The organism is Limnohabitans sp. WS1, from assembly GCF_003063265.1.
Taxonomy (GTDB): Bacteria; Pseudomonadota; Gammaproteobacteria; order Burkholderiales; family Burkholderiaceae_C; genus Limnohabitans_A.
Genome location: NZ_NERU01000008.1, coordinates 111,629 through 169,299, shown reverse-complemented (window position 1 = coordinate 169,299; position 57,671 = coordinate 111,629). Strand labels below are relative to the sequence as shown.

37 protein-coding genes (1 of these 37 cut by a window edge) are annotated in these 57,671 nt (G+C 55.9%); 29 read left to right on the top strand and 8 right to left on the bottom strand.

The genetic code is table 11. The features are described 5' to 3' along the window. From B9Z48_RS12000 to B9Z48_RS11990, 3 genes are all read right to left on the bottom strand, one after another. Positions 1 to 1,057, bottom strand: the 5' portion of a protein-coding gene (locus tag B9Z48_RS12000; RefSeq protein WP_108378660.1) for a sensor histidine kinase. 899 nt of this gene lie to the left of the window's left edge; only the first 1,057 of its 1,956 coding nucleotides appear in the window; the start codon lies at positions 1,055 to 1,057; its stop codon lies beyond the left edge, outside the window. A gap of 231 nt (positions 1,058 to 1,288) precedes the next feature. After that, on the bottom strand, positions 1,289 to 1,984 hold the full coding sequence (locus tag B9Z48_RS11995; protein ID WP_158273255.1) for a response regulator transcription factor: 696 nt from the start codon (positions 1,982 to 1,984) through the stop codon (positions 1,289 to 1,291). Next, positions 1,981 to 3,888 carry an ATP-binding protein gene (locus B9Z48_RS11990; protein WP_108378656.1) on the bottom strand — a complete coding sequence of 636 codons (1,908 nt, stop codon included), beginning with the start codon at positions 3,886 to 3,888 and terminating at the stop codon, positions 1,981 to 1,983. Before B9Z48_RS11990 ends, B9Z48_RS11995 begins: the two co-directional genes overlap by 4 nt. Positions 3,889 to 4,106: 218 nt before the next feature. Between B9Z48_RS11990 and B9Z48_RS11985 the strand changes: the two genes are divergently transcribed. From B9Z48_RS11985 to cysN, 8 genes are all read left to right on the top strand, one after another. Next, positions 4,107 to 17,003: an S-layer family protein gene (locus tag B9Z48_RS11985; RefSeq protein WP_108378654.1), complete on the top strand. Its 12,897-nt coding sequence runs from the start codon at positions 4,107 to 4,109 to the stop codon at positions 17,001 to 17,003. 195 nt (positions 17,004 to 17,198) lie between these two features. Beyond that, positions 17,199 to 20,198: a sulfotransferase gene (locus B9Z48_RS11980; RefSeq protein WP_158273254.1), complete on the top strand. Its 3,000-nt coding sequence runs from the start codon at positions 17,199 to 17,201 to the stop codon at positions 20,196 to 20,198. 29 nt (positions 20,199 to 20,227) lie between these two features. After that, positions 20,228 to 22,540: a glycosyltransferase gene (locus tag B9Z48_RS11975; RefSeq protein ID WP_158273253.1), complete on the top strand. Its 2,313-nt coding sequence runs from the start codon at positions 20,228 to 20,230 to the stop codon at positions 22,538 to 22,540. Positions 22,541 to 22,559: 19 nt separating this feature from the next. Beyond that, positions 22,560 to 24,530, top strand: coding sequence for a hypothetical protein (locus B9Z48_RS11970; protein ID WP_158273252.1), 1,971 nt, complete (start codon positions 22,560 to 22,562; stop codon positions 24,528 to 24,530). Beyond that, a complete protein-coding gene (locus B9Z48_RS11965; protein ID WP_108378646.1) occupies positions 24,530 to 25,345 on the top strand; it encodes a polysaccharide pyruvyl transferase family protein in 816 nt (271 codons plus the stop codon). The genes B9Z48_RS11970 and B9Z48_RS11965 overlap by 1 nt, the downstream gene beginning before the upstream one ends. A gap of 485 nt (positions 25,346 to 25,830) precedes the next feature. After that, complete coding sequence (locus B9Z48_RS11960) at positions 25,831 to 26,676, top strand: hypothetical protein (RefSeq protein ID WP_146186276.1); 846 nt, start codon at positions 25,831 to 25,833, stop codon at positions 26,674 to 26,676. Then, on the top strand, positions 26,666 to 27,616 hold the full coding sequence (cysD, locus tag B9Z48_RS11955; protein ID WP_108378642.1) for a sulfate adenylyltransferase subunit CysD: 951 nt from the start codon (positions 26,666 to 26,668) through the stop codon (positions 27,614 to 27,616). Before B9Z48_RS11960 ends, cysD begins: the two co-directional genes overlap by 11 nt. Positions 27,617 to 27,639: 23 nt before the next feature. After that, positions 27,640 to 29,490, top strand: coding sequence for a sulfate adenylyltransferase subunit CysN (gene cysN / locus B9Z48_RS11950; RefSeq protein ID WP_108378690.1), 1,851 nt, complete (start codon positions 27,640 to 27,642; stop codon positions 29,488 to 29,490). 221 nt (positions 29,491 to 29,711) lie between these two features. On the opposite strand, the gene B9Z48_RS11945 is transcribed toward cysN, so the two are convergent. After that, entirely contained in the window at positions 29,712 to 31,958 is a 2,247-nt protein-coding gene (locus B9Z48_RS11945) for an NADP-dependent isocitrate dehydrogenase (protein WP_108378640.1), read from the bottom strand. A gap of 238 nt (positions 31,959 to 32,196) precedes the next feature. On the opposite strand from B9Z48_RS11945, the gene thrS reads away from it, so the two are divergent. The 8 genes from thrS (at position 32,197) to B9Z48_RS11905 (ending at position 39,932) form a co-directional block, all read left to right on the top strand. Further along, positions 32,197 to 34,116 carry a threonine--tRNA ligase gene (gene thrS / locus B9Z48_RS11940; RefSeq protein ID WP_108378688.1) on the top strand — a complete coding sequence of 640 codons (1,920 nt, stop codon included), beginning with the start codon at positions 32,197 to 32,199 and terminating at the stop codon, positions 34,114 to 34,116. 86 nt (positions 34,117 to 34,202) lie between these two features. Then, positions 34,203 to 34,799 carry a translation initiation factor IF-3 gene (infC, locus tag B9Z48_RS11935; RefSeq protein WP_108378638.1) on the top strand — a complete coding sequence of 199 codons (597 nt, stop codon included), beginning with the start codon at positions 34,203 to 34,205 and terminating at the stop codon, positions 34,797 to 34,799. Positions 34,800 to 34,935: 136 nt separating this feature from the next. Further along, positions 34,936 to 35,139, top strand: coding sequence for a 50S ribosomal protein L35 (gene rpmI / locus B9Z48_RS11930; protein WP_019428895.1), 204 nt, complete (start codon positions 34,936 to 34,938; stop codon positions 35,137 to 35,139). A 25-nt stretch (positions 35,140 to 35,164) separates the two neighbouring features. Continuing rightward, positions 35,165 to 35,527, top strand: a complete 363-nt coding sequence (gene rplT / locus B9Z48_RS11925; RefSeq protein ID WP_026036460.1) for a 50S ribosomal protein L20 — start codon at positions 35,165 to 35,167, stop codon at positions 35,525 to 35,527. A 120-nt stretch (positions 35,528 to 35,647) separates the two neighbouring features. Then, the gene (gene pheS / locus B9Z48_RS11920; protein WP_108378636.1) at positions 35,648 to 36,685 is read left to right on the top strand and encodes a phenylalanine--tRNA ligase subunit alpha; all 1,038 of its coding nucleotides are present in this window, start codon (positions 35,648 to 35,650) and stop codon (positions 36,683 to 36,685) included. 71 nt (positions 36,686 to 36,756) lie between these two features. Then, positions 36,757 to 39,186, top strand: a complete 2,430-nt coding sequence (gene pheT / locus B9Z48_RS11915; protein ID WP_108378634.1) for a phenylalanine--tRNA ligase subunit beta — start codon at positions 36,757 to 36,759, stop codon at positions 39,184 to 39,186. A 30-nt stretch (positions 39,187 to 39,216) separates the two neighbouring features. Beyond that, positions 39,217 to 39,567, top strand: a complete 351-nt coding sequence (locus B9Z48_RS11910; RefSeq protein ID WP_089962742.1) for an integration host factor subunit alpha — start codon at positions 39,217 to 39,219, stop codon at positions 39,565 to 39,567. 23 nt (positions 39,568 to 39,590) lie between these two features. Continuing rightward, positions 39,591 to 39,932: a DUF1840 domain-containing protein gene (locus tag B9Z48_RS11905; protein ID WP_089962739.1), complete on the top strand. Its 342-nt coding sequence runs from the start codon at positions 39,591 to 39,593 to the stop codon at positions 39,930 to 39,932. 18 nt (positions 39,933 to 39,950) lie between these two features. Here the strand turns inward: B9Z48_RS11905 and B9Z48_RS11900 are convergent, their stop codons facing one another. Beyond that, positions 39,951 to 40,475, bottom strand: coding sequence for a DUF192 domain-containing protein (locus B9Z48_RS11900; protein ID WP_108378632.1), 525 nt, complete (start codon positions 40,473 to 40,475; stop codon positions 39,951 to 39,953). Between the two features lie 51 nt (positions 40,476 to 40,526). After that, positions 40,527 to 40,787, bottom strand: coding sequence for a cold-shock protein (locus B9Z48_RS11895; RefSeq protein WP_108378630.1), 261 nt, complete (start codon positions 40,785 to 40,787; stop codon positions 40,527 to 40,529). Between the two features lie 156 nt (positions 40,788 to 40,943). On the opposite strand from B9Z48_RS11895, the gene clpS reads away from it, so the two are divergent. Together clpS and clpA are read left to right on the top strand one after the other, a co-directional pair. Beyond that, a complete protein-coding gene (clpS, locus tag B9Z48_RS11890; protein WP_089962731.1) occupies positions 40,944 to 41,303 on the top strand; it encodes an ATP-dependent Clp protease adapter ClpS in 360 nt (119 codons plus the stop codon). A 71-nt stretch (positions 41,304 to 41,374) separates the two neighbouring features. Continuing rightward, positions 41,375 to 43,708 (top strand): ATP-dependent Clp protease ATP-binding subunit ClpA, encoded by a 2,334-nt coding sequence (gene clpA / locus B9Z48_RS11885; RefSeq protein ID WP_089962728.1) that lies wholly within the window; start codon positions 41,375 to 41,377, stop codon positions 43,706 to 43,708. A 104-nt stretch (positions 43,709 to 43,812) separates the two neighbouring features. On the opposite strand, the gene B9Z48_RS11880 is transcribed toward clpA, so the two are convergent. Continuing rightward, positions 43,813 to 45,324, bottom strand: a complete 1,512-nt coding sequence (locus tag B9Z48_RS11880; RefSeq protein WP_108378628.1) for a helicase HerA-like C-terminal domain-containing protein — start codon at positions 45,322 to 45,324, stop codon at positions 43,813 to 43,815. A gap of 71 nt (positions 45,325 to 45,395) precedes the next feature. On the opposite strand from B9Z48_RS11880, the gene B9Z48_RS11875 reads away from it, so the two are divergent. From B9Z48_RS11875 to rng, 11 genes are all read left to right on the top strand, one after another. Then, on the top strand, positions 45,396 to 46,121 hold the full coding sequence (locus tag B9Z48_RS11875) for a YebC/PmpR family DNA-binding transcriptional regulator (protein ID WP_108378626.1): 726 nt from the start codon (positions 45,396 to 45,398) through the stop codon (positions 46,119 to 46,121). Positions 46,122 to 46,130: 9 nt separating this feature from the next. Beyond that, on the top strand, positions 46,131 to 47,420 hold the full coding sequence (purD, locus tag B9Z48_RS11870; protein WP_108378624.1) for a phosphoribosylamine--glycine ligase: 1,290 nt from the start codon (positions 46,131 to 46,133) through the stop codon (positions 47,418 to 47,420). Between the two features lie 18 nt (positions 47,421 to 47,438). Beyond that, complete coding sequence (locus B9Z48_RS11865) at positions 47,439 to 48,080, top strand: 1-acyl-sn-glycerol-3-phosphate acyltransferase (protein WP_233261099.1); 642 nt, start codon at positions 47,439 to 47,441, stop codon at positions 48,078 to 48,080. A gap of 24 nt (positions 48,081 to 48,104) precedes the next feature. Further along, positions 48,105 to 49,025 (top strand): oxygen-dependent coproporphyrinogen oxidase, encoded by a 921-nt coding sequence (gene hemF / locus B9Z48_RS11860; RefSeq protein ID WP_108378620.1) that lies wholly within the window; start codon positions 48,105 to 48,107, stop codon positions 49,023 to 49,025. Beyond that, on the top strand, positions 49,022 to 49,723 hold the full coding sequence (gene nadD, locus B9Z48_RS11855) for a nicotinate (nicotinamide) nucleotide adenylyltransferase (protein WP_233261098.1): 702 nt from the start codon (positions 49,022 to 49,024) through the stop codon (positions 49,721 to 49,723). Before hemF ends, nadD begins: the two co-directional genes overlap by 4 nt. Next, on the top strand, positions 49,723 to 50,535 hold the full coding sequence (rsfS, locus tag B9Z48_RS11850; RefSeq protein WP_108378616.1) for a ribosome silencing factor: 813 nt from the start codon (positions 49,723 to 49,725) through the stop codon (positions 50,533 to 50,535). Before nadD ends, rsfS begins: the two co-directional genes overlap by 1 nt. A 6-nt stretch (positions 50,536 to 50,541) precedes the next feature. Then, positions 50,542 to 51,009 (top strand): 23S rRNA (pseudouridine(1915)-N(3))-methyltransferase RlmH, encoded by a 468-nt coding sequence (gene rlmH / locus B9Z48_RS11845; protein WP_089962714.1) that lies wholly within the window; start codon positions 50,542 to 50,544, stop codon positions 51,007 to 51,009. Between the two features lie 572 nt (positions 51,010 to 51,581). Next, positions 51,582 to 51,938 (top strand): hypothetical protein, encoded by a 357-nt coding sequence (locus B9Z48_RS11840; RefSeq protein ID WP_158273251.1) that lies wholly within the window; start codon positions 51,582 to 51,584, stop codon positions 51,936 to 51,938. Then, positions 51,913 to 53,184 carry a GIY-YIG nuclease family protein gene (locus B9Z48_RS11835; protein WP_146186275.1) on the top strand — a complete coding sequence of 424 codons (1,272 nt, stop codon included), beginning with the start codon at positions 51,913 to 51,915 and terminating at the stop codon, positions 53,182 to 53,184. Before B9Z48_RS11840 ends, B9Z48_RS11835 begins: the two co-directional genes overlap by 26 nt. A gap of 395 nt (positions 53,185 to 53,579) precedes the next feature. Further along, positions 53,580 to 54,182, top strand: a complete 603-nt coding sequence (locus tag B9Z48_RS11830) for a nucleoside triphosphate pyrophosphatase (protein WP_108378610.1) — start codon at positions 53,580 to 53,582, stop codon at positions 54,180 to 54,182. 92 nt (positions 54,183 to 54,274) lie between these two features. After that, positions 54,275 to 55,747 (top strand): ribonuclease G, encoded by a 1,473-nt coding sequence (gene rng / locus B9Z48_RS11825; RefSeq protein ID WP_108378608.1) that lies wholly within the window; start codon positions 54,275 to 54,277, stop codon positions 55,745 to 55,747. Positions 55,748 to 55,864: 117 nt separating this feature from the next. On the opposite strand, the gene msbA is transcribed toward rng, so the two are convergent. Beyond that, complete coding sequence (gene msbA, locus B9Z48_RS11820; RefSeq protein WP_089962772.1) at positions 55,865 to 57,652, bottom strand: lipid A export permease/ATP-binding protein MsbA; 1,788 nt, start codon at positions 57,650 to 57,652, stop codon at positions 55,865 to 55,867. Positions 57,653 to 57,671: the final 19 nt, after the last annotated feature.

Here is a 57,671-nt window from a genome sequence, read left to right as displayed (position 1 = left end):
CAATTTGAACAGAGTACATGGTGAGCACATTGCTGGGCAAAACTCCGAATACACGCAAAGCCGCAATCATCACGCCAAACCACAAAATCGCCCAACTCCAGAAAAAGAACCGAATCCCCGGCTGTTGGCGGCGATAGGCTCTCAAGCTGGCCCAGCTGACCAGGCAGGCCATGACAAAAGAGTTGATGAACAGCAACTGGTTGACGTTGGGTAAGCCATGCTGCATGACGAACTGGAGCACGATCAAAACAAAGATGATTCCAAACAGCCATTCACACCCACGGATAAACGTCAAGATCCACGGAGTCATGCCGGGCACGGCCAAGAACTTTCGGGCGAACTTGGTTGAAAAAATAGCGGCCAAACATAAAAAAGCACTTTGAGAAACATCGTCAAAGGCAGGCGACGAGGGCCAGAGCACCAAACGACCGAACCCGTTGCCGGCAAAAATCCCGAGCCCAAGGACCAAGGTGTAGAGCCCAAAAAACAAAAACCGTGAGTCGCGCAAGGCAATGAACAGAATCGAGCCATACAAAGTCAAAATGGCCAGCCCCCCGAAATACATGAACTGCGAAAGCTCGGTCAAGAGTTCATCACGTTTGAAAGCATCGGGTGCCCACACCGTCAAGGGCACCGTGAGCGCATAACGCGAAGTCACCCGTAAATAAACCTGCGTCGGCTCTTCGCCCACCTGAAGAGGGAACACAAAAAAACGGCTAAACACAGGTCGTGTTGCCAAATCACGGCCGGCACCGGTCAAGACCGCTTGGCCATTCGAGGGATAAAAATCCAACTGGTCAAGTTTGGCATAAGGGATTTCCAAGAGCCAATGGGCGGGAGCATCTGGCTCACGTTGCAGGGTGAACCTGAGCCAATAGGCCGATGGGGTGAAACCAAAACTGGGGGCGGATGTTTCATCGACCGATGTCCAAGTTTGGAACCGATCGCTCATGGCCTGCACATCTTGCAGATTCAGCGTCAAGCTAGGGTCTTCTAAAAACTCGACCTTGGCCGACTGATCAAGCTGTTGAGTCTGTGCAGTCAGAGGTTTAGCCATTGCCCCGAAGGTGAGGCAACACAAACATAAAACAATAAATGATTTGATATTTTTCAACACTTTTGTTTATATATTGATTGCCTTAAATTATGTGTTGATTTTAATGTCCAAAAACGTCAAAGTGATTTGTAAGAATTTTAATTACAATTTTATATTTATAAAAAAATTTGTATTTTAATTAACTCATTAATTTCCAAGTGATCAAGTAAAGCGGTTAACGGTTGCCCCGTTTCAGTTCTCCAGCAAGATAGTCTGGCACAAAACATAACCCGTTTTGTGAATCGACTGTATGGAAGGTGCATCGGCACCAACTTGGTCCAGTTTTTTCCTCAGGCGTGCAATCCGCATCTCCAATGACGCAGGTGTTGCTGCCGTGCCACCCGCGCCGATCAACTCCATCAATTGCCACCGTTCCATCTTCAAGCCAGGCGCACGCGCCAATGCCGCCAAAACCACTGCCTCTCCTGTTGTCAGTTCGACCTTTCCGTTCGATCCCGTCAAAACGCGGCGAGATACTTTCAAGCTCAATTGTTCGTGTGTGGGGTGGGCTTTGCTCATTCTTTTGCCCAAAGACTCAATGCCAGCCATCAGTTCTTTGGGGTGGACAGGTTTTGTCAAGTAGATGTCTGCGCCACTGTCGTAGCCCAAGACCTTGTCACCAATTTGTGACCTGGCTGACGTGATCACGATGCCCACACTGGGTTGAAAGTCTCGTATTCGCCGCGTCAAACTCAAACCATCCTCATCGGGCAGGTTCACGTCTATTACGTACACATCCGGCAAAAAATCTTGGCAGGCATCGTTGATCTCCTCTGCCATGATGACCCCACGGGCCGTGTGTCCCTGCTGCTGAAAAAAAACCAAAGTGGCTTGCAACAAGTCTTCGTTGTCTTCGACCACCAAAATTTTCAATGGGCATGACTTCATGGGCTGATCCTCGGCCATGGCGCTTGTGAAGGTAGCCAAATCTCAAAGGTCACGCGCTCATCTTTCAGCTCATAAGTGATGGTGCCTTGCATCAAATCCACCAAACCCTTGACCAGGAACAAGCCCAAGCCCGATCCAGATTGACGACGCGCCTGCGGGCTGCGGTAGTATTTTTCAAACAAACGATTCGCCTCGGGTGCGTCACCTGGGTTGATCGAGTTGCTGATGCGCCAGCGCCAACCTGGGCGCTCATTGAGCAGCCAAGGCGTCAGTTCAAGTGAAATCCGTTTCGGTGGCTGGCCATACTTGCACGCGTTGTCCAGCAAGTTACTCAGCACGATCTGCAACATGTGGGCGTCTCCCGTCAGGCAGGCCGGGCCCTCTGGGCAGACCCCATCCACAATATCCGGTGTTCTGCACCACCGAACACACGCCTGGGTGATCGCAGTGGCATCCAGACGCTCCGTGGCGGGTTGCAAAGATTGGTCGGCCAGTTGCCCTGATTGCACGCTTCTCTCAAGGATGAGATTCATGTCCGATATCGACCTGGAAATCTTGCTTGGGCTCAGGGTGCCTGTTTCCATCCACATGCTGAGCGTGGCCAGAGGTGTTTTTATTTCATGTGCCAGCATCGAAAAAAGCTTGCTTTGATCCTCACGCAAGCGTTGCTCCGCCTGAATGCGTAGCGTGCTGCTCTCCAACTTCAGGCTCAACTCATGTTGTGCCCGCTGCAAAGCCCTGGCTCGGATATACAACAGGGCAAACATGATCGTGCTGTCCAAAAGCAAATGCATCAAATTGCTCATCAAGATGTATGGCAATTCTTCGATCAGTCCTAAATTCTTAGTTGGAGGCAGGGCGTTAAAAAATCCATAAACCAGCAAATAAAGGACCAAATATTCAATCTTGATGGGGTTTTTCACTGGTGATCTCACCGCGCTCAGTGCTGTGACGAACATCAACAACAAAGCCAAAGGGGCCAACATGCTGCACAACTTGAGCATCTCACGGGTAAACCCCAAAAAGTGTACGCAAGGCAGTAATAAAAACACTGCAGAAAGTACATTACAAAGTTTTAACAAAAACTTGGAAGGTCTGTATGTTTCGATCAAGATGCTGATGAAAATCAAAATACTTGCAAAAAGACATGGCACTAAAACCGCTGCTATCGCCGTCCCCACGCCAGGTTCAAGCCACGGCCCTAGGAACACACGACCAAACCCCAAGAAAAAAAACAACCAGACTGTAGTGACCGTTTGTTTGATGGCGTAAAAACCAATCACTTTGTCATGGTTGTGCCACCATTGCATTGCCGCCCAAAGTGTCAAGATGAAAGATGTGGTCCACAGCACAGCCCACAGAAAATCCTTCATCAATAAGGTGGACATCGCTGTATGGAATGGCTGAACAGCCACAAATATAGGTCGTGAGCTCATACTTTCAACCCGCACAAAAAGGTCACGCTCATGCGCCAGTGCTGGAATTTGGAAGCTGAAATCCAGAGACTGAAAATCCTCATTTGTGGGCGCTATCGCATCCCCCCCCCTCAGTACCAGATTGGCTGTCGGGTCAAAAATCGTCAAGTGATCCAAAAACACGGGGCCAGCGCTGACAACCCAAGGCTCAGATGAAGCTTCCTGCGCCGCCTTCAACTTCACACGCAGCCAAATCGCCTCGCTGCCAAAGCCAAAGCTTTTCCAGTTTTTGAATTCTTGCCAATCGGTCACCGCCATGACCTCGTGCAATTGAGCCTGGCCGCTTTTGTCCACCCACCACGATGTGGACTCGATCAGTTCAATTTTGTCGTTCGAGCGATCAGCGACGCCACTACAGGCTTGCAAAAACAGCAAAGCCCAGATCAGGACTGCTCTGAAAAAAATTGTTTGGTCAATCTGGATTCGCATGAAATGGCGACGTCGTCACATGGCTCTAGCTAAAGAATCTAACAACTGGATTGTTGGGTTTTGTTGGATTTGATGAATTCAATTAATTAGAGTTTAGAAGCGTGAAATTTATTTAATTCGCAAATACATGAATGTCAAAAGTATAAAAATTACTTTTGATTAATTTGCAAATTAAATAAGAACTTCAGTAGAAATTTTTAACTTCTTCAAAGGTAACCATGGCCGCAACATCCAAAGCCAATGTCAAAGCGATCGTCCAACTGGCCAGCGGAGGGCAGCAAACTTACACGCTGGATGCACTTAGCAAAGTCAAACTGTCCCCTGGTGCCAAGATTGCCCTTGTCGACCAAACCACGGGCAAGCCAGTTCAAGGTTTGTTGGCCAAGCGCAAAGGTAAAGACCTGGTTTTGGAGCTTGAAGGTCAAGGTGAAGTTGCCACTTTGGGTGAATTCTATTCAGTACCCAATGTGGCGTTTTTCCCAGTAGGTGAGATTCCAGCATCCGCCTCTACAGCTGGTGCCATTACGGCTGAAACAGCCAGCACGGCAATGACACGTGGTGGCGAATCCGTGGTCTACGCATCCACTGCCGGCATGGGCTCAACGGCCTTGATGGTGTTAGGCGGGGTGGGGCTGGCTGCGGCAGCTGGGGGAGGAGGAGGAGGCTCGACTGCTGTACCGCTTGCTCCAGTGCCCACAGAAGTTTTCAGGCTCGTTCAAAAAGACGGTGACGTACTCAAAGTGTTTGATGCTGTGGCTGACCCTTTGCACCAAGACAAACTGCGCTTGGTCACCTCATCGGGTCTGGGCAATGCGGCCAGTAGCCCTCTGGCCATCCCGGTCAATGAGAACTATGTGATGAATCTGAGCTTGCTCAAGACATTGGCAGTCACAGGCAAAGGCAATTTGTGGGTCTTGGTCGACGCCGACAAACAGACCGTGATCTTGAACATCCAATTGCAAGGTGGCACGCTCACTTTTGACATGCCCACCGATGCCAGCCAAGTGACCGTGGATTCGACTTCCACAGTGAATCTGGGCGGCGGCAAACTGGTGGTCAGTGACGGACAGGTTTTTGTCAACGCCACCACTTTTGCGACTTGGAATGTGGGCGAGGTCATCCTCAATTCAACTTTGATTCTGGACTTCACCACCACCAATTTGACGGACGCTCAGATCCGTACGCTGGTGTCCAGCGTGGATGCCAGTGGCCAGGGGCAATTGCAAATTTTGGTCGCCAGCGAAGCACAAGCGCAGATCGTCTTGGACGCCATGGCTCAAAACACCTTGCTCAAAACGGGTCCAGCCCCCCAAATTACTGTTGAGGGGCCCACCTTCGATCCGATTACCGTCGACCTGTCCAACATTGTGGACGCCAAGGTCAAAGTTGCCGTTGACAGCTTGCTCAGCGAAATCGCCGACCTGAACACCGCCTTGTCTGCTGCGATTGCTTCAGGCGACGCCACCAACGCAGCGGCCACAGCCAAAGTGGCGGCCGACTTGGTCACCGCTGTGTCGAACCTGACCAGCGCTTACGAAGCGGGTGATGCCGCGCTGCAGGCCAAGATCGACACATTGACCGCGAGTTTGGGCACCGAAGTGACCAAGCTGACCACTTACATCGATGGCGAAATCGCCGACCTGAACACCGCCTTGTCTGCCGCGATTGCTTCAGGCGACGCCACCAACGCAGCGGCCACAGCCAAAGTCGCGGCCGACTTGGTCACCGCTGTGTCCAACTTGACCAGCGCTTACGAAGCGGGTGATGCCGCGCTGCAGGCTAAGATCGACACATTGACCGCGAGTTTGGGCACCGAAGTGACCAAGCTGACCACCTACATCGACGGTGAAATCGCCGACCTGAACACCGCCTTGTCTGACGCGATTGCTTCAGGCGACGCCACCAACGCAGCGGCCACAGCCAAAGTGGCGGCCGACTTGGTCACCGCTGTGTCCAACCTGACCACTGCCTACCAAGCGGGTGATACAGCGCTGCAGGGCAAGATTGACACGCTGACCGCGAGTTTGGCCACCGAAGTGACCAAGCTGACCACCTACATTGACGGTGAAATCGCCGACCTGAACACCGCCTTGTCTGCCGCGATTGCTTCAGGCGACGCCACCAACGCAGCGGCCATCGCGAAAGTGGCGGCCGACTTGGTCACCGCTGTTTCGAACCTGACCAGCGCTTACGAAGCGGGTGATGCCGCGCTGCAGGCCAAGATCGACACATTGACCGCGAGTTTGGGCACCGAAGTGACCAAGCTGACCACCTACATCGACGGTGAAATCGCCGACCTGAACACCGCCTTGTCTGCCGCGATTGCTTCAGGCGACGCCACCAATGCCGCTGCGATTGCAAAACTTACAGACAACACGGTTTACGAGCTGGATGGCGTCACTGTGATGACCCCGGCTACCACCGCATCGATTGCCGGCTTAAAAGCCGCACTGGACACTCTTAACTCTTCTAATAACAGTGCCATCAGCGGGCTGGAAACCAAAATTGGCGTGCCCGCAGACCCCAGCGCTACCCCTCCAGTTCAAGCCACTGGCCTGTACAAAACCATTGCTGACGCAGTGGCCGCTGCCGTGCTGAGCTTGCAAGGACAAATCGACACCCAAGTGGGCTTGTTGGAAGCCGCCATTGCCTCGGGCGACAAAACCAATGCTGATGCGATTGCCCAACTCATCAACGATGCCCCCGTGGGCGGTCAGCCCACCACAGCATCGATCGCGGGTCTGAAAGCAGCGCTGGACGCGCTGAACAGTTCCACTTCTGGCGCACTCAGTGGTTTGGAAACCAAGATCGGTGTGCCCGCAGACCCCAGCGCCACCCCACCAGTTCAAGCCACTGGCCTGTACAAAACCATTGCTGACGCAGTGGCCGCTGCCGTGCTGAGCTTGCAAGGACAAATCGACACCCAAGTGGGCTTGTTGGAAGCCGCCATTGCCTCGGGCGACAAAACCAATGCTGATGCGATTGCCCAACTCATCAACGATGCCCCCGTGGGCGGTCAGCCCACCACAGCATCGATCGCGGGTCTGAAAGCAGCGCTGGACGCGCTGAACAGTTCCACTTCTGGCGCACTCAGTGGTTTGGAAACCAAGATCGGTGTGCCCGCAGACCCCAGCGCCACCCCACCAGTTCAAGCCACTGGCCTGTACAAAACCATTGCTGACGCAGTGGCCGCTGCCGTGCTGAGCTTGCAAGGACAAATCGACACCCAAGTGGGCTTGTTGGAAGCCGCCATTGCCTCGGGCGACAAAACCAATGCCGATGCGATTGCCCAACTCATCAACGATGCCCCCGTGGGCGGTCAGCCCACCACAGCATCGATCGCGGGTCTGAAAGCAGCGCTGGACGCGCTGAACAGTTCCACTTCTGGCGCACTCAGTGGCTTGGAAACCAAGATCGGTGTGCCCGCAGACCCCAGCGCCACCCCCCCCGTTCAAGCCACTGGCCTGTTCAAAACCATTGCAGACGCAGTGGCCGCTGCCGTGCTGGAACTGAGCCAAGACATCACGGCCTTGCAGACCCAGGTAGACTCCAACACAGCCAACACGGCGCTGATTCAAGACGATACGAATGCAGTGGGCAACTCATCGGGCTCACCCACCACCAACTCCATTGCTGGCTTGAAGATTGCACTGGCTGCGCTGCAGTCGGCAGCCAGTTCTGCAGGGGGTGAGTTGTCTGCCTTGGCCGCACGCGTGTTGGCTCTCGAGGGCAGCCTGGACACCACAGCGCCCGCCATCAGCAACATCGCCATCACAGCCAGCAATCCCGATGCCAACGGGGCTTATGGCGAAGGCGATGTGGTGCGTGTCACGGTCTCGTTCGACGATGCGGTGTTGGTCAATGGTGCACCAACATTTGCACTCGATGTGGGCGGTACCACCGTGCAAGCGGCTTTGGTGGGCGGTGCTGGCTCCAACAAACTGGTTTTTGAATACACCTTGACTGGGGCACAAACCGATACAGACGTCATTGGTTATGCGGCTAATGCATTGAAACTCAACAGCGGCGCGATCACCGATGCTGCAGGCAATTCTGTCGCTGACAATTTCGGCGTCATCACGTCTGACCTCATTGCCGACTCGGACAAGTTGAAGGTGGATAACACCCCTCTGACCGTGACGTTGACGGCGGGTGCCGTTTTTGGTAGCCAGTTCAATGCAGGCAATGTATTGGTTGGCTTTGTTGACAATATGAGTAATGAAGTTTTTCTGAAAGATTTCGACGCTAATGGTCAGTACCAAGTGCCGATCGGCGCAAACAACGGATTTGTTGATATTGACACTTTCATCAAGGTCATTGCGTTAAATCAAGACCCAAGGCTGTTACAAAATGGTCTAACACCACCCGGGGGAACAGTTCAATTCGACTTCTCGGACAAGGTTGCATTTTTCTTTGCACCAGGTTTCGCAGTCATTTTGACTGAAGCGAACTTGCGCTCAATTCTCAACTTTGAACGGGATCCTTCTTACACGCCTGAGCAGATCAACGCACTCATTGCTGAAAACTCCGTCCCCGCCGAAAGCGTCTGGCTCTATGACGGTGCCAACGCCGGTGAAACCCTGTCAGCCGAATTCCTGGCCGCTGTGCAAGGACGCAACCCTGCCGACGTCGTCCTCGACATCACCTCATCGTTGACTGTGGCGCAGGCCGCCAAGCTAATCGAGGCCGGCTTTAACTTGGTGGACAACGCCACCTACACCGTGCGCGACTGGGATACCACCTTGCAAGCGGGCATGCTCAATGCCGACACCCGTGCCGCCTTGCAGGGCGCCACCCAGGTCGTGGCCCGTGGCGACGAATTGGCCAACGCCATGCGCTTCACCTCGTTTGACCAATCGGTCAATCTGCGCGTGGAAGCCGGTGCAGGCAACGACAGCATCGACGCAGGTCGGGGCAACGACACCATCGTGGGCCAAGCCGGTGGCGACACCATCAACCTGACCAGTGCCGACACATCGCGCGACACCGTGGTCTACCAGACGGTCAACGACGGCGCTTCGCTGCCCGTTTCCACCGTCACCTTCTCGACCGATACCCAAGACTACCGCGTGGGTTCGGTGTTCACCGTCACCATCAACGGTGTCGAATACACGCACACCGTGGCCACCGAATACGGTGACACGATCACTGACCAAACCATTCAATCCGAATTGGCTGCTTTTGCCAGCGAAATCGCAGCGAGAACCGTGCCGGTGGACAACTCCGCTGCTGTGGTGGCTTACCGAGTCAGCATCGTGGACATCCTCACCAACAATGGTTTGAATTTAGAGCCCTTGACGGTTGCTGACTTGGACGCCAACGGCCGCTACTTGGTGCCTGCGGGTTACCGTGTCATCCCTGCTGACACCTTGTTGTTGCTGGGCACCTCTCTAGGTAACATTATTGGCTCCAGTGGCCAATACCTCTTGGGCATCATTGGCGTCGGAGCTGGGGGTGATTACCATGCCGACAGCAGTCTGCAACTGTTCGACATCAGCTTGTTGCCAAACTACACAGCGAATCCGTCCATGGGTGGCCCATTGTTCATGGCCACACCTGCATCGATCGAGGCTGCTTTTGGTACCACTTTGGCTGGCGCAACCCCGCCCATGACCGTAGCGGACCTGCACATTTTCTCGGGCGACGTGCTCAGTGCCGTCACCAGCAATGGCAGCAGCCTGAGCTTCTTTGGCAAATCGGGCGCCACCTTGACCGCCTTCGCCGGTGGCGACGTCGAAGCCGCCATTGACAACAATGGCCAAGCCACTGTGGTCACTGTGGACTTCTCGGGCACTGTGGCCGACTGGCCAACTGAAACCAACACGGGCCACACGACCAAGTTTGTTCGCGAACTGAGCATCACCATCGACGGCACCGAAATCACCGCCAATGTGGTGTTTGACCCAGTCAGTGGGGCACCTGACCCCGCGAAGTCTGTGCTTGCCCTCAAAACAGCCATTGAAACTGCCAATGGCACAGGCGGCAGCATTGCGGGCAAGCTCGCATCGGTCACGATCTCCAACACCGACCCGACCATGCTGACGCTGACCGGCAAAGTGGCTCCTGTTACCGACGCTGCAGCACCAACCTTCAAGGTCGACTCCGCCACAGTGGACACCAATGGCGTGCAGCAAGTGAGCAAAGTCACTTACAGCAGCAACAACGCTGACTACTACGAAGGCGGCACGCTGAGCGTGGAGATTGCCGGTCAGACCGTCACCGCCGACATGGTGGCTGGCGATGCCGCTGCCTCCGTGCAAAACCTGCGCGATGCAATTGATGTTGCCGCCAAGGGTCTTAAGACCGGTGTGTTCGACTTCTCTGCCAGCGGTTTTGACCTGACTGCAGACGCGCTGCTCAACAACGCGAACGGCGTCAAACAAAGGTACGTCATTGATATGAAGATCGGTGATGTCAGCGTGCTCAAATCGGTGAACTTCCAGGGCGACATCGCTGGTAACAGCGAGACGAAAGAGGCCGGCGTGACGGTGGCCAGCGACACGACCAAGGCCACTACTGTGGCTGAGGTGGTAGACGAGCTCAACCGCGCCTTTGACGGTGTGGCCGTGTTTGTTCTGGATGCTGCTGGCGACAAAATTACCTTCAGTACCGGCTCGGCAAACAGCGTGACTTCTTCTACGGGCAGTGGGGATGCTTCACTGACGTTGCGGAATCAAGACGGCACTGCAGGCGCAGATGGAAAGAGTGCCTCCTCAGTCACCACGGTCTCACAATCCAACGCTGACATCGCCGCGGTGCTCGAAAGCGTCGAGCAGTCGTTTGAAATTGCACAGGTCTTAGGCGGCTATTCAGTTAAAAATCTCGTGGAGTCGGGTTCGCCAGAGTATGTTGAATATGCTGGGTTCGCTCCTGAAGGTGGGTTCTATCTGGCGGCAGAAAAAGAAAATTTATTATACGATCCAGAGTACAGGGAAACTTTTCTCGCATTCGGAAACGTTGCCAATATTACTCATCCCTTTAATTATCGGATTGACGAAACCCTTGATCGAGTTTCTGGAACCTACTTTGGAATCGATGGCACAACCGTAATTAATGCTGATTTCGTTTATTTTGAAAATGTTCAGGCATTTGTTGATTCATTGAAGAAGGGTGGGGATACCACTGGGGAATTACTCAAAGATGTTTACGATGTGAGTTACATCGATGGCACATTGAAGTTCACCCAAAAAGTCAGTGGACCTGGATTCGCGGATGTAGGGACGGCTGTCCGTCTTAACTTCGGCGAGCGCATTGGCAGCCCTACACTCGTGATCAAATCCGCGACGGAAGAGTCAGACCCGTTGCACGTCGACGCTTCCATGGGCTACCAGGGAGAGCAGCAGCAAGCGACGCTGACCTTGGAAACTGTTGGTCAAGACGGTGCTTATGATGTGCTGTCCGACGGTACAGCAACCAGTCGTGGCGCAGATGTTTATTTCGCAGGCGGCAAGGCCTACGTCTCAATCACCGGTTTCGGTACCGACGGCGTCAAAGGCGGCGGCGACGACGTCACAACTATCGTCTCAGTTGACATGGTCAAGTCGGGGCCAGCGGTCGCAACATTGGCGTATAAAAAACCGTTGCTGGTCACCGATACGATCGGCTACGGTGGACACAATCTTGTTTTCTCAAATCCAGATGATCCAACTCTTCCTACTAGTACAGTCTCACTCGGGGGAAGTACCATGGCAGAGTACCTTGCCGGTTTAGAAACATCAACTTATGTTCAGTCGGCTGAGTTGGTAGACGGTAAGATTGTGATCACTTTTAAGCCTGACATTTCCCGTGTTTCGTATTCGGAATTTAACCAAATTAACCGAGTAAATGGTGAGATGTGGTTTACATCAGGCAATGTCTATGCGAACACAGATAGCGCTTATCTGACCTCCGAGGCCCTGGTAGACGCCATCAACGATCTTGTGCAAAGCAAGACCTTTGAATTCGGTACTGCGTTGACTGCCGGTACCACACTCACGAATGACGGTGGATACCCCAAAGTACGCATGCATGTAGGCGTGCAAGATGCTGACGGAAGTTTGTTCGTGCCAACCCAGGCGGATGTTTCTTTTACAGGTATACAACAAATAAACGTGACCAACGTTGGCGAAGCCTTGGCTTACCTGAACACGGTTTACGCAGGTCACGCCACTTGGACACTCACCGAAAACGGCAGCTTGTTGGTGGTGCCCGATGTGCTGGGCGCTTCGCTGGTGCCCGCCTTTGGTGACACAACTTTCAGTAATGTCATCTTCACGCTGGACAAGAATGGCAACCCGGATTCCGTCTTTGGAACGCCTGTTGATGGTCCTTTGAATGGCGTGATTGCATCTGCTGCTCTTAAAAACGGCACCATCACCCTGACCGCAGCGGACTACAGCAAAGAAAGCTTCGAGATCAGTGACGTCACACTGGACTATCAAGGTGTCAAGCAACAGGCCACCATCACGTTGGACGGCGCAGGCACTTACACAAACACCTTCTCTGACGGTGCGACCACCGGTGGCACAACCACCCGTGGTGTCGATATTTATTACGCGGGCGGCAAGGTCTACGCCACCATCAGCAGCGCAGATGGCACGCTGAGTTCCACCGTATCCGTTGACATGGTCAAGTCAGCACCGGCGGTCGCAACATTGGCGTATAAAAATCCTTTGTTGGTCACCGATACGATCGGCTACGGTGGACACAATCTTGTTTTCTCAAACCCGGATGACCCAACTTTTCCTACTAGTACAGTCTCACTTGGGGGAAGTACCATGGCAGAGTACCTCGCCGGTTTAGAAACATCAACTTATGTTCAGTCGGCTGAGTTGGTAGACGGTAAGATTGTGATCACTTTTAAGCCTGACATTTCCAGTGTGGCATATTCGGAATCTAACCAAATTAACCGAGTAAATGGTGAGCTATGGTTTACATCAGGCAAAGTTATTGCCAACACAGATAGCTCGGCGCTGACCTCTAAAGCCCTGGCCGACTCCATAAATTACGCCATCAACGGCTCAACTGGAACACCGGTTACTTTGAGCTTTGCAAAAGATATTGGTGTATTCACCTTGGAGGAGGAAATGCTCCTTGGTAACCACTATGGCTCTCCATCCATCCAGATGACATACATCATCAATGGTGGCACGCCCAATGAAGTGTTTTTCGATGGCGATACCAGTGATAATGTTGGATTGATAGTACGTGGTACTACCACGCAGCTGACAACCATTGCTGACTTGCTTTCTTACATCGAAACATTGTCTGGAATTGGTTCAGCCACGATCAAAGACGGCGTTATTCAGATCACCAGCGAAGCTACAGGTGCAAATGCCACGCTTGGGATCACATTTTTAGACGTTGAAGATAGATACTGGGTAAATTACACTGGTATTTCATGGCGTCCTGGCTTGCTGGACCCGCAGACTGTGAATGGCACTGGGGGGCCGATGGTCAACATCGATCCCGTGCTGTCGCAGCTATTGCAAGGCGCCGAGGTGGTCAACGGCAGCATTGTGCTGACGGCCAAAAACCCGGGCGAGCACACCTTTGACGTGACCGATGTGGCGCTGGACTACCAGGGCCAGCACCAGATCGCCACTGCCACCTACAGCACTACAGGCACTGATTACTACAGCGGTGGCTCCTTGAGCATGACCATTGACACTACGCCCGATGTGGCAGGTGATTCCGCCAACGACGTGACGGTCACTGTGGACATGGTGAACGGCGACGCGGCGGCCAGCCAGCAGGCGTTGGTGGACGCTATCTTGGTCAAGGCAGGGCTTGTCTCCAGTGTTGAGCCGGCTGCGCTCGTGACCATCGACCGCACCAGTGATTTCGTCAATACTGACACCAACAGTTCTGGTGGTACTTACGGATCAGATGGTTCGGGCTTCAGTTCTGGTTTCTATTTGAAATATTGGTTTGTCAAAATTGAGGATTCAACCGGAGACAACGACTTTTTTAAAAGCGGAAGTGCCTATTTTCACGGAAGTCTCTCTAACCGTGTCTTTACAGACAGAGATGGTCAATTCACTAGTCTGCAGGGATTTCTTGATCACCTTGAGGCTTTGACGTTTGACGCTCAAGTCAATCCGACCACCAGCCGAACCGACAAAGTGTTTAAATCTGTTGATATCGTTAACGGCAATATTGTTTTTACCACGAATGACGAGGGAGAAAACATTAAATTGACCGTTGGACTTGAAAGTTATGGTAATTATTTCGCCCCAGAAAACACACCGCAAGGTTGGGATGAGACCTTGCCGGAGTACTTCTCCGGGGCGGAAGTTTTTGAGTTTGCTGCTGTTGGCGAGGACGGTCAGGGGAAATACTCAGACACGGGCGGTGGCAGCAGCGGTTCTTCGCTAGCGGTCGACCCCTTACTGGCCGCTGTGCTGGGCGGTGTCACATTGGACAGCGCCACCGGCACCATGACGCTGACGTCCAAGGACAAAACCGAACATGCTTTCGACATCAGCACTGCCACCATCACAGACCCAGCCAAGGTGAAATTCAGTGAAGCTAAAGATAGCTACATCGCTACGGGCAACGACAAGCTGGCTACGACGGGCACGGTATCGGTGACGGTGCTGGGCAAGACCTACACAGCCAACATTGTGGCGGGTGATGCTGCAGGCACGGCCCAGGCGCTGCTGACAGTGCTCCAAGCTTCCCCATCGGCCACCCCCCCAGGCTTGGACACGACCGAGGTAACGGTGTCGCTGACCGGTACCACCTTCACCTTCACTGCGGCTTCAGGTACCACAGCACCGCTGGCGATCGCTGCCACGCAGACGCTGAACGGTGTCAAGCAAGTGACGGACATTGATATGTCGTCGGTGAAGACCGACAACGATTTCATCGCGGGCATCGGTCGCGAAATATCGATCGACATCGGGGGCCAGACCTTCACGGTGGACGGCAACACGCGCCTGGAGATCCTGCAGGATCTGCGCACGAAATTGCTGGCCGCCATTGCCTTGGACACCAACAGCACCGGCATTGCTGCCAAGCTGGATGCGGCAGGTGTGGGTGTGATCGACGAGGCCAAACTGACGATGACCTTGACGGCCCGATATGGCGAGCTCGACACCCTCAAGGTGTCGGACTTCACACGCGCTTCGATCGACCTGAGTGGCAACAATGCTTACCAGCAACTGGATCTGGGCTTTACCAACAGCTACCTCAATGGCCGAACCGTTGGCGACGTTGTGAAGGTGGAGCTGGGCAAGACGTCTGCGTCCTACACGGTGCAGGCGAGTGACACGGGTGCCGACATCCTCAATGGCCTGGCCGCTGCGCTGCAGTCTCAATTCTTGGTGTCCAGCGCCACTGCCGACACGACGGCACGCACCATCAGTTTGACGGCCAGTGTCTATGGTGCGAACGTGCTCGGCACAGTATCAGAAGACGAGCAGACCAACACGGTGCGCCTTTTCACCGGTGCGGTGGAGGTGGGCCCGGGCTTCTTGGCTGACGAGATCACCGCGGGCGTGGTGACCTACGACGCTGCCAATCCTGAGAGCGTGGCCAAGACGACGTCGACAACTGCAGGTGCAGATCTGGTGGCGAACAAAGCCGTTGAAACGGCTGCGGACCTGAGCACTGTGGCCAAGGATGTGACGGACGTCGACCAGACCATCGTCAACCCGGGTGACAAGGGGGGTGAGGACTTCTATGGTGACAGCCCACTGGTGGGCGTTAATCAAGGTGATTCAAGCCTGGTCGGCGTGAACCAAGACTTCTTGAACCCCGACAACGGCCAGGGTGCCGATACTGACGGTGACGCAAGCTTGCACGGTGACAACCCGCTGACAGGCGCGGTGACGGGTGGGGTGTTCAATGGCACAGGTGTGGACCAGACGTTCAACAACCCTGGCAACAGCTACACGTCCAATGTGGGCTCACCCCAGATCAACGCTGGCAATAACAGCGCGGGAGCCGACGGCTTGTATGGCTCCAACCCTGGCACATTCACCGATACCGGTCTCAACACCACTTACCTCAATGGTGGTACTGAAACAGCCCCAGGTTCGGGCACCTATGCTTACGGGACTGGCAGCAACCCTGCCGACAACTTGAACCTTGGCAACGGCACTGTTTCTGGTGACGGCGGTACATCGGGCGCAAGTGCAGGGTCGGTGAACAACAGCGCCAGCCCATCTGACGGCTTGACGGTGACCCCAACCATCAATGGCTTTGCGCCATTCGAGTGGGATTTCTCGTTGCTGACGGTGCGTTCAACCGGCTCATCGGTGTCCGATGTGGTTAACAACTTCCAGACGGCTTATGACTTGGTGGCGCTGGAATCTGCGCTTCTGGCCAGCACGGTGGAAGGCGATGTGACGGGCAGCTTGGGTTTTTCCACACCGGTTCTTGTGACCAAAGAAAATGTGGTGGCATCTGAAGTTAGCGTGACTGGTCCCTACGATTTACCCACAGAAATTGGCTATGCGTGGACACTGCCCTCAGCTGACTTGGCTTTCACAATTTCAGCTGAAAACCTTTCTGGTCCCACCAATTTTGGCTTGGCTGTGAGAACGATAGACTTTTTGACCGTGGTCAATTACAACTTACCGTCCGGAAAACAATCTTTCGATAATTTGGCAGATTTCGTGGCTGATTTGAACGCTACAGGTGGTGCTGGTGCACCTGCTTTCACGGCACGTTTGGCCGAAGGTGGAGACGTCATCTTGTCTGCCCCTGCGGGTTATTACTTCGAACCTTTTGGGAACTTCAAAACCACAGTTGGCTTTAACGAAATTAAAGGACTAGCCTTTGACCTGAGCACCACCGAGTTTGGTTTGGTGACTTCGGCCAACAGCACACTTGATGCCAGTACCGTTGATGATGCACAGGCCGTGAGTGACTTGTTGGGCAGCGTGTTCGACTTCGATGCAGCTTTCGGCGGTACCACCGACAACAGCGAGATCAACACCACGGTCTTTGGCGTCACGGCCGCTGATAACCCAAATGTCACTGCAATCTGGGCGCACACCCAGTCGTCGACCGGTGACAACACGGTGGATGCATACGAGTTGAATCTGCTGGCCACGGTCAACACTTTGGGTCAGGAGTTCCAGTTGGCCAACTTCTTGCCCAAACCGGAGCCGGTCCTTCTGGCTTAAGTTCAGCCTGCAATGGGGTTTTTGATTCACCCCATTGCCTTTTTGTCTGTGCAAGTTTTTGCTTGCTTTACCTGGACAACGCCGCTGGTTTACCGGCGGCGTTTTTTTTGTAGCCTTGGCCTGCCTAATGGGTGCGGCCAAGCGGTGTTGCGGAGGTGTTTTGTGCCCACCATTTTGTTTTTATCGGAGTCGTGTTTGCTTGACCGCAAAAGCGGCGCAGCCCAAAGCGTGCGGGCGCAGCTCAAGGCCCTGGCCCGTGCAGGTTGGCAAGCCCATGCACTGACCATGACCTTGTTTGATGGTCCTCAGGAGTACCCGCTGGCACAAGTGCATCCCGATTTGTCGCCACTGCCGCCAGTTGGCAGTATTTGGGTTCAAGAGGATGAGGGTGTGACGCACACTTTGTATGTGACCCATTCCACCGTGCATCAAACAGTGCGGCCTTGGGCCTTGAGAGCGTTTTTAGAGGTCGCACAGCAATCCTTGACGCAGTTGCAGCCCGACGTGGTGCTGACCTACAGCTCGCCCATGCTGCAACCGCTATTGGCCCAGGCCCAACAGCAGGGTGCACGCACGGTGTTTTATTTGGCCAACCCGAGTTATGCCTCAGCTGGCCCCTGGCCATTCCGGTTTGTCGACACGTTTTTGCTGCCCTCGCAGGCCTTGGTGGACTTGTACCGCAAGCGGCTGGCGCAGCCTTCGGGCGTGTTGCTCGCACTGGACGGGTCGGATGCTTTGGGCACGCCGCCTGAGTCTGGCGCAGCTGAAGTGGCACAGCCGAGCCCGCCGGACTTTGAAGCCGTGGTGTTGCGCGACCTGGTGCAGCAGCACATGGACGGGCAGCGCAACCTGGCACCCGGCCGCGTGGCGCAGCGCAAGGCGCAGCGTTTTGTCACCCTGGTCAACCCCGACCCGGCCAAGGGTGGCCAGTTTTTTTTGAACCTGGTGGAGCAGGCCCGGGTGTTGGCACCCGATGTGCGGTTCAGGGCAGTGGAAAGCCGCTGGGGCCGGGATGAGTGGGCAAGCCATGGTATTCCGGCAGCGGTGCTGGACAGGGTGGACTGGTTGCCCCATACCGACGACATGGGTCGGGTGTTTGAAGAGACCGCGATTTTGTTGGTGCCCTCTTTGTGGTTCGAGGCGTCGGCCCGGGTGGTGGCCGAGGCCCTGCTGGCCGGTGTGCCGGTGCTGGCCATGCGATCAGGCGGCATTGAGGAGCAGCTCAACAAGGGCGGCATTTTGTTTGACCCGCCGCCAGCCTTGCAGGTCAATCACCTGGCCGCCCCAGAAATGAAAGACTTGCACCAGTGGGTGCACTTCATACGGGTGCTGATGGACGACGATGCGCTGTACACCCAAGCGGTGCAGTTGGCATTGACAGCATCGGCCCTGCACCAGCCTGCTCGATCCCAGGCTGCGGCTTTGGCCATTTACGATGCCATGGCCCGACAGCCTTTGCTGCAAAGTTTGTCAGCGCAGCCGGACATGCAGCAGCAGCTTGCCGCTCAGCGCCAACGGATGAACGCTTTGCGTGAGTCGATCAATGTTCAGCAGTCAAAAACAGCGTCCATGCAGGCTTGGAAGGAAAACGGCAACAACAGCCCTTATGCGCCTTTGTTCAAGCAGTCGCTGTCGCAACCAGCCATTCGTGAAGCGATGCAGGCGGTCAAGGTCAAAGACTTGGACCGCGCTCGGGCGATATTGGAGCAGTACCTGCGCCTGTTGCCCGAAGACATCACCGCGCTGGGTCTGTTGGCCGAGGTGGCCGATCGGCAAGAGCGTGAGGTAGAGGCACGCCGCCTGATGGAGCGGGTGGTGGCGCTGGCCCCGGGTTTTATGCAGGGGCACCAGCAGCTGCTGCGCTACCTGCGTGCTGCGGGCGATGCCGAGGCGGCACTGGTTCACAGCTTTGCCCGCCTTGAACACGCACCGCACCACGCGCGTTACCTGGGCCTGCACGCAGGCCTGCTGGTTCAGGCCAACCGCTTTGAAGAAGCCTTGGCGGTTTATCAGGCCTATTTTCGCCAGCAGCCCGGCACGGCCCAAGACTGGATGCAATATGCGCTGGCGCTCAAAACCTTGGGCCAGCAGGAGCCGGCGGTGGCGGCCTACCGCAAAGCCATTGAACTGGCCCCGGGCCTGGGGGCCGCTTGGCACGCGTTGTCAAACATGAAGCTGGCGGTGTTCACCCCGGCCGATGTGGCGGCCATGGCGCAGCAGTTGGCTCGCACCGACCTGAGCGCCGAGGACCGCTACAACATCCACTTCACGCTGGGCAAGGCGCACGAAGACCAAAAGGCGTATGCGCCTTCGTTTGAACACTATGCTCAGGCCAACGGCATACGCCGCAGCCAGAGTGACTACGACGTGAGCCGCTTGGAAGACTATGTGGCCCAGGCCAAGGAGACCTTGACAGCGGCATTTTTTGCCGAAAGGCAAGAAGTGGGCAACCAGGCCATTGACCCGGTGTTCGTGCTGGGCCTGCACCGGGCTGGCTCTACGCTTACCGAGCAGATTCTGGCCAGCCACAGCCAGGTGGAGGGCACGCGTGAGCTGCCCGACATGTTGACCATTGGGCGTGAATTTGGCGGCATGGGGCCCAGAAGTGCCGGACGCCTGAGTGCTGGGCTGCTGACCGATCTAAGGCCAGCTGAGTGGGCAGTCCTTGGCCAGCAGTACCTGGACAGCAGCCGTCAAGCACGCCATACCCATCGGCCTTTGTTCGTTGACAAAATGCCTGCCAACTGGATGTACACCGGGCTCATTCACCTGATGCTTCCCAGGGCCAAGATCATTGATATCCGTCGCCAGCCCATGGCGGCAGGGTTTGCACTGTTCAAGATGAATTTTGGCCGCGGCGTGGACCACAGCTACGACCAGCGCGACATTGCACGCTACTACCGTGCCTACGCCGACCTGATGGCGCACTTTGACATGGTGTTGCCAGGCCGGGTGCACCATATCCAGTACGAGTCACTCGTGGAAAACACCGAGTCCGAAATTCGCCGCTTGGTGGAGTACTGTGGTCTGCCGTTCGAGTCGGCCTGTTTGCGCTATTGGGAAACCGAACGTGCGGTGCAGACGCCCAGCTCGGAGCAGGTGCGTCAGCCCATCTACAAGGGTTCGGTGGAGGTGTGGAGGCACTACGCCGAATGGCTGCAACCCATGCGAGAAGCCTTTGGTGACTTGATTTGAAGATGGTCCCCAGCCATCTGCCCACGAACATGAGCCTGGCACCCCAAGCCGTGGTCACAGCACTGGTACCGCCCATGTTGACCGTGCATGTGTTTGTATGGGATGCGTGCAGCGCCCATGCCCCCATCCAAGCGGACTGGCAAGCCCTGTGTGAACGCCTGCAAGAGCAGGACATGCGCTGCGTGCGCCATGCCCGTCAGGCACAGCCCCCCATGACTCTGATCCATGAGCCGATGGTGATGGTCTCGGTGGGCGGCGATGCACAGGACTTTCCAGAGCTGAATGCTTTGCCGTGGGTGCAGCGCCGGGGCTGGTTGCATGTGCCCGATGTGTCCCGGGTGGATCCGAATGCCTTGCTCAATTGCTGGCTGAGCGCCACCGACCCCTTTCCAGCTGAGCTGACTGCTCACCCGCCTAAGGCCGATTTGCCGCCACAACCGCTGGTGAGCGTGTTGACAGCAGCCTACCGTTCGGGCCCCCGTTTGCAGCGGGCGTACCAGTCTTTGTTGGCGCAAACCTATCCGCACTGGGAGTGGATAGTGGTGGACGATTCCGGCGACGATTGCGCCACGTTTCGTGACTGCATTGCCCCGTTGGATGACCCACGGGTGGTCAAGGTCATGCTGGCAGAGCACATGGGCCGCATTGGTTCGGTCAAGCGCATGGCAGCGAGCATGGGGCGTGGCCACATCTTGCTGGAGCTGGACCACGACGACGAACTGATGCCCGATGCCTTGCAGCGCCTGTTGGAGGCGTTTTTGGCGCATCCGCAAGCCGGTTTTGTGTTTGGCGAGTGTGCCGAGGTGTACGAGGAAACCGGGTTATCGCATTGGTATGGATGGGATGCTGGCTTCGGTTATTCGATGTACTGGCGTCAGTGGGACGCATTGGGTGGCCAGGTGGTGAGTGTGCAGCGCACGCCCGACATCAATGCCCGAACCGTGCAGCACTTGGTGGGTTTGCCCAACCATCCTCGTGCATGGACTCGGTCTTTGTACGATGCGGTCGGGGGCTATCGAGCGGGATTGACTGTGGCCGACGATTACGACTTGCTGATGCGCAGTTTCTTGCTGGGGCGCTTTGTGCGCGTGCCCCACCTGTTGTACCGGCAGTACCGCAATGCAGGGGGGCAGAACACCACTTTCATCCGCAATCGCCAGATTCAGCGTTTGTGTGCTGCTTTGGAGCGTTATTACAGTCCGCGAACAGCGCGACGGCTGGCCGATTTGCAATTGCCGCCGACCAGGGCGTTGCCCTTTGCAAGGGTGTGGACTTGTGCCGACGCCGACCCGCGCTGGGCCACTGCAGGGCTGTGCCATGTGGGCAACAACGACTCTCTGCCCGAATTGTGGGTCTTGCCCTATGGCGACACTCAGGTTACCCAAGCTCTGGAGGCTGCACTGCAACAAGCGCAGGCCATGGGCTGGCAGTGTGCGCCGATGGTGGTGGTGGGTAATGTGCCCGAGTTGCGGCTGGAAGAGCTGGCCGCGCAGGCACCGCCTGGCGTTTTGCGCTGGTGGCGCATGGCACGGAGCTGGCCCCTGGCCGACATGCTGCGTTATGGACGCCAGCTGGGCGCCGGCCTGCCACGGGTGGTGCACGGTGTTGACGCAGGCATCAGCGCCAAGCCATCCAAAGGGGGTCGCCCCAGCTTGCGCTATGTGGACCGTTTTGGCCTGGCCACACCCGCTGACCAAGGTTTTGATCGCTTGCATGTGCTGCACGCATTGCAGCAGCGTTTTGGCTACCGTGCCTATCTGGAAATTGGCACCGACACCGATGAAGTGTTTTCTCAAATGACCGGGTTGGACTTGAAGGTGGGCGTAGACCCGAATTCAGGCGGCAACTACCGCATGACGTCCGATGCATACTTTGAGCAAAACCGTCGTTTGCCAGAGGCCAGTCGATCACGCTTTGACCTGATATTCATCGATGGTTTGCATGAGTACCAGCAGGTGCTGCGAGATGTGGACAACGCGCTGGAATGTTTGTTGCCCGGCGGCACCATTGTGTTGCATGACTGCATGCCGTCTGCGCAGTTGCAGCAGCAGGTACCGCGCCCCAAACCCCATTCGTTTTGGACCGGGGATGTGTGGAAGGCGATTTTTGATTTGCGCGCTCGCCCCGAAGTGGACGTGGCTGTAGGGTGTTTCGATTGGGGTGTGGCCGTGTTGCGCGTGCGATCCAACAGCAGGCCCTTGGTGCTGCCGCCTGGCATTTGGGATTGGCAGTTTTACATCACACACTGCAAAGAAGGACTTTACCCTTTGGGTTACGACGACCTGTTGCGGTGGGTGGGGGTTGATACACCTGAAAAGAAAGATTGCGATGCCAATGGCTGAAATGAGACCCTGGGTGCACTTGGCCGCTTCCACTGCCGTACCTGGTTATTTGCAGGGTCTGCGTCAGCCTGTGCTGCGCTTGATATTGGAGGTGGCTGCACCGGCGGTACAGACCGATCAGGTCAATAGCAAGCATTTTGCTGGTGCGAACACCTGGTCTGCCTGCACGCCATGGCCCAGCGCCAATGTATTGGATGGTCAACCTTTTGAATTGCAAAATTGCCCCGCTTGGCTTTTCTGGCTGGCTGAAGGCTTGGTGCGCTTGCAACTGACGGCCGGTTGGACGGTTTTCGAAATGCCCGTGTTAGAGGCATGGAAGCCTCTGCCCGACCATGCGGGTCAAATCCAGGCCGTGCTATTGGTGCCCGGACCCATGCCGACGGTATTGAGTTCGCTTTTACCAAGTGTGCTGCAGGCATTGAACCAGCGATTTCATTCACCGGCTGATCCCGCAAAGGCCGAGTTGGACCGTTGGCTCAAAGCCTTGGTCCGCTGGGCACCTGCGGGCAACAACAACCGATACATTTTGCAGGCGGCTGCGGCCAGGGGCATTCCGGTATTGCCTTTGCCGGGGGGAGTCTTTTTGCTGGGTTGGGGGCGGCATTCACGCTTGTTCAAAAGCACCATCACCGATACCACCAGCGCCGTGGCTACGGCCTGGGCCAAGGACAAGGCGGCCACCAACGCACTGCTGCGCATGGCTGGGCTGCCAGTGCCCGCACAGAAGCCAGTGGCTTCGCTGGAGGTCGCGTTGAAGGCGGCCCAACAAATGGGTTACCCGGTGGTTTTGAAGCCGGTTGATTTGGACCAAGGTATCGGGGTCGAGGCTGATCTGCGCGACGAAACGCAATTGCGCCAAGCCCATGCACGGGCTTTGCGACATGGGCGTCCTTTGCTGCTGGAAAAGCATGTTCCTGGCGAGGATTTCCGCGTGTACGTGGTGAACGGTGAATTGTTGGGGGTTGCCCACCGACAGCCTGCCCAGGTGGTCGGTGATGGGCGTATGGACGTGGCTCAGTTGGTGCAGGCCGAAAATATGCGTCGCCAACAGGCGGGCATGTCATCGATTTACAAGCCCATTGAGTTGGACGAGGAGGCACGGGACCTGATGTCGCGCAGTGGCTTGAACCCCTCGTCGGTGTTGGCATCAGGGCAGGTGTTGCGTTTGCGTCGCTCTGCCAATTCGTCGCGCGGTGGAACGTCGGTGGATGTCACCGCCAGGATCCATCCTGACAACCTGGCTTTGTGTGTGCGGGCTGCGGCGGTATTGCGGCTGGATATTGCCGGTCTGGACTTGTTGATGCCGGATGTGTCGCGCTCATGGAAAACCGTGGGGGCTGCCTTTTGCGAAGTGAACGCCCAACCTCAAATGGGCGGGGCTCAGCCCTGGATTTTTGACAGCATTTTGCAGCGTTATGTAGTTGACCAGGGTCGCGTACCAGCGGTGCTGGTCTTGGGTCCACCGGGTCCACCGGTGATGGGCAGGGCTGTGGCTCAAGCTTTGAACGCCTATGTCGGGTCGGTGACGGTGGTGCAAGGGCAGGGTCAACACTTGTTGGAGCGTACCCGGGCGGCCATTGTGCAGCCGTCTTTGGGTGCTGTGGTGGTTCAAACCGATGGCGTGGGGCTTGAAGAGGTGGGCTTGCCCCTGGACACATGGGATGTGTTGGTGCTGAGTGGCTGGCACTGGCCAACTGGTGCCGCAGGCGGAGATTGGACCTGGCTCGCACGGCATGTGCGTGGTGTGGTGGTGTGGGATGAGGCATCCTTTGTGTCCCTAGGTGCCCAAGCACTGGCAAGGGCCAGTGCGACTTGGCCCATTTGGCAGGCTTGGGCGGCTCAGCAGCCACCCATTCCCGGCAACGGCACCGTGGACCTGCCACGGCTGCAGCGGGTGGCAGGGCCCCAGGCCGTGTCTGCAGCAGTGTTGCGCAGCGTGCAGGTCTTAGGCCGTGCTCGCACCAAAGTGACCTCTAGGGAGAATTCTTGATGAGCCCAGAACACCCGCGTTTGCCACATGCCGTGATCGCCACTTGCTCAGACAACCTGGGTGATGACGTTCAAACTCTGGCTGCCATTCAGTTTTTGAAGAAGAAGGGCATCCAGCCGGCTTTTGTCATGGATCGCGAGCGCTTGTCGAGCTACAGCGGACCGGCCTGCAAGCTGCTCATGAACGGTTGGTTCATGCATGACCTGGCGTTTTTTCCGCCACCGCCCCAGGTCACGCCCATTTTCATCAGCTTTCATTGCGCCAATGAAGCGCTGATTGCCAGCCATGTGGCCTACTTTAAAGCCCATCAGCCCATTGGTTGCCGCGACCTGCATACCCAGGCGCTGTTTGAAAAGCACGGGGTGCAAGCCTATTTCACCGGGTGCCTGACGCTGACCTTTGACCCCGGTCCGGTCGAGCGAGTAGGGCGGTACACGGTGGATGTGAACACCTGCCCGTACATTCCGCCTGTGGCGGTGGACTTGTCGGTGCTGGGCGAGCATGTCTTGATTCACCACGATGTCCAGGACGCGGCGCTGAAAACCAATATGTCGCAGCGTTTGGCAGTGGCGCGGGCCTTGCTCGCCAAATACCAGCAAGCCGAGCTGGTGGTCACCAGCCGATTGCATGTGGCGTTGCCTTGCAGGGCATTTCGTACCCCTTGCATCTTTTTGCATTCGAATTTGCAAGACACCCGCTTCAGCGGGCTGGAGGCGATTTTGAGCGGGTCGGACACGCTGGAAAACGCCGTGAGCCGCATTCCCGACGAAGCGCTGGTCAATGTGCTGCGAGGGTTTGATGCCCTGGCGCTTTGAACCAACCCTGGTTACCCCCGACATGAACCCAGTCGCCCCCACTGCCTGGTGACAAGTCATGAATATGGAGATTGAATGTGATAGTTGGACAATCAAAGATAGGCAAACAACAGGTTCGCCGCAGTTTGAGCAGTCTGCCCTTGTGCTGGTTATGAGGGGCCTTCTGTCAGCATCTTCCCTGGCTGCTGAGTACAGCTCTCCGCTGTTGACCTTGGTGGGGACACCATGTCTTCATCTTCAGGGGGTGGAGGCTTTGCCATATGGAGCGTGAGACCAGCAACATGGGCCCGATTGAAGAAAGCTTGGCCCCGCAAGTAATGTCGTATTTGACGGACTTGTTGCGCGATTTTGATGGCGCAAGGCCAACATTCGACAAGCGAGGTGAACGAACAGAGGCTTCATCGTTGGATCAGGTTCTGGCGATTTTGGCAAGTCGGCGATTCACCCATTTGAGTCGCCAGCAGTCGCTTGGCCATTTGTTACGAATGCGAGCCCCTTTGCTGGCGGACATGGCTGCGGGGCGGCCTTTGCGCTTTGCTTACGACTTGGGCCCAGGCTATCACGCGAGTGTTCGGCCTGATTTTGGTGCCTTGTGTTTTGTGCCCGGTTTGGGTGAGTTGTTGGCGCTCAGGCAGATTGCGCTGTTTGACCAAGCGGTGTCAGCGGTGTATGCCCCAGGGGTGGACTTCTCACTGGTCATTGATGACTTGTGTGCTTGGGCGTCCAACGGCATTGCACTTGAGTTGACCGCCAGCTATGTACAGCGCTTGCAGGCCTTGGTGGCGGCTGTGGGTCTGCACCGCAAAGTCTGTGTGTTGGCCGAGTCGGCTGTGGTGTCGAAAACCGACTATGGCTGTGCTGTAGATCGGACGCCCCTGCTCGCATGGACGGGCGCTGTGACTGCGGCCGATCAAGAAAACGTCAGCCGTTTTGTGGGCCGCGCGTGTTCTGTGTCTGAAGCATCGGAGTATTTGGCCCGCTATCAACGGGCGCAGGCTGTGAGTGATGCGCTCATGGCCAAACATTTGCCTGGCGTGCGACTGACGCAGCGGTCAACGGCGCAATGCCTGGGGTTTCGTTGTTTTGCAGGCAGTGACATGCGTTTGCAAACGGGTGAAGTGGATCTGTTGGTGACTGAGCGCGAGAGCAAAAGCGGGACTGGGTCCGAGAACTTACGGCCTTGCTTGATCACCAGCCGCAATGCGGCCCAGCACCGGCGTTGGCCTTTGCAGCTTTTACACCTGCCCGCTGATTGGCCTTTGCCCATGGGGGCTGTGCATGTGGCTTTTTGCATGAAGTCGGTGAGTATGGAACTTAAATATGTCGATTGAACACAACGCAGAGGCGGCGTTAAATGAGCACCGCAATCTGACCATCACGCCACATTTGCGGCATCTGGAGGCCGAGAGCATTCACATCATTCGCGAAGCGGTGGCTGAGGCTGAAAATCCGGTGATGCTCTATTCGGTGGGCAAAGACAGTTCGGTCATGCTGCATTTGGCCCGCAAGGCGTTTTATCCAGCACCTCCGCCTTTTGCGCTGCTGCATGTGGATACGCGGTGGAAGTTTCAAGAGATGTACCGGTTTCGCGATCACATGGCTCAGGCCAGTGGCATGCAATTGTTGGTGCACATCAACCCTGATGCGATTGCGCGTGACATCAATCCCTTTGACCATGGCTCGGCAATGCACACCGATGTGACCAAAACCGAAGGCCTCAAGCAGGCGCTGGATCAGCATCGGTTTGATGTGGTGTTTGGCGGTGCGCGGCGCGACGAGGAGAAGTCTCGTGCCAAGGAGCGAATTTTTTCACTGCGCAGCGCAAGCCACCGCTGGGACCCTAAACAACAGCGCCCAGAGTTGTGGAACTTGTTCAACACGCGCACAAAACCGGGGGAGAGCATCCGGGTTTTTCCACTCTCCAATTGGACTGAGCTCGATATTTGGCAATACATCCATCAAGAGTCGATACCGGTGGTGCCGCTGTATTTCGCCAAAGTTCGGCCCGTGGTCGAGCGAGGCGGGATGCTGCTGATGGTGGATGACGATCGATTTCGATTTTTACCAGGCGAGAAAGTGGTCCAAAAGCAGGTGCGGTTTCGCACCCTGGGTTGCTATCCGCTCACTGGGGCGATCGAGTCCAACGCTCAGACCCTGCCCGAGATCGTGCTGGAGTTGATGCGCGCACGGCAATCTGAGCGGCAAGGGCGTGCGATTGACCGAGATGCCTCGGCCAGCATGGAGAAGAAAAAGCAAGAGGGGTATTTCTGATGTCGCGCGATGTTGTGAAATCCATGGAAGATTTCTTGTCTCAACAAAGGGGCCAAGATTTGCTGCGGTTCATCACTTGCGGCAGTGTGGACGATGGCAAAAGCACCTTGATTGGCCGCTTGCTGTGGGACGCTCAGCAGTTGCTGGATGATCAAATCGTGGCATTGAAGGCGGAATCCAAAAAACATGGCACTCAGGGCAAGAACATTGATTTTGCGTTGCTGGTGGATGGTTTGACGGCAGAGCGGGAGCAGGGCATCACCATCGATGTGGCTTATCGATTTTTTGCCACTGCCAAGCGCAAATTCATCGTGGCCGACACGCCCGGACACGAGCAGTACACACGCAATATGGTGACCGGTGCCTCAACGGCCGACATGGCCGTTGTTTTGGTCGATGCAAGCGTGGGTTTGTTGACTCAGACGCGTCGCCACGCGTTCTTGGCATCCTTGATGGGCATTCGCCATGTGGTGCTGGCCGTCAACAAAATGGATCAGATGGCATTCAGTGAGGGTGCGTTCAGGCGGATTGAAGCGGCTTTTACAGCCTTTGCCGGTACTCTGGGTTTTGAATCCATCACGGCCATTCCGATCAGTGCTTTGAAGGGTGACAACATCACCGAAGAGTCTCCCCACACAAAATGGTATTTGGGCCCCAGCTTGATGGCTTACCTGGAGTCTGTGCCGGTGCACAAGACGCCGTCTGCCCGTTGGGTCTTTCCTGTGCAGTGGGTGAATCGGCCCGATGCGTTTTTCAGGGGCTTCAGTGGGACTGTGGCCGAGGGCTCGGTCAAGGTGGGGGATGAGGTGCGTGTCACGGCATCTGGCCAGTTGGCGGTGGTGTCCGACATCGTGACGATGGACGGTTCTTTGCCCCAAGCCCGCGAAGGTGAAGCCGTGACGCTGTGCCTGGATCGGCCCATCGATGCTTCCCGGGGAGATGTGCTGGCTTTGAGCCGTTTGCCTTTGGAGATGACCGATCAGTTCGAGGCGTCTGTGGTGTGGATGCACGCCGATGAGGGTTTGATGGGGCGTCAGTACGATTTGAAACTGGCCACGCAGTGGACATCGGTGTCGATCACCGAGATCAAGCACCGTGTGGCGGTCGATACTTTGGCGCATGAGGCATGTCGGTCCTTGCAGCTCAACGACATCGCTGTTTGTAAATTGGCGACAAGCCGACCGCTTGTTTTTGATGCTTATGAGCGCTCTAAAACTTTGGGCAGTTTCATTTTGGTGGATCGCGCTACCCAGTCCACAGTGGCGGCAGGCATGATCCGCCATGGCCTTCGGCGTGCACAAAACGTGCACCGTCAGGCCTTATCGGTAGCACGCCCAGACCGTGAGCGGCTCAATGGCCACAGGGGACGCGTGGTGTGGTTCACCGGTTTGTCGGGCTCGGGCAAATCGACTTTGGCCAACGCCCTTGAAGTGGCCTTGCATGCCCGGGGTGTGCGCACCTATGTTCTGGATGGGGACAACGTGCGTCAGGGTTTGAACCGCGATCTTGGCTTTACACCGGCCGATCGGGTGGAAAACATTCGCCGCATCGCAGAAATCGCCAAGCTGATGATGGACGCGGGTTTGGTGGTGTTGACCGCGTTCATTTCGCCTTATCAACGCGAACGGGCCATGGCCAGGGATTTGATTGGGGCTGACGATTTTGTAGAAGTGTTTGTGAGCACGCCCCTGACGGTTTGCGAGCAAAGGGACGTCAAGGGGCTTTACCAACAAGCGCGAGCGGGCAAGATACCGAACATGACGGGCGTCAACAGCCCCTATGAAGCCCCCGACTCACCCGATATCACTGTCGACACCAGCGCCATGTCCTTGGAACAAGCCGTTCAAATGTTGATCGAACGATGGGCGAGTTGATCGAAAAAAAACCATCCCGAGGGATGGTTTTTTTAGAGGGCGAGATGACTCGGTTTATCAATACAGACCCGTGAAGATTGAAGTGAACGGCTTTTTTCGGGCACCGCAATCAGTGTGGGAGCCCCGCCCTCGGGGGGAAGGGTGGTGGTCTGCGAGGCTCTATCGCGGCGAGGGCGCCGTTCTCACAAAAAATCCGTTCTTGCAAACTTCATTGGGCCTGATCAATGGGCAGCCGCTGAAGCCAGAGCGGCATTGAAGGTGGGGCTGGGGCACATGACGGCTTGGAGCTTTTCCTGGGACGGGAAGTAGTAGCCACCAATGTCAACGGCTTGGCCCTGAACGGCATTGAGCTCACCCACGATGGTCATTTCTTGCTCGGTCAGTGTTTGGGCCAGCGGCGCGAACTTGGCTTGAAGTTCCAGGTCGTCCGTTTGCGCGGCCAACTCTTGCGCCCAGTACATGGCCAGATAAAACTGGCTGCCACGGTTGTCCAACTGGCCTGTCTTGGGCGAGGGGTTTTTGTTGTTGTCCAGCAGTTTGCCGGTGGCCGCGTCCAGGGTTTTGGCCAAAACCTTCGATTTGCTGTTGCTGGTTTTAATGCCCAGGTCTTCCAGCGACACGGCCAGCGCCAAAAATTCACCCAAGGAGTCCCAACGCAGGTGGTTTTCTTCCACCAGCTGTTGCACATGCTTGGGGGCAGAGCCGCCTGCACCGGTTTCGTACATGCCGCCGCCGGCCATCAATGGCACAACCGACAGCATCTTGGCCGAGGTGCCCAGTTCCATGATGGGGAACAGGTCGGTCAGGTAGTCGCGCAGGATGTTACCGGTGGCGCTGATGGTGTCTAGGCCGCGCACAACGCGCTCCAGGGTGTAACGCATGGCACGCACTTGGCTCATGATCTGGATTTCCAGACCGGCTGTGTTGTGCTCGTGCAGGTACATCTTGACTTTGGTGATCAGCTGGGCTTCGTGGGGGCGGTACTGGTCGAGCCAGAACACCACGGGCATGCCGGAGTTGCGGGCACGGGTGACGGCCAGCTTGACCCAGTCACGGATCGCGGCGTCCTTGACCTGGCACATGCGCCAGATGTCGCCGGCTTCGACGTTTTCGGACAAGAGCACTTCACCGGTGTTGATGTCGGTGATGTTGGCCACGCCGTCTTCCGAGATCTCGAAAGTTTTGTCGTGCGAGCCGTATTCTTCAGCCTGCTGAGCCATCAGGCCCACGTTGGGCACCGTGCCCATGGTCTTGGGGTCGAAGGCGCCGTGCCACTTGCAGAAGTTGATCATCTCCTGGTAAATGCGGGCGAAAGTCGACTCGGGCATCACGGCCTTGACGTCTTTCAGGCGACCGTTGGCGTCCCACATCTTGCCGCCATTGCGGATCATGGCGGGCATGGAGGCGTCCACGATCACGTCGTTGGGCGAGTGGAAGTTGGTGATGCCTTTGGCCGAGTCCACCATGGCCAGCTCGGGACGGTTCTCGTGGCAGGCATGCAGATCACGCTTGATTTCGTCTTGCTTGGACTGGGGCAGGCTGGTGATCTTGTTGTACAGATCGGCCATGCCGTTGTTCACGTTCACGCCCAATTCTTTGAACAAAGCGCCGTGCTTTTCAAAGGCTTCTTTGTAGAAGATCTTGACGCAGTGGCCAAACACGATGGGGTGCGACACCTTCATCATGGTGGCTTTGACGTGCAGCGAGAACATCACGCCAGTCTTGCGGGCGTCTTCAATTTCTTTCTCATAGAACTCGCACAGAGCTTTTTTGCTCATGTACATGCTGTCAATGACTTCGCGGTCCAGCAAGGAAACTTTGGGTTTGAGGATGATAGTTTTGCCGCTTTTGGTGATCAGCTCCATCCGCACGTCGCGGGGGCGGTCCAGGGTCATGGATTTTTCGCCATGGTAGAAGTCGCCCGCATGCATGTGTGAAACATGTGAGCGCGACGCCTGGCTCCACTCGGCCATGCTGTGGGGGTTTTTGCGGGCAAATTCCTTGACGGCGCGGGGGGCGCGGCGGTCGGAGTTGCCTTCACGCAGTACGGGGTTCACGGCCGAGCCGGTGCACTTGGAATAACGGGCCTTGATGGCTTTTTCTTCGTCGTTGCTGGGGTTTTCTGGGTAGTCGGGCAGGGCGTAGCCCTTGGCCTGCAGTTCTTTGATGGCGGCAACCAACTGGCCAACCGAAGCGCTGATGTTGGGCAGTTTGATGATGTTGGTGCTGGGCAAGAGTGTCAACTTGCCGAGCATCGACAGGTTGTCGGGTACTCTTTGCTCAGGGGGGAGCAGGTCAGAGAATTCGCCCAGAATGCGGCCAGCCACAGAAATATCGCTGGTTTCAATTTCAATGCCTGCGGGCTGAGTGAAGGTGCGAATGATGGGCAAAAAGGATGCTGTTGCCAACAAGGGGGCTTCATCCGTCAAGGTGTAAATGATTTTGGAGCGGGCTGTAGGCGTGGTCATCGTGGTACTGATTTTTACAGGATGAAAAGTGAGACCACTATCTTAAACCAAGCATGCCCACAGCTAGCTGACGAAATCCTTGGTGTTTGTCCGGTGTTTTTGGCTGTTCGGGGGCGGTGGCTCGGGTAAGGGCACCTTGGTGGTGGTTCAAATTTCGACGGTGTTTTTGTGGGAAAATCGGCTTTGATTACTTTTTTAATCCAGCACGGTTAATGTCCGGCTTTTTGTATTGAATTTCATGGTTCAGATCACGCTTCCCGACGGTTCATTGCGCGAGTTTCCAGGCCCGGTCACCGTAGCCGAAGTCGCTTCCTCTATTGGCGCTGGCTTGGCCAAAGCAGCTTTGGGCGGCAAAGTCAATGGCCAACTGGTGGACACCAGTTTCAGCATGTCGGCCAATGCCAACTTGGCCATCGTCACCGCCAAAGACCCCGAAGGTTTGGAGCTGATTCGCCACTCAACGGCACACTTGTTGGCTTACGCCGTCAAAGATTTGTTTCCTGAGGCTCAAGTCACCATCGGACCTGTCATCGACAACGGCTTTTATTACGACTTTTCGTACAGCCGATCCTTCACGCCTGAGGACTTGGTGGCCATTGAAAAGCGTATGACCGAGTTGGCCAACAAGGACGAGCCAGTGGTGCGCCGTGTTTTGCCTCGCGATGAGGCTGTGGCGCATTTCAAAGCCATGGGCGAGCACTACAAAGCCGAAATCATTGGCAGCATCCCTGCTGACCAAGAAGTGAGTTTGTACCGCGAAGGTGCTTTTGAAGACCTGTGCCGTGGCCCGCACGTCCCCAGCACAGGCAAGCTCAAACACTTCAAACTCATGAAAGTGGCCGGAGCCTATTGGCGCGGTGACAGCAAAAACGAAATGCTGCAACGCGTTTACGGTACGGCTTGGGCCAGCAAGGAGGACTTGCAGCTGTACCTGACCCGTCTTGAAGAAGCCGAAAAGCGTGACCACCGCAAACTCGGGCGCGAGTTGGATTTGTTCCACATTGACGAGCATGCCCCTGGCTTGGTGTTCTGGCACCCCAAAGGCTGGACCGTTTGGCAAACCGTGGAGCAGTACATGCGACAGGTTTACCGTGACAGTGGTTACCATGAGGTCAAAGGCCCCCAGATTTTGGACAAATCGCTGTGGGAAAAAACTGGTCACTGGGACAAGTACCGCGACAACATGTTCACGACCGAGTCCGAGAAGCGCGATTACGCTTTGAAGCCCATGAACTGCCCGGGTCACATCCTGATCTTCAAGCAAGGCATCAAGAGCTACCGTGATTTGCCTTTGCGTTACGGCGAGTTTGGCCAATGCCACCGCAATGAACCGTCTGGCGGCTTGCACGGCATCATGCGTGTGCGTGGCTTCACCCAAGACGACGGCCACATCTTTTGCACCGAAGACCAAATCCTGCCAGAGTGCGACACCTTCACCAAGGTCCTCAAAAATGTCTACGCCGATTTCGGTTTCACCGACATTTTGTACAAGGTGTCTACGCGTCCTGCCGCTCGCATTGGCTCCGACGAGTTGTGGGACAAGGCCGAAAAAGCCCTGATGGACAGCTTGCGCCATTCGGGTTGCGATTTTGTCATTTCAGAGGGCGATGGTGCTTTTTATGGCCCCAAGATCGAATACACCCTGAAAGATGCGATTGGCCGGGAATGGCAGTGCGGCACGATTCAAGTGGACTTCAATTTGTCCGAGCGTCTGGATGCCGAATACGTGGCCGAAGACGGTACGCGTCAGCGGCCTGTGATTTTGCACCGTGCCATTGTGGGCAGCATGGAGCGATTCATTGGTATTTTGGTCGAACAGCATGCCGGTGCCTTGCCCACTTGGTTGGCCCCCATTCAAGTGTCGGTGCTCAATATCACGGATGCACAGTCTGATTACTGTCGCGAAATAGCTGCAAAACTGCAAAAGTCAGTGTCAAATCAAGGCCTTAGGGTCGAATTGGACCTGCGTAACGAGAAAATCACGTATAAAATACGTGAGCATTCGTTGCAAAAGCTGCCCTATATCCTTGTCGCAGGTGACAAAGAAAAGGCAGCAGGTACCGTCGCAGTGCGCGCCCGAGGCAACAAAGACCTCGGTGTGATGTCGATCGATGCGTTCATTGAACACATTGCAGCTGACATCGCTTCTAAAGCCTGAAGGTGAGTTTCGCCGCAAGCTTTGGCCCGTGGGCACAAAGATGGATGGGCTGCATGTTGCAGTTTTGTTCCGTAAAGGATTGAGTCATCGCTACCGAATTTCGTGATCGTCGCCACCGCGAAGAACGTAAACACCGTTTGAACCGTGAAATCATGGCCCCAGAGGTTCGTGTTTCCGGCCCTGAAAATGAACCCATGGGCATTTTGTCTTTGGGTGAAGCCTTGCGACTTGCGGGTGAAATGGATGTGGACCTGGTTGAAATTGCCGCCACTGCCAATCCGCCTGTCTGTCGCTTGATGGACTACGGTAAGTTCAAGTACCAAGAGCAAAAGCGAGCGGCAGAAGCCAAAGCCAAGCAAACGGTCATTGACATCAAAGAAGTCAAGTTCCGTCCAGGTACAGACGATGGTGACTACAACATCAAAATGCGCAACATCCGCCGGTTTTTGGCCGATGGTGACAAATGCAAGATCACTTTGCGTTTCCGTGGCCGCGAAATCACCCACCAAGAACTGGGTATGGCTTTGCTGAACCGGATTCGTGATGAGTTGGCCGACTCCATCATCGTGGAGCAGTTTCCAAAGTTGGAAGGCCGCCAGATGATCATGATGATTGCACCGGGTCGCAAAAAACCGACCAGCGGCAAACCAGCAGATGCGGCAGCTTCTGCTGAGTCGGCGTAAAAAAGAATTTGACCGGCCTTCGGGTTGGTCGGGTCGAAGGTCACCTTCGGGTGGCTTTTGTTAAAAGTGGCTCGGGGCCAACAAGGCTGCAAAGATTTTGCAGACGCCTCACGAGCACAATTAAAGGAGCATTGACATGCCCAAGATGAAGACCAAAAGCAGCGCTAAAAAGCGCTTCCGTGTTCGTCCCGGTGGAACCGTTAAACGCGGCCAAGCCTTCAAACGTCACATCCTGACCAAGAAGACCACCAAAAACAAGCGTCACCTTCGCGGTGCAGTGGCTGTGCATGAGACCAATATGGGTCACATCGCTCAGATGCTGCCCATGGCTGGCCTGTAATTACTGACGAACAAGGAGAATAAATATGCCTCGCGTTAAACGTGGTGTAACGGCACGCGCCCGTCACAAGAAAGTTTTGGCCCTTGCAAAAGGTTTCCGCGGTCGCCGCGGTAATGTCTTCCGCATCGCCAAACAGGCGGTGATGAAGGCTGGCCAGTACGCCTACCGTGACCGCCGCACCAAAAAGCGTGTGTTCCGTCAGTTGTGGATTGCCCGTATCAACGCCGCTGCGCGTGAATGCGGTCTGACCTACAGCCAGTTCGCCAACGGCCTGAAGAAGGCTGCCATCGAAATCGACCGTAAGATGCTGGCGGACATCGCTGTGCACGACAAGGCCGCTTTTGCTGGCATCGTGAACCAAGTCAAAGCCAAACTGGCCGCAGCTTGAGTCCATGAGTGACATGGGCCCTTGGGCCTGTGCCACGCACTCGATCAAAGGGATTGAGGCTCGCAAAAGCTTCAATCCCTTTTTTATTCCTTTTTACTCAGATCCCCGATCTCCCACACCATGAACGAGCTGGACACCCTGGTTGAATCCGCACGCCAGAGTTTTGAGCAGGCACTGACACCTGCAGACCTCGAAAACGCCAAAGCCCAATTTCTGGGCAAAGCCGGTCGCATCACCGAGCTGATGAAGGGCATGGCCGCTCTGAGCGTGGAAGACAAGAAAACCCGTGGTGCGGCCATCAACCTGGCCAAGCAGGCCATTGAGGCCGCGCTGAACGATCGTCGCCAAGCGCTGGCCGACGCAGAGCTGCAAGCGCAACTCAAAGCCGAAGCCCTCGATGTGACTTTGCCGGGGCGCAGTGCAAACCTTGGCGGTTTGCACCCCGTATCGCTGACGCTCGAGCGTGTCGAGCAAATCTTTGGCTCCATGGGCTTTGAAGTGGCCCAAGGCCCTGAGATCGAGACCGACTGGTTCAACTTCACCGCGCTGAACACGCCCGAAGACCACCCAGCGCGCTCCATGCACGATACCTTCTATGTGGAAGGCGGTCATTTGCTGCGCACGCACACGAGCCCCATGCAGATTCGCCATGCGGTGCAGCACGTCAAGCGCTACACAAACCAGCTCGACGCGGGTCAAGGCATGCCCGAGATCCGCGTCATCGCGCCAGGCCGCACTTACCGTGTGGACAGCGACGCCACCCACTCACCCATGTTTCACCAGTGCGAAGGCCTGTGGATCGGCGAGAACGTGAGCTTCAAGGATTTGAAGGTGGTGGTCACCGATTTCTGCCGCACCTTCTTCGAAAGCGACGATCTGGTGCTGCGTTTCCGTCCCAGCTTTTTCCCCTTCACCGAACCGAGTGCCGAGATCGACATCCAGTTTCAAAGTGGCCCGCTGGCAGGTCGCTGGCTTGAAGTGGGCGGTTCCGGCCAGGTGCACCCGAACGTGGTGCGCAACATGGGCTTGGACCCCGAGCGCTTCATCGGCTTTGCCTTCGGCATGGGCATGGACCGTTTCACCATGCTGCGCTACGGCGTGAACGACCTGCGCTTGTTCTTCGACGGCGATGTGCGTTTCCTGAGCCAATTTCAGTAATCCCTCTCCTGATATTCCCGAATGCTGCTGCGCGGCGTGTGCCGTGCAGCAAAACGAAGTGAGTTCTGCACATGCAATTTCCTGAATCCTGGTTGCGCGAGTTCTGCAACCCGTCCCTGACGACCCAGCAACTGGCTGAAACCTTGACCATGGCCGGCCTTGAAGTGGAAGAACTCGAGCCCGTGGCCCCGCCGTTCACGAAGATCGTGGTCGGTGAAATCAAGGAAGCCGTGCAGCACCCCAACGCCGATCGCCTGCGCGTGTGCCAGGTGGATGTGGGGCAGGGCGCTCTGCTCAACATCGTTTGTGGTGCACCCAACGCCCGGGTGGGCATCCGCGTGCCTTGCGCCATGGTCGGGGCCGAATTGCCTCCGGGTGAAGACGGCAAACCATTCGTCATCAAGGTGGGCAAGCTGCGTGGTGTGGAAAGCCAAGGCATGTTGTGTTCAGCCAAAGAACTGAAGATCGCCGATGACAATGGCGGTTTGCTGGAGTTGCCCGCAGACGCGCCTCTGGGCCAGGACATTCGCCAGTATTTGAATCTGGACGACACCCTGATGACGCTCAAGCTCACGCCTAACTTGGCGCATTGCCTGAGCGTGTACGGCATCGCCCGTGAAGTGTCAGCCCTGACCGGTGCCCCTTTGAGGGTCCCGACTTTCCCGGCAGTGGCCACGCAGACCAGCGACAAGCTGGCGGTGCAGGTGCAGGCCCCCGACCTGTGTGGTCGCTTCAGCGGCCGCGTGGTCAAGGGCGTGAACACGAAGGCGCAGACCCCGCAGTGGATGGTGGACCGCCTGGCCCGTTGTGGCCAGCGCAGCGTGAGCCCGCTGGTGGACATCTCCAACTACGTGATGTTCGAGTTCGGCCGCCCCTCGCACATTTTTGACCTCGACAAGATCCAGGGCGGCTTGCAGGTGCGCTGGGGCCAGCCCGGTGAAACGCTCAAGCTGCTCAACGGCAACACCGTGACCGTGGACGAGAAGGTGGGCGTGATCGCCGACGACAGCCAAGTCGAATCGCTGGCCGGCATCATGGGTGGCGACGCGACTGCCGTGTCTGACGACACGCAAAACATCTACATTGAAGCCGCTTTCTGGTGGCCTACCTCGATTGCTGGCCGTTCGCGCCGCTTCAACTTCTCGACCGATGCCGGTCACCGTTTTGAGCGTGGTGTGGACCCGCAGCTGACGGTGGAGCACATCGAGCGCATCACCCAACTGGTGCTCGACATTTGCGGCACGCCAGAGACGAAGGTTGGCCCCATCGACGACCAGACCTTGAACATTCCAGCGATCACTCCCGTCACGCTGCGCGTGGCCCGTGCGGTCAAGGTGATTGGCATGCCTTTAACGCAGCAGCAATGCGCCGACGCCTTGCGGAGTCTGGGTCTGCAAGTGGCTGAAGGCGAGGGCACCGTCACCGTGACTCCACCGAGCTTCCGTTTTGACCTGCAAATCGAAGAAGACCTGATTGAAGAAGTGGCCCGCATGGTGGGCTACAACAACCTGCCGACCAACCCACCTCTGGCCCCCATCACCGCCAAAGTGCGACCAGAAACCGAGCGCAGCCCGTCCGCCGTGCGCCGCGCCATTGCCGCTTTGGGTTACCAGGAAACCATCAACTACAGCTTTGTCGAAGAAGCGTGGGAAAAAGACTTGGCGGGCAATGCCAGCCCGATCCGCCTGCTCAACCCCATCGCCAGCCAGATGAGCGTGATGCGCTCGAGCCTGATCGGCTCGCTGCTGCAGGTGGTCAAGTTCAACGCCGACCGCAAAGCTGACCGCGTGCGTGTGTTCGAGCTGGGGCGCGTGTTTTTGCGCAATGACACCGTTCAAAGCACCGACACTACCGTGCAGGGGTTCGAGCAGCCCATGCGCGTGGCCGGCATGGCCTGGGGCCCAGTGGAGCCTTTGGGTTGGCAGGGCAAGTCCCGCAATGTCGATTTTTACGACGTCAAGTCCGATGTGGAGAAGCTGCTGGCCCCGCGCAAGGCGGAGTTTGTGGCCGCTGAACACCCCGCCATGCACCCGGGCCGCTCGGCCCAGGTGTGGCTTGAAGGCGTGATGATTGGCCATGCGGGTGAGTTACACCCCCGCTGGCGACAGGCTTGGGAGCTGAGCAGTGCGCCTGTGGTGTTTGAGTTGTCGCTGGATGCCATCATCGCCCGTCAAGTGCCAGTGGCGCAAGCGGTGGCCAAACACCAGGCAGTGGAGCGCGACATCGCGGTCATCGTGAATGAACAGGTCACGCACGGCCAATTGATGGCGGCCATCCATGCGGCACCCACACAGGGTTTGCTGCGCGATGCGGTGCTGTTTGACATTTACCGTCCCAAGGCCGAATCGACAGGCGGCTTGGCGGCAGGCGAGAAGAGCTTGGCGGTGCGTTTGAGCTTGCTCAGTGAGGAGTCCACCTTGACCGACGTTCAAATTGACACGGTGATGCAAGCCGTGATGGCACAGTTGGGCTCAGACTTGTCAGCTCGGCTGCGCAGCTGATGCGCCTTCATACCTATTCGGAACGCGGTCATGCAAATCAGTTTTGAAACATTGGAAACGCCCGCCTTGACCAAGGCTCAGCTGTCTGATTTGTTGTTTGAACAAATCGGTTTGAACAAGCGCGAGTCCAAAGACATGGTCGATGCTTTTTTTGATCTGATGGTGGACAGCCTGATTTCGGGTGACGATGTCAAGATTTCTGGCTTTGGCAATTTTCAAATCCGCACCAAAGCGGCGCGGCCAGGGCGCAATCCACGCACAGGAGAATTGATTCCTATTGATGCACGTCGTGTCGCGACCTTCCATGCCAGCCATAAACTCAAGGCCTTGATTCAGGGCGATGCCGTTGACGACGAAGGTGTGGAGACGGTAGGGCGCTGAATTTCCACCTACCGGAGTCTGCCATGTTGTTCAAGTTCAAATCCAAAGCCACCAGTGATCTCATCATGTTGGAGCCTGACGCACGGGTTTTGCTCAAAATGATGTTGGGCGATGATCCGGTCAAGGGCATAGTCTTGGCAAAAGACCTGCCTGCCACCATTGCCAAACTTGAGTCAGCTTTGGCGCAGGAGTCGGCCAAGGACGAGCGTTCCAAAGCACATCTTCGGGCCACCAGTGCGGATCTGGAGAATCCAGAAGAGGGTGATTTTTTGCAGACTGTGCAGTTCAGTCAACGTGCGGCCCCAATGCTTCAAATGCTCAAACGGTGTGTGACCGACAATGCCGATTTGATGTGGGGCGTTTGAGGCTCAAAAACACCTTGCTCAGCGCTTGAAAACGGTGCCGCCCAGTTGGTAGCCGGCTTTGAGTTGACGCTTGGCAAACCAGCCCACGTTCATTTCCAGGACAAAGCGGACGGGTTTTTCTGAGCAGTGCGAATCCTCGCTTTGAGGTTTCATGTCCGCGATGTTCACGATGGTCCCGTCATCGGCCAAAAAGGCTGCAGACAGCGGGATCAGTGTGTTGCGCATCCAAAAGCATTGGGTTGCAGCTTGTTCAAAGACAAAGAGCATGCCCTCATGCTGGGGCATTTCCTTGCGCCACATCAGGCCAATTTGACGTTGTTCGGGTGTCTGTGCCAACTGAACATCGAGCATGTGCATGCCTGCGTTGAGCTTGGTTCGGGGCAACTGCAGTTGTGGAGCTTGCTGCGACAAGGCGTTCAAGGACAGCGCTGTGCCCAGCAAAAGAACCGTTGAGCCTCGGCGCAGGGGCTTGAAATGATGTTTGAGAGGCCATTGACGTTGCAAGCACGCCAAAACTGGAGCAAACAAGGAGATGAACTTCATGGTGGATCAATGTGACTGGCCGTTGTTGACCAAACACAGAGCATAAAGCAGTCAGGTCTGTGTGTCTGGACTCTCTATATTTGCAATGTTGGCAGGTGGATCAGAGGGGGTGTCGGTTTGGATGTCCGTGGCCATCATGCCTTTGGCACCTTCTGTCAGCGAAAATCTGACCCTCGCACCTTCTTTCAGACTTTTGAATCCATCGGCCTGAATGGCTGAAAAATGAGCAAAAGCATCGGGCCCACCCCCGTCGGGTTGGATAAAGCCAAAACCTTTGGCATCGTTGAACCATTTGACCGTGCCTGTAGGCATGCGATGTCTCCTTGTGTTTTTATGGGTGTCAGTTTGAGTAATTACCACCAGTTTTGTCAATGTAAGGTTTTCCCGGGGCTGTACTTGGGGCATGCCTTGACAAGACTTTTCAAGCCTTGACCCTAAAGGACTTGAAAGCATCGATAGAATGAATTCATGGCAACGAAAAAAAATGTGAACCCCACGCTGCCGACCTTGACGCCCAGAGCACCCGATGGTGGTGATTCTGTGGTGCTTGAGCGACGCGCACAAAAAATTGAACCGCCCCAGATGTATCAGGTGGCGATGCTCAACGACGACTACACGCCCATGGAGTTTGTGGTGATGGTGATCCAAGAGTTTTTCAGCAAGGATCGCGAAGCCGCTACTCAGATCATGCTCAAAATCCATTTGGATGGAAAAGGCATCTGTGGGGTTTACTCACGCGATGTGGCAGCCACCAAAGTCGATCAAGTTCTTGAAGCTGCCAAACATGCAGGTCACCCCCTGCAATGCGTCAGCGAGCCCATTGAATAAATGGGCATGTTCCCCATATCTCATCTTTATCACTCCCCAATCAATCTCTCAGCAAGGCATAAGGAAATCACATGATTGCCCAAGAATTGGAAGTCAGTCTGCACATGGCCTTCGTTGAGGCTCGGCAGCAACGCCACGAATTCATCACGGTCGAACACTTGTTGTTGGCATTGCTCGACAACCCCAGCGCAGCAGAAGTTTTGCGTGCCTGTGCCGCCAATATTGATGACTTGCGCAAGGCATTGAGCAATTTCATCAAGGACAACACCCCTCAAGTGGCCGGAACCGAGGAGGTGGATACCCAGCCCACGCTCGGTTTTCAGCGGGTCATTCAACGTGCCATCATGCATGTGCAATCGACCGGCAATGGCAAAAAAGAAGTCACCGGAGCCAATGTCCTGGTGGCCATCTTTGGGGAAAAAGATTCTCATGCGGTGTATTACTTGCACCAGCAAGGCATCACCCGTTTGGATGTGGTCAACTTCATTGCCCACGGTATTCGCAAGACCGATCCGCCGGAGGCGGCCAAATCGGATGCCCCTTCCAATTCAGAGGCTGAAGAATCCACGGGTGGTGAGAGGAACGAGAAAGCCTCGCCACTCGAGCAATACACCAACAACCTGAACCAAGCGGCCAAAGAGGGAAAAATCGACCCTTTGATTGGTCGAGAGTACGAGGTGGAGCGCACCATTCAAATTTTGTGCCGCCGTCGCAAAAACAACCCCCTTTTGGTGGGCGAAGCCGGTGTGGGAAAAACAGCCATTGCCGAAGGCTTGGCTTGGCGCATCACCCAAGGGACTGTGCCTGAAATTCTGGCCGAAGCCCAGGTGTACTCGCTGGACATGGGCGCATTGCTCGCGGGCACCAAATACCGCGGCGACTTCGAGCAACGCCTCAAGGGTGTGCTCAAGTCGCTCAAGGACAAGCCACATGCCATCCTTTTCATTGACGAAATTCACACCTTGATTGGTGCAGGTGCCGCATCGGGGGGGACACTGGATGCGTCCAACTTGCTCAAGCCTGCACTCTCAAGTGGCCAGCTCAAATGCATCGGAGCCACCACCTTCACCGAGTACCGTGGCATTTTTGAAAAAGACGCAGCTCTGTCACGTCGCTTTCAAAAGGTGGATGTGGTCGAGCCCACGGTCTCAGAGACCGTGGATATTCTCAAGGGCCTCAAGAGTCGTTTTGAAGACCATCACAGTGTCAAGTACACCGTTGCCGCCTTGCAAGCCGCAGCCGAGTTGTCGGCCAAGTTCATCAATGACCGCCAGTTGCCCGACAAGGCGATTGATGTGATCGACGAGGCCGGCGCTGCTCAACGCATTTTGGTCGCATCCAAGCGCAAAAAGACGATTGGCAAAGCCGAGATCGAGGACATTGTGGCCAAGATCGCTCGCATTCCCCCTGCCAACGTGTCCAACGACGACCGCAGCAAGTTGCAGACCATTGAACGTGACCTCAAGTCGGTCGTGTTTGGGCAGGACAAAGCCCTGGAGGTCTTGGCTTCTGCCGTCAAGATGGCTCGATCCGGCTTGGGCAAAACCGACAAACCGATTGGATCATTCTTGTTCTCCGGCCCTACAGGCGTTGGCAAGACCGAAGCGGCCAAGCAATTGGCCTACATCATGGGCATTGAGCTCATCCGCTTTGACATGTCTGAGTACATGGAACGCCATGCCGTGAGCCGCTTGATTGGTGCGCCGCCCGGCTATGTGGGCTTTGACCAAGGCGGCCTGTTGACCGAAGCCGTGACCAAGAAGCCGCACTGCGTGCTCTTGCTCGATGAAATCGAAAAAGCCCACCCGGACATTTTCAACGTGCTGCTGCAGGTCATGGACCACGGCACGCTCACGGACAACAACGGGCGCAAGGCCGACTTCCGCAACGTGATCATCATCATGACCACCAACGCGGGGGCCGAGACCATGAACAAGGCCACCATCGGCTTTACCAATCCGCGTGCGGCCGGGGATGAGATGGGCGACATCAAGCGCTTGTTTACCCCTGAGTTCCGCAACCGCTTGGATGCCATGGTCAGCTTCAAACCGCTCGATGAACAAATCATCTTGCGAGTGGTGGACAAGTTCTTGCTGCAACTGGAGACCCAGTTGGCCGAGAAGAAAGTCGAGGTCACCTTCACCGATGCCTTGCGCAAGTTCTTGGGCAAAAAAGGCTTCGATCCTTTGATGGGTGCACGCCCAATGCAGCGCTTGATTCAGGACACGATTCGCAAAGCTTTGGCCGATGAATTGCTGTTTGGTCGCCTGACCGATGGTGGACGTCTGACGGTGGACATGGACGCCAAAGACGAGGTTCTTTTGGACATTTCTGCCCATCCCAAAAAGGAAGGCCGTGCATCAAAGTCGGAACCCACTGAGCCAGAAGAGGCGACTGCGAGCTAACCATTTTCAGGCCCTGGTTCTTTCAGGCCTGCAATGCACTCCAAAAGGCCCTGATGGGCCTTTTTTTGTGGAGTTTGCTGAACACCGGCCCAACCAAACAGGTCTTATCTGCGACGACTGCCGCCCAAAAGCCCGCCGAGCACGCCTCGGACAATTTCTCGGCCAATGGCGGAGCCCACGGTTCGAACCGCGCTTTTGACCACCAACTGAGCAACCCCATCGCGCTGAGCACCTCGTGGGCCTGTGCTGCCAAAAAGGATGTCTGACAAGCCCCCCATGAAGCCTCCGGACTCTTTTTCTGCGGCAGGGTTTGGGGTTGAAGCCGTGTTGGGGGCAGAGGCCGATTGACCTTTGATTTTTTCAAAGGCAGATTCACGGTCCAGTGCCTGCTCGTAAACACCGGCCACCAATGAGCTTTGGATCAGGATTTGGCGTTGTTCGGGGGTAATGGGCCCCAATTGGCTGGCGGGGGGCATCACAAACACACGCTCAGTCTCGGTGGGGCGTCCTTTGGCATCCAACAGGCTGATCAATGCTTCGCCCACACCCAACTCCGTGATGGCGGCTTCAATGTTCAGCCCGGATTTGGGGCGCATGGTTTGCGCGGTGGCGGCGACCGCTTTTTGGTCTCTGGGTGTGAAGGCACGCAAAGCATGTTGCACCCGATTGCCCAGTTGGCCCAGCACGCTGTCGGGTATGTCCAATGGGTTTTGTGTGACGAAATACACCCCGACGCCTTTGGAGCGTACCAAGCGCACCACCAGTTCAATGCGTTCAACCAGGGCCGCAGGAGCATCCTTGAACAGCAAGTGCGCTTCGTCAAAGAAAAACACCAATTTGGGTTTTTCCGGGTCTCCAATTTCAGGCAACACTTCAAACAACTCCGACAGCATCCAGAGCAAGAAGGTGGCATACAGCCGTGGGGAGTTCATGAGTTTGTCGGCCGAAAGGATGTTCACCACCCCCAGACCCTGCGCGTCGGTCTGCATGAAGTCCTCGATGTTGAGCATGGGCTCACCAAAGAATTTGTCGCCGCCTTGGCTTTCGATTTGCAGCAAACCGCGTTGAATGGCACCGATGCTGGCGGCACTGATGTTGCCGTATTCGGTGGTGAATTGCTTGGCGTTTTCACCCACGAACTGCAGCATGGCCCGCAAGTCCTTCATGTCCAACAACAACAGTCCGTTGTCATCGGCAATTTTGAAGACCAAATTGAGCACCCCAGACTGCGTGTCGTTGAGGCCCAGCATGCGGGTCAACAAGAGGGGTCCCATGTCAGAAATCGTGGCGCGTACAGGGTGACCACTTTCGCCAAAAACGTCCCACAAAGCCGTTGGGCATGCCTGTGGTGTGGGGATGGGAATGCCTCGGTCTTTGAGAACGGCGGTCAGTTTCTCGCCGATCTTGCCTGGCTGGCTGATGCCTGTCAGATCGCCCTTGACGTCGGCCATGAACACCGGAACACCCAAACGAGAAAAATTCTCTGCAAGGGTTTGCAGTGTCACTGTTTTGCCCGTGCCGGTTGCACCTGTGATCAGGCCGTGACGGTTGGACAGACCGGGCAGCAGGTGGCATTGGGCTTGTGCGTTTTGTGCGATCAGCATGGGTTCGGCCATTTTCAAAAATCTCCCGCTTGTGAAAAGTAAAATCCAAGCTCTAGATTAAATCAACATTCAAGGAATTCCCGATGGCTGGCCACAGTAAATGGGCAAATATTCAGCACCGCAAGGGGCGTCAAGACGAAAAACGCCAGCGTATCTGGACCCGGGTGGTCCGCGAAATCATGGTGGCAGCCCGAACCGGTGGCGGTGACGTCAGCGCCAATCCCCGTTTGCGCTTGGCCATCGAAAAAGCCAAAGCGGCCAACATGCCGGCTGACACCATCAAGCGCAACGTGGACAAAGCCACGGGGAATCTGGAAGGCGTGAGCTACGAGGAGATCCGTTACGAAGGTTATGGCATCGGCGGGGCGGCCATCATTTTGGACACCATGACCGACAACCGGGTGCGCACCGTGGCCGAGGTGCGGCACGCTTTGAACAAGCACGGGGGCAATTTGGGCACCGAGGGCTCCGTGGCTTTTCAGTTCAAGCATTGCGGCCAGCTGATTTATGCCCCCGGCACCAATGAAGACAAAGTCATGGAAGTGGCTTTGGAGGCAGGAGCCGAGGATGTGATCACCGACGAAGAAGGTTCTATCGAAGTTTTGACCGCCTATGCAGACTTTGAATCAGTGAAAAACGCCTTGGAAGCTGCCGGACTGGTGGCAGACATGGCCGAGGTGACCATGCGTCCAGAGAATGCCGTCACTTTGTCTGGGGAAGAAGCTGCCAAAATGCAAAAATTATTGGATATATTGGAAGACTTGGATGATGTGCAAAACGTTTTCCACAATGCGGAATTTGAAGATTAAGGAAGTTTGATGAAAGTATTGGTCGTCGGCGGAGGGGGGCGTGAACACGCCATGGCTTGGAAATTGGCCCAGTCGCCCAAAATCCAACAAGTCTTTGTAGCACCCGGCAATGGGGGGACGGCCAAAGACAGTCAGTTGATCAATGTGCCGATCACCGACGTCAAGCAACTTCGCCAATGGGCGATTGAGCAAGGCATTGGTTTGACGCTGGTCGGCCCAGAGGCGCCATTGGCAGCAGGCATCGTGGATGATTTTCGGGCGCATGCCTTGCGCATTTTTGGCCCCACACAAGCAGCGGCTCAATTGGAAAGTTCCAAGGCCTTTTCAAAGGCCTTCATGCAGCGGCATGGCATTCCTACGGCCGAATTTGAAACTTTTACCGACGCGGCCTTGGCCCATGCCTATGTGGACAGCAAGGGGGCGCCTATTGTGGTCAAAGCCGACGGCTTGGCCGCTGGTAAAGGGGTGGTCGTGGCCATGACCTTGGCCGAAGCCCATGAAGCGATTGACTTCATGCTGCTGGACAACACCTTGGGTGTGGCCCACAACGCCGGCGGGGCAAGGGTGGTGATCGAAGAGTTTTTGACGGGTGAAGAGGCCAGTTTCATGGTCTTGTGTGATGGCAAAAACGTGGCAGCCCTGGCCACCAGCCAAGACCACAAACGCCTGCTCGACGGTGATCAAGGCCCCAATACGGGTGGCATGGGGGCTTACTCGCCTGCGCCAGTGGTGACCGCCGAGATTCATGCCCGTGCCATGCGTGAAGTCATCTTGCCTACCATTCGTGGCATGGACAAAGAAGGCATCAACTACACCGGCTTTTTGTATGCGGGACTCATGATCACTCCGGATGGCCGTGTCAAAACGCTGGAATTCAATTGCCGCATGGGTGACCCAGAAACCCAACCCATTTTGATGCGCATGAAATCTGATTTCTTTGAAGTCTTGTTGGCGGCCACCTCGCAGGGCCTTGACACCTTTGAAATGGAGTGGGATCGCCGTGTGGCTTTGGGTGTGGTCATGGCTGCACAGGGCTACCCGCTCCATCCGCGCAAAGGTGATGCCATCAGTGGCTTGCCCAAAGACAGTGAAGATGCCATGGTTTTCCATGCGGGCACGTCAGAACACGAGGGTCAAGTTTTGACCTCAGGAGGACGCGTCTTGTGTGTCACTGCGCTGGCCGATTCGGTCAAGCTGGCTCAGCAAAAGGCTTACCAAACAGCCCTGCCGATCGCCTTTGATGGCCAGCAAATGCGCCGAGACATTGGTCACCGAGCCATCAAAACCTCCAGCGTTTGATCTTTTATGCCTGATTCGATGCGCCATCCAGTTCAATTTCGGGGTTCTCGTTTGGCCCGTTGGGTCTTGAAATTGCTGGGTTGGCGTTTGGACTTTGAAGGGTTTCCTGCGCTTCAGGGGGTCGCCATTGTTTATCCACACACGAGCAACTGGGATTTTCCAATAGGCATGCTCGCCAAATGGGCCTTGGGCATTCCAGCGCATTTTTGGGGCAAAGATTCTTTGTTCAAAATTCCGCTGCTGGGGGCTTGGATGCGTTGGGTGGGGGGCATTCCCATCGACCGCAGTTCGCCCAAGGGTGTGGTGGGACAAATGGTGCATGTGTTCGAGCAGCACAAACAACAAGAACAACTTCTTTGGTTGGCCTTGGCCCCAGAAGGCACGCGCAGTCTCACCCCAGGTTGGCGAAGTGGTTTTTACCAGCTGGCCTTGGGTGCCAAAGTACCTTTGGCCTTGGTCAAGCTCGATTGGGGGCAGCGCTGCTTCAGCGTGGTGGATTTTTACCACTTGACCGGCCAGCTTGAGCCTGATTACACCCACATGGCCCGAGTGTTTGAGGGTGTTAAAGGCTACCATGAGCACCAAATGGGGCCCATCACGCCTTGGCGAGCACCTGCCAATGAAGAAACGACACCCCCTGTCAATGTCGCAAATCCCTGAATTTTTTAAAAGTCTTCACACACCATGAGCACAAGTTTTGAACTCGGCACGGCCAAAAAATACCTGATGGATCTGCAGTCTCGCATCACCGGGGCATTGACTGATCTGGATGGCACGCCTTTTTTGACCGATGTTTGGCAAAAAGATCCTGGCGAAAAACTTCAGGGCAACGGGATCACCCAAATTTTGGAAGGTGGCCCCATTTTTGAGCGGGCCGGTTGTGGTTTTTCTCATGTCACTGGACCGCAATTGCCGCCTTCGGCCACACAACACCGACCCGAATTGGCGGGTTCTGCATTTGAGGCCATGGGGGTGTCTTTGGTGTTCCATCCCCGCAATCCCTATGTGCCCACGGTGCACATGAACGTTCGAATGATTGCCGCCAAACCTGAGGGCAGGGCTCCTGTGGCCTGGTTTGGGGGGGGCATGGATCTGACGCCTTACTATGGCTTTGACGAAGACGCCGTGCATTTTCATCAAACATGCAAAGACGCATTGTCCCCATTTGGCGAGGCTTTGCACCCGCGTTTCAAGACTTGGTGCGACGACTATTTTTGCAACAAACACCGCCGTGAGCAGCGTGGCGTGGGTGGCATTTTCTTTGACGATTTTTCCGAGCTGGGCATGGAACAAAGCTTTGCCATGATGCAAAGCGTCGGCAACGCTTTGCTCAGTGCTTATATGCCCATTGTGCTCCGACGCAAGGACATGGCCTACGGCGAACGTGAACGTGATTTCCAGCTTTACCGCCGTGGTCGCTATGTGGAGTTCAACCTGGTCTGGGATCGGGGCACCCATTTTGGACTGCAGTCCGGTGGGCGCACCGAATCGATTTTGTTGTCCATGCCCCCTGAGGTGCGTTGGTCGTACCAGCGTCAGGACGAGCCTGGCACACCAGAAGCCCGCTTGCTCAGCCACTTTCTCGTGCCCAAGGACTGGGTTTGACCCCTTTGTTGCCCATGGAGCCCCAGCCTGAACCTCAAGCCTTGAGCCCCCAGATCGCTTGGCCCAAGGCCGAAGGTGTTCAGCGAGCAGGTGTCTTTGGTGGTGCGTTTGATCCCCCCCATCAAGCCCATGTGGCTTTGGTCGAAGCGGCCATTGAACAGCTCCAGCTGGACTTGGTGCATGTGTTGCCAACGGGGCAGGCTTGGCATAAACCCCGTGATTTGACGCCGCCTGTGCACCGCTTGGCCATGACGCGTTTGGCGTTCGCGCATTTACCGCGCGTGGTGGTCGATGACCGTGAAATTGGCCGGACAGGGCCCAGTTACACGGTGGACACTTTGCATGAACTGCAAACCCAGTGGCCAAGGGCGCAATTGTTTTTATTGATCGGAGATGATCAGCGCCGCTCCTTGCCCTCATGGCACCAAATCGATGAAATTGGGCGCATCGCTATAATCTGTGCCGCAAGCCGTGATAAGGCCGTGCGTGCGTGGAGTGAAGACCCGCAAAAGCCCGCACCTTCAACCCGTCTTTTTGACACGCTGCAAGCGCGCATTCTTTCTCTGGACATGCCGCTCATGCCTCACAGTGCCACGGCCATCCGTGTTCTGGCGGCCACAGAGCAGACCATCACAGGTCTGGTAAGCCCCGCCGTCGAGCGCTACATAAACGAACACCACCTATACAGGCCCCATTGATGACCGAAATCGCAGCCAAAAAAGACATTCAAAAACTCCAAAGAGCCATCGTGGACGCCTTGGAGGACGTCAAGGCCCAAGAAATTCAAGTTTTTGATACCGAACATTTGTCCTCGTTGTTCGAGCGGGTCATCATTGCCTCGGGCACGTCCAATCGCCAAACCAAAGCGTTGGCCGCCAGCGTCCGTGACAAAGTGCGCGAAGCCGGTTTCGGCAAACCCCGAATGGAAGGTGAAGACAACGGTGAATGGATCATTGTGGACTGCGGCCCAGCAGTGGTGCACATCATGCAGCCCACCATCAGAACTTATTACAACCTGGAAGAGATCTGGGGTGGTACCCCTGTGCGCTTGAAGTTCGGTGCGCCCAAGCCGGTGGCCACAGCCGAGGTCAAAGGTCACATCAAAAATTCGGTGGCCAAAAAAGCCAGCGCCAAAACCACTACAGCCAAAACTGCTGCGCCCAAAACCGCGACCAAAGCTGCGACCAAAACCGCAACCAAAGCCAAGCCTGCCTTGAAAGCGCCGCTCAAAGCGGGTAAACCTGCTGCCAAATCCGCCGCCAAGCCGGCTGCCAAAACTTCATCCAAAACTGCAGCGAAGACGACTGGGGCGAAAACCAGCGCTCCAAGTGCAGCAAAGACAGCCGTTAAGCCAGCCGTCAAGGCAGCGGCCAAGACCAGCAAGCCCACCGTGAAAACAGTCGGCAAGCCAGCAACCAAGACTGCGGCGAAATCGGCAGCCAAACCGGCTGCCAAAAAGGCTCCAGCACGCAAGGCCGTGCAAGCTGCGACCCGTCGCAAAGCCGATTGATCCTGCATGAAGCTGCTGATCGTTGCGGTCGGCCAGCGTGTGCCCGACTGGGCGCAAACCGCCTGGGATGACTACGCCAAACGTTTTCCGCCTGAGCTCAAGGTCGAGCTCAAGGCCGTGAAAACCGAGCCCCGGGGCTCCAAAACCTTGCCGACTTTGTACGCCGCCGAGCGCCAGCGCATTGAAGCCGCCATTCCGCGCGGCACCCGCATTGTGGTGCTCGACGAGCGTGGCACCCACCTGACCACCCAAGCCCTGGCCACACGGCTGACCAGTTGGCAGCTCAGTGGTGATGATGTGGCCTTGGTCATTGGTGGTCCCGATGGTCTGGAGCCCGAGTTCCGCCAAGCGGCCCACGAGCGCATTCGCTTGTCAGACATGACTTTGCCCCACGCCATGGCCCGGGTGCTCTTGATCGAGCAGCTTTACCGGGCTTGGTCGATCAACGCCAACCACCCCTACCACCGCGAATAAACCTTGAGGATGCTGCTGAAGCCCCCTCCAACAAGTGGCCTGATGCCTTTGCGATTCGATTCGATTCGATTCGGTGAGTAGCTTGCTACCACCAAAAAGTGATGTTTAAGGGCAGATAAGTAATTCCCCGCGTAAGACGACCAAATCGTCCGCTACAACTTCAAGATCGAATCCGCCCATACACAACTTCCGCCTGTAACTACTCTGCCCGCCGAGAATTTATTCGCCACAAGGCTTGGCTCGACTGGCAGACCCATCTGCTAGTCCACACGTCCAGTCATATCCGAAAGCGACGCTCAATTGAGCTGCCAATCACCGCTTTCAAATCAGGTTATGTCATTTATTTTTATACCTAATGCACATTTAAATAATTATTTTTTGCACTATAAATGGTCATAAAATATTTGTAGTGATACATTTAATAATTACTTTCAATGACCTAAATGCCAACAAAGACTAAACTCACTGCTGAGCGCCGAAAGGAAATCTTCTACTCAGCACTTGACCATTCGGAGGCTTTTCGAAAGTCGTGCGGCTTGACCTGCTATGACGTTTACGGAGGCTTCGAAGACTTGCTGCACCGCTCCATAGACGACAACTGGATGGTCGTGGCTGAGACCCGCGAAGCTGCAGAAGCTCTGATCGAATCAAACTTCGACATGAAGCTCGTTCAGCGAGCCCACAAGATGCGTCGCCTTGATTGCTATGAGGCAATGATTGGATTGCCACGGGAAGAGCAGTTCGACTTCTTCATGGAACTGGACCAAGTCACACTGACAACACGCACCGAGAACCACAAAAACGGCACCGAGCACTGGTCAGAGGTATTGCAGCAGCCCGAGTCGATTGGTCGTATTGGCGGCAGTTTTAGGGCCTACTTCACGGCCAAGCAGAGGGCCGCTTTTGTCGCTCACTTTGGGGGATTTTGAGATGGCAAGAACAAACCGTGTTTATGTATCGCAACGTTATACACCGGCACCTGTGCAAATTTTGCCACAGGCCCCCATTGATCCAATTTACATCGGGAACAACTACGTGTACGTGCTTGGATCGCATGTAAATCCCAACACTTGCAAGATTGGCTCAGGCAACCCGACCGACCGCTGCGCCGCTTGGAACCGCGATACTCGCCACGTTTTGCGTCTCTATATTGCATATGTCTATGAGGTCGAAAACAGCAATGATGCGCACATCGAAGAGGAAAAAGCCCAGAGCGTGTACGAGTTTGCGAACCAGAACCCCAATGCATCGGTTGGTGGTCAAGAGTTTTTCGCTGTGCCGCCTGATCAGCTTGACATCTACCTGAGCCAAGCGATTGCTGACTATAAAGAACGGAAAACCTTGGCCGCTGGTGTTGCTGCATTGGCCGCTGAACGAGACAACCTTGCTGAAATTGCTGCCTCATTGACTGCAGAGCGCGACAGCCTAAGAGCTGAACTTTGGACCGTGGAGACTCAGCGCAATGATATTGGCGACAAGCACCTCGCTCTTAGAGTTGAGCGGGATGGGCTAAAAGCTGAACGCGACACATTAGATATTGATCTGCAACGATTTAAGTATTTGGCACAGGAGTTGCAGAGAGCAGCCGACGGCTACTTTCATGACCGCTTGCGTGATCACGAAAGGTACGAGGAACTGCGGGAAAAATTAGAAAGCGACAACAAGTTCTTGAAACGCAAGCTTGAGGAGGAAAAGCAATACCTTGCAATGCACGACGAAGCTGCTTATTTCCTCGCAGAGGGGATGGACCGCATTGAAGCTGTCAAGATTATCAAGAGCAACGCGCCTGACCTATTTAATTTTTATAAGTCCGCAAAGATCGTCACACTGCGTGCCTGTGACATTCACCGATTTGTCGGGCTGACAAATGAGGAATTAAGCGAGTGGGGGCTGCCTGACTCTTGGCATTTCAGCGCAACGACGGCGCTGTTAATCGGCGCTGGGTATGACCACGACACTGGCTGCTACATGACGCCCGAATTCCGTGAATGGTTGCGAGTCGAGCGCAACAGCGACCCGAGCAAAGAGAATCGCGCATCGTATTTCAAAAAGGATCGCACCATCGTGGGCCAGAACACCCCTACAAAACCCGTCGTCCCTGTGTTGGAGCCCCACCCACAAGCGCAAAGCGTGTTGAGCAGAATCACCGCATCGGCGGCGAGATTCTTCGCCTAAATCGAATCATTAGGAACGTGAACACCCTATGACTCAAGCCAAAACAAAACGCCCCCGCGGCAGACCTGTTGCACCAGAGCGCCCCAAGCCCCTATCTTGGCGGCCCAAGACAGAGCAAATCCGCGATCAGTTCTTTGAGAACGGCGGCTCTAGATGGCTCAACCGATTGCTTGAAGATCAGGTTGATGGAAAGAAGGATACGAACGATTGATCAAACGGTGAGCGTGAGCAAGTCATGGCCAGTGTGCGATCATTGATCCATGTTGACCGCTGATGATTAAATCAGCGCTTACGTGCTCGGAGCACCAACCATTTATGTCAGTGACTTCTATTGCTGCAGACCCAGTATGTAATGACTTGGCTGGAATCAAAAATTTTTACAAAAATCACCGCGAATGAGCGACTTCATCTACCTCGCCTCCCAAAGCCCCCGGCGCAGTCAGCTGCTCGACCAAATTGGGGTGGCCCACCAGCTGCTTTTGGCCGGGCCCGATGAAGACGCCGAGTCTTTGGAAGACGTGCGCGGCGCGGAAGCGCCTGCACGGTATGTGGCGCGTGTCACCGGGCTCAAACTCGACGCCGCCGTGCAGCGCATGAAGCGCCAGGGCCTGCCTCTTGCGCCCGTGCTCTGCGCCGACACCACCGTGTGCCTGGGGCGGGATATTTTGGGCAAACCGGCGAATGAGGCCGATGCCCTGCGCATCCTGAAAATGCTCTCTGGCCAGACCCATCGCGTCTTGACAGCCGTTGCCGCACAAAAAGGGCACAAACGGGTGGCTACGGTGTCCCAATCGTGGGTGCGCTTTGCGCCCATGACCACTGCGCAAATCCGTGCCTACGTCGCGACAGGCGAGCCCATGGGCAAAGCCGGGGCTTACGGGGTACAAGGCAGGGCCGCTGCCCATATTGAGCAGATCCGGGGCAGTTATTCAGGCATCATGGGTTTGCCGCTTTTCGAGACCGCCGCCTTGCTGCGCTCGCTGGGTGTGCGCTGTTAAGGCACTCATGACCGGTTGCCCTGTGACGAAGTGCTGTTGTGCGCTGTTTCACGGATGTCCTTGATTTCAACTGTTCCCATCTAATTTCCACCATGCAACAAGATATTTTGGTCAATTGGTCACCCCAGGAAACACGGGTGGCGGTGGTGGAGTTTGGCTCAGTGCAAGAGCTGCACGTTGAGCGCACGCTCGAGCGCGGTTTGGTGGGCAATGTCTATTTGGGCAAGGTGGCCCGTGTCTTGCCCGGCATGCAATCGGCCTTTATTGACATTGGTCTGGACAAAGCGGCTTTTTTGCATGTGGCCGATGTGTGGCAAAAGCACGCCGAAGGCGAGGCCGCATCGGCCCGCACGGGCCAGCCACTGGTGCCGATCGAAAAGCAGGTGTTTGAGGGCCGCGCCATCATGGTGCAGGTCATCAAGGACCCGATGGGCACCAAGGGGGCCCGCCTGTCGACGCAAATCAGCATCGCGGGCCGCCATTTGGTCTTTTTGCCGCAAGACGATCACATTGGCGTGTCGCAAAAAATTCCCTCTGAGCAGCGCGATGCTTTGCGCAAACGCGTGCAAGCCTTGGCCGGACCGGCCGGTGGCGGCTTCATTTTGCGCACCAATGCAGAGGACTCCAGCGACGAGGAGCTGCAAGATGACATCGCTTACCTGCGCAAGACGTGGGCGCGGATCAAAGAGGCTTCACTGCGCTTGCCGCCGACTTCTTTGTTGCACCAGGATTTGACTTTGCTGCAACGTGTGCTGCGCGATTTGGTGGGTGATGCGACCCAGAGCATCCGGATCGACTCGAAAGAACAGTTTTCTTTGTTGCAGGCCTTTGGTCATGAGTTCATGCCCAAAGCCGCCGAGCGTTTGCAACACTACAAGGGCGAGCGTCCGATTTTTGACCTGTATGCCATCGACGAGGAAATTGCCAAAGCCCTGGGGCGACGGGTCGAGCTCAAGTCGGGCGGCTACCTCATCATTGACCAGACCGAGGCCCTGACCACGGTGGATGTGAACACGGGCGGGTACGTGGGGGCACGAAACTTTGAGGACACCATCTTCAAGACCAATCTGGAGGCGGCGCAAGCCATTGCCAGGCAGCTGCGGCTGCGCAATCTGGGCGGGATCATCATTGCCGACTTCATCGACATGGCCCGAACCGAGCACCAAGATGCCGTGTTGGCTGAATTTCGCAAACAATTGGCCAGAGACCGGGTCAAGACCATGGCGGGTGGTTTTTCATCCTTGGGCTTGCTCGAGATGACGCGCAAGCGAACGCGAGAGTCTTTGGCCCACATGCTGTGTGAGCCTTGCCCGAGCTGTCAGGGCAAAGGCATTGTCAAGACGCCCCGCTCCGTGGTGTATGACATTTTGCGAGAGATATTGCGTGAAGCACGTCAGTTCAACCCGCGTGAATTTCGCATCGTGGCCACTGCGGCCGTGATCGATTTGCTCTTGGACGATGAAAGTCAACATTTGGCAGGTTTGTCCGACTTCATTGCCAAACCGATCTCACTGCAGGTCGAGTCTTCCATGGGGCCAGAGCAATACGACATCGTCTTGCTTTGAAACCCGATGCAGGGGGTATCGGTGACCGATGATGGTTGTGACTGTTGGCCTGGATTGGACATCCTGCAATGCCTCTTGGCTCGGTCTGAATTCCAAAAGCCGTCAAACGAACCCGCATCATGCAGAGGGTTCTTCGCTGGCCCATTCCCCACGATGGTGCAACCGCGCATAAGCCCCCCCCCGCGCCAACAATTCAGCAGGCACGCCTTGCTCGACAATGCTGCCGCGCTCCATGACCACCACGCGGTCTGCGTGCTCAATGGTGGACAGACGGTGGGCCACGATCAAGGTGGTGCGGTTTTCCATGAGTTTTTGCAAGGCGTCTTGAACCAGGCGTTCGGACTCGTTGTCCAGCGCTGAAGTGGCCTCATCCAAAATCAGGATCGGCGCGTCTTTGTACAAGGCTCGGGCGATGGCCAGACGTTGGCGCTGTCCACCTGAAAGCTGGTTGGCGTTGTGCCCCAACAGGGTGTCCATGCCTTGGGGCAGGGTTTGCACATGAGCCCACAAATTGGCCGCCTGCAGACATTGTTGAACTTTGTCGCGGTCCGTGTCGTGGCCGAGGCTCACATTGGCCGCCAAGGTGTCATTGAGCATGACCACGTCTTGGCTGACCATGGCCAGCTGGGCACGCAAGCTGTCCAGTTGCCATTGGCCCAACGGCACACCATCGAGCAGTATTTGCCCGCTGGTGGGATTCAGAAAACGTGGCAGCAGTTGAATCAAGGTGGTTTTACCCGCGCCCGAGGTGCCAACCAAGGCGACCGTTTCGCCAGGTTTGACACTCAAATCGATGTGCGACAAGGCTGGGGCGCTGTCCGGGTTGAACTGTACGCTCACCCCTTGCCATTCAATGGCACCACTGACCCGCGCAACTTGGTGCTGTCCTTGCGATTCATGAGGCGAATCGTGCATCAGGGCCAAGCCTCTTTCAAGCGCAGCCAAACCTCGGGTGATGGGATTGGCCACATCGGCCAGGCGTTTGATGGGCGCTATCAACATGAGCATGGCGGTGATGAAGGCGACAAAGCCGCCCACGGTGGCCCCGGAGGCGGCATCCCGGCTTTGCATCAAGGCGATCATCAACACCAGCGATAAGGCGATTGCCGCCATGATTTGGGTCATGGGCGTCATGGCGGCTGAAGCAATGGTTGATTTGAGTGCCAAGTGCCGCAAACGCTGACCCAAAGAGTTGAAGCGTGTCATTTGCTGGCTTTGTGCGCCGTGCAAACGGACCATGCGGTGGGCCAATACATTTTCTTCCACGACATAAGCCAAGTCATCGGTCGCTTGTTGACTTTCTTTGGTCAGCCGATAGAGGCGTCGCGACAGGACTTTCATGATCCAGCTCAAGCCAGGTGCCACAGTGAACACCACCAAGGTGAGTTTCCAGTTGAGCCACATCAGGTAGCCTACCAAGGCCAACAAGGTAAAGCCGTCGCGTGACAAACCAATCAAGGCAGAAATGAGTTGTGAAGCGCCTGTTTGAACCTCATAAACCACTGTGTTGGACAAGGCACTGGCCGACTGGCGGCTGAACAAGGACATGTCGGCGTGAACCAATTTGCCAAAAAGATCACTGCGCAATTTTTCCATGCCATCGTTGGTCACTCGGGCTAAAGCGTATTGGGCTAAAAAATGGGCCAGACCGCGCAAAGTGAACAGGCCAATGACCACGACAGGAATGGACCACAAAGGCAACTTGTTCTGAGCAAACCCACTGTCTAGCAGAGGTTGAAACAGGGCAGGAATCAGAGGCTCGGTCAGTGCTGCGACCAAGGTCGCGCCAATGGCCAAAAGCCAAACGCCCCGTTGTTTGGCAAAGTAAGGGGACAAGCGCAGCAGTCTGTGGCGTATGCCCGGCTGTTGCGGCTCGGGCGCAGGTGAGTGTGGATGGTCGGACATGTGTTGTGGATTGTAAGCA

What these genes read in the sequence shown, in the direction of transcription:
- rng (WP_108378608.1), top strand. Translation starts at nt 54,275, where the DNA reads ATGCAACAAGATATTTTGGTCAATTGGTCACCCCAGGAAACACGGGTG.
- B9Z48_RS11875 (WP_108378626.1), top strand. Translation starts at nt 45,396, where the DNA reads ATGGCTGGCCACAGTAAATGGGCAAATATTCAGCACCGCAAGGGGCGT.
- clpS (WP_089962731.1), top strand. Translation starts at nt 40,944, where the DNA reads ATGGCAACGAAAAAAAATGTGAACCCCACGCTGCCGACCTTGACGCCC.
- clpA (WP_089962728.1), top strand. Translation starts at nt 41,375, where the DNA reads ATGATTGCCCAAGAATTGGAAGTCAGTCTGCACATGGCCTTCGTTGAG.
- rplT (WP_026036460.1), top strand. Translation starts at nt 35,165, where the DNA reads ATGCCTCGCGTTAAACGTGGTGTAACGGCACGCGCCCGTCACAAGAAA.
- hemF (WP_108378620.1), top strand. Translation starts at nt 48,105, where the DNA reads ATGAGCACAAGTTTTGAACTCGGCACGGCCAAAAAATACCTGATGGAT.
- pheT (WP_108378634.1), top strand. Translation starts at nt 36,757, where the DNA reads ATGCAATTTCCTGAATCCTGGTTGCGCGAGTTCTGCAACCCGTCCCTG.
- thrS (WP_108378688.1), top strand. Translation starts at nt 32,197, where the DNA reads ATGGTTCAGATCACGCTTCCCGACGGTTCATTGCGCGAGTTTCCAGGC.
- B9Z48_RS11900 (WP_108378632.1), bottom strand. Translation starts at nt 40,475, where the DNA reads ATGAAGTTCATCTCCTTGTTTGCTCCAGTTTTGGCGTGCTTGCAACGT.
- rpmI (WP_019428895.1), top strand. Translation starts at nt 34,936, where the DNA reads ATGCCCAAGATGAAGACCAAAAGCAGCGCTAAAAAGCGCTTCCGTGTT.
- B9Z48_RS11880 (WP_108378628.1), bottom strand. Translation starts at nt 45,324, where the DNA reads ATGGCCGAACCCATGCTGATCGCACAAAACGCACAAGCCCAATGCCAC.
- B9Z48_RS11975 (WP_158273253.1), top strand. Translation starts at nt 20,228, where the DNA reads ATGAGCCTGGCACCCCAAGCCGTGGTCACAGCACTGGTACCGCCCATG.
- B9Z48_RS11905 (WP_089962739.1), top strand. Translation starts at nt 39,591, where the DNA reads ATGTTGTTCAAGTTCAAATCCAAAGCCACCAGTGATCTCATCATGTTG.
- B9Z48_RS11945 (WP_108378640.1), bottom strand. Translation starts at nt 31,958, where the DNA reads ATGACCACGCCTACAGCCCGCTCCAAAATCATTTACACCTTGACGGAT.
- B9Z48_RS11895 (WP_108378630.1), bottom strand. Translation starts at nt 40,787, where the DNA reads ATGCCTACAGGCACGGTCAAATGGTTCAACGATGCCAAAGGTTTTGGC.
- B9Z48_RS11965 (WP_108378646.1), top strand. Translation starts at nt 24,530, where the DNA reads ATGAGCCCAGAACACCCGCGTTTGCCACATGCCGTGATCGCCACTTGC.
- pheS (WP_108378636.1), top strand. Translation starts at nt 35,648, where the DNA reads ATGAACGAGCTGGACACCCTGGTTGAATCCGCACGCCAGAGTTTTGAG.
- B9Z48_RS11960 (WP_146186276.1), top strand. Translation starts at nt 25,831, where the DNA reads ATGCGAGCCCCTTTGCTGGCGGACATGGCTGCGGGGCGGCCTTTGCGC.
- msbA (WP_089962772.1), bottom strand. Translation starts at nt 57,652, where the DNA reads ATGTCCGACCATCCACACTCACCTGCGCCCGAGCCGCAACAGCCGGGC.
- B9Z48_RS11990 (WP_108378656.1), bottom strand. Translation starts at nt 3,888, where the DNA reads ATGCGAATCCAGATTGACCAAACAATTTTTTTCAGAGCAGTCCTGATC.
- purD (WP_108378624.1), top strand. Translation starts at nt 46,131, where the DNA reads ATGAAAGTATTGGTCGTCGGCGGAGGGGGGCGTGAACACGCCATGGCT.
- cysN (WP_108378690.1), top strand. Translation starts at nt 27,640, where the DNA reads ATGGAAGATTTCTTGTCTCAACAAAGGGGCCAAGATTTGCTGCGGTTC.
- B9Z48_RS11830 (WP_108378610.1), top strand. Translation starts at nt 53,580, where the DNA reads ATGAGCGACTTCATCTACCTCGCCTCCCAAAGCCCCCGGCGCAGTCAG.
- B9Z48_RS11995 (WP_158273255.1), bottom strand. Translation starts at nt 1,984, where the DNA reads ATGAAGTCATGCCCATTGAAAATTTTGGTGGTCGAAGACAACGAAGAC.
- rlmH (WP_089962714.1), top strand. Translation starts at nt 50,542, where the DNA reads ATGAAGCTGCTGATCGTTGCGGTCGGCCAGCGTGTGCCCGACTGGGCG.
- B9Z48_RS11910 (WP_089962742.1), top strand. Translation starts at nt 39,217, where the DNA reads ATGCAAATCAGTTTTGAAACATTGGAAACGCCCGCCTTGACCAAGGCT.
- B9Z48_RS11985 (WP_108378654.1), top strand. Translation starts at nt 4,107, where the DNA reads ATGGCCGCAACATCCAAAGCCAATGTCAAAGCGATCGTCCAACTGGCC.
- cysD (WP_108378642.1), top strand. Translation starts at nt 26,666, where the DNA reads ATGTCGATTGAACACAACGCAGAGGCGGCGTTAAATGAGCACCGCAAT.
- B9Z48_RS11865 (WP_233261099.1), top strand. Translation starts at nt 47,439, where the DNA reads ATGCGCCATCCAGTTCAATTTCGGGGTTCTCGTTTGGCCCGTTGGGTC.
- rsfS (WP_108378616.1), top strand. Translation starts at nt 49,723, where the DNA reads ATGACCGAAATCGCAGCCAAAAAAGACATTCAAAAACTCCAAAGAGCC.